We start from the raw sequence: 54,824 nt of genomic DNA, 5'->3' as shown, positions 1-54,824 counted from the left end.
ACCGACCACCCCGTCGGCAAGCTGCTGGCCGAGGTCCACGGCTCGCTCCCGATCGACAGCTGCGGCGTCGACTTCGGCGTCCGGGCCGGGTTCACCAAGACCTGGTCCTTCCCCACCATCGAGCGGCTGCTGACGACCCGTGAGATCGCCGCGCTGCCCTCGGCGCCGGAGGGGGTCACCGCCAACCTCGACCTCTTCGACCGCTACGGGCTGTCGGACATCGTCAGCACCGTCGGCATCGACTACGGCAGCCGGACGGTCAACCTCTACTTCGGCGGCGGCGCCTCCGGCCGCGTGCCGCGGGAGACCTTCGCGCCCGAGGGCGTCCGCGCGCTGCTGGCGGAGGTCGGCCTGCCCGCCCCCAGCGAGGAACTGCTGGAGTTCAACGAGAAGGCGTTCGTCATGTACGCCACCCTGAGCTGGGACTCGCCGAAGATCTCGCGGCTCACCTTCTCCGTCATGACGCCCGAGCCGCTGGCGCTGCCGGTCACCGTCGCCCCGCAGATCACCCAGCTCGTGCAGAACGCCCCGTACAGCACCGAGGGCCGCAACTTCGTCTACGGCGTCACCGCCACGCCCAAGGGCGAGTACCACAAGATCCAGTCGTACTACCAGTGGAAGCGGCCGGTCGAGAAGATGCTCGTCGCCGAGGCGTAACCCGCACCACCCGCACCACCCGCACCACCCGGGCCTGCCGGGGACCGAGAACACGGTCCCCGGCAGGCCCTTTTCGGTCCCGACCCGATGCACGCGTCCGACGCAGTACGCAGTACGCGGGACCGCCGCCGGATTCATTCCTTCCGAGAACTCTGGATGAGCGATCTCCATGCAGAAACGAAACGGGGAGCTGAGTTCGTTGTCCCTACCCGCCGCACCCGAGGGGTTGTCGGAGCACCGCGGGGCCCGGCCGGTCGGTACCGGCCGCGCCCGCGCCAAGGCGATCGTGCTGGGTGAGCACGCGGTCGTCTACGGAGCCCCGGCGCTCGCCCTCCCGGTTCCGCAGCTGGGCGTCACGGCCACCGCCGGGTACTCCGCGCAGTCGCCGGCCGACCCGGACGACTTCTCCCTCACCATGACCGGCTCCGACTCCCGCCCGAAGGCCACCCAGGCGTCCGGCGGACTGCACCGGCTGACCGCCGAGTTCCGCGCCGCGATGGGCGTGCCCGACAGCCTGCACCTCGATGTGATCATCGACTGCGCGATCCCGGTCGGCCGCGGCCTCGGCTCCAGCGCGGCCTGCGCGCGCGCCGTGGTGCACGCGCTGGCCGACCTCTTCGACCGCGAGGTCACGCCGCAGATGGCGTTCGACCTGGTGCAGACGGCCGAGAACGTGGCCCACGGCCGGGCCAGCGGCGTCGACGCGATGGCCGTCGGCGCGACCACACCGCTGCTGTTCCAGGCGGGCCGGGCGCAGGAGCTGCCGATCGGCTGCGACGGCCTGTTCGTCGTCGCGGACAGCGGCGTCGCCGGCCAGACCAAGGACGCCGTCGAGCTGCTCCGCCAGGGCTTCCGGCAGCACCCGGGCAGCCAGGCGGCCTTCGTCCGACGGGCCTCCGAGCTGACCGACACGGCCCGGCTGGCGCTCGCCGAGGGCCGGCCCGAGGAACTCGGCGCGCAGCTGACCGAGTACCACGAGCTGCTCCGCGCGGGCGGCCTGAGCACCGACCGGATCGACGGGATGGTCGCGGCCGCGCTCGACGCGGGCGGCCTCGGCGCCAAGATCACCGGCGGCGGCATGGGCGGCTGCGTGATCGCGCTGGCCCGCGAGGAGCAGGCCGCGGCGGTCACCGCCGCCCTGCTGGCGGCCGGCGCCGACCAGACCTGGTCCGTACCGCTGAGGGAGCACCCCGGCCATGGCCACTGAACAGCCGACCGCCACCGCACCACCGACCGGCGCGGCCACCGCGACCGCCGCGGGGGACGCCACCGCCGTCGCGCACCCGAACATCGCGCTGATCAAGTACTGGGGCAAGCGGGACGAGCGGCTCGTCCTCCCCTGGACCGACAGCCTCTCGATGACCCTGGACGTCTTCCCGACCACCACCCGGGTCCGGCTCGACCCGGCGGCCGGGCAGGACACCGTGACGCTCGACGGCGTCCCCCTGGAGGGCGAGCCGCGCCGCCGGGTGGTCGCCTTCCTCGACCTGGTCCGGGAGCGCGCCGGGCGGCCCGCGCGGGCCGTGGTGGAGACCGGGAACACCGTCCCCACCGGGGCCGGACTCGCCTCCTCCGCGAGCGGGTTCGCCGCGCTGGCCGCCGCCGCCTCCGCCGCCTACGGGCTCGGCCTCGACGCCACCGGACTGTCCCGGCTGGCCCGGCGCGGCTCCGGCTCGGCCTCGCGGTCGGTCTTCGGCGGCTTCGCGATCTGGCACGCCGGACAGCCGGACCACGGCGCCGACCCCGACCTCGGCTCGTACGCCGAACCGGTGCCGGTGCCGGTGGACGAGCTGGACCCGGCGCTGGTCGTCGCGGTGGTCGACGCCGGCCCCAAGGCGGTGTCCAGCCGGGAGGCGATGCGCCGCACCGTCGACACCTCGCCGCTGTACCGGCCGTGGGCCGCCTCCAGCCAGGCCGACCTGGCCGACATGCGGGAGGCTCTGCGCCGGGCCGACCTCGACGCGGTGGGCGAGGTCGCCGAGCGCAACGCGCTCGGGATGCACGCCACGATGCTGGCGGCCCGCCCGGCGGTGCGCTACCTCTCAGCGGCCACCGTGACCGTGCTGGACGCCGTGCTGGAGCTGCGCCGCTCCGGGGTGTCGGCCTGGGCGACCATGGACGCCGGACCCAACGTCAAGGTGCTCTGCCGCCGGGCCGAGGCGGACCGGGTGGCCGGGGTGGTCCGCGAGGCCGTCCGAAGCGGCTCGGTGCACATCGCCGGGCCCGGGCCGGCCGCCCGGCTGCTGGACGCGGACGCATGACGACCGGCCGCCCGCCGGTGGTCCGGCGCGCGCCGGGCAAGCTGTTCGTCGCAGGCGAGTACGCGGTGGTGGAGCCGGGCAACCCGGCGATCCTGGTGGCGGTCGACCGCCATGTCACGGCCACCGTCACCGAGCCCGCCGAGGCGGGGGTGGTGATCTCCTCCGACCTCACCGCGGCGCCGGTGCGCTGGCTGCGCCGGGGCGACCGGCTCGACCCGGTCGGGGTCGCGGACGCCGACCGGGCCCGCCGCGAGCTGGCCCACGTGCTCGCCGCGGTCCGGACCGTCACCCGGCTGCTGGCCGAACACGGGCGGCCCGCACCGGACCTGTCCATCGCGATCAGCAGCACGATGCACGAGAACGGCGTCAAGTTCGGCCTCGGGTCGAGCGGCGCGGTGACCGTGGCGACCGTCGCGGCGGTGGCCGCGCACGCCGGCCTGGCGCTGTCGGCCGAGGAGCGGTACCGGCTGGCCCTGCTGGCCTCGGCGGAGCTCGACCCCAAGGGCTCCGGCGGCGACCTCGCCGCCAGCACCTGGGGCGGCTGGATCGCCTACCGGGCACCCGACCGGACCGCCGTCCTCGACCTGGCCCGCCGGCACGGCGTGGCCGGGGCCCTGGCCGCGCCCTGGCCGGGCTTCGCAGTCCGCCGGCTGCCGCCGCCGGCCGGCCTGGCCCTGGAGGTCGGCTGGACCGGCACCCCCGCCTCCACCACGGACCTGGTGTCCGGTCTGCACCGCAAGGCCTGGCGCGGCACCGCCTCCCACCGCCGGTTCGTGGCGGCCACCACCGACTGCGTGCGGGCCACGGCCGAGGCGCTCGAACGGGGCGACCGGCACGGGCTGCTGGCCACCGTCCGGCGCGCCCGGCGGGAGCTGGCCCGGCTGGACGAGGAGGCCGGGATCGGCATCTTCACCCCCGCCCTGACGGCGCTGTGCGACGCCGCCGAGGCCGTCGGCGGCGCGGCCAAGCCCTCCGGCGCGGGGGGCGGCGACTGCGGCATCGCGCTGCTGGAGACCGCGGACGCCGGACCCGCCGGACCCGCCGTCAGCACCGAGGACACCGCGCACACCGGGGCCACCGGAGCCTCGCCGGACATCGACCACCTACGCGAACGCTGGACCGCGGCCGGGGTGCGACCCCTGGCCCTGCGTCCCGCCACGGAAGGGAACGAGGAATGATCTCTCAACGCAAGGACGACCACGTCCGGCTCGCGGTCGAGCAGCAGCACGGCCACGTCGGGCGCAACCAGTTCGACGAGGTGTCGTTCGTCCACCACGCCCTGGCCGGGATCGACCGACCGGACGTCTCGCTGGAGACGAGCTTCGCCGGGATCACCTGGCCGGTCCCGCTGTACATCAACGCGATGACCGGCGGCAGCGAGATGACCGGCAGAATCAACCGCGACCTCGCGATCGCCGCCCGGGAGACCGGGGTGCCGATCGCCTCGGGCTCGATGAGCGCCTACTTCAAGGACGAGTCCTGCGCCGGCACCTTCAGCGTGCTGCGCGAGGAGAACCCGGACGGCTTCGTCCTGGCCAACGTCAACGCGACGGCCTCGGTCGAGAAGGCGCGCCGCGCCGTCGACCTGCTGAAGGCCGACGCGCTGCAGATCCACATCAACACCGTGCAGGAGACGGTGATGCCGGAGGGCGACCGCTCGTTCTCCGCCTGGGTGCCGCAGATCGGCAAGATCGTGGCGGCCGTGGACGTGCCGGTGATCGTCAAGGAGGTCGGCTTCGGGCTCAGCCGGGAGACCGTCCTGACGCTGCGCGAGCTGGGCGTGCGGGTGGCCGACCTCGGCGGCCGGGGCGGCACCGACTTCGCCCGGATCGAGAACGGCCGGCGCGACCTGCGCGACTACACCTTCCTGGAGGGCTGGGGCCTGTCCACCGCCGCCTGCCTGCTGGACGCGCGGGACGTGGACCTGCCCGTGCTGGCCTCCGGCGGCGTGCGCCACCCGCTCGACGTGGCCCGCGCGCTGGCGCTCGGCGCCTCCGGCGTCGGCGCGTCCGGCACCTTCCTGCGCACCCTGATGGACGAGGGCGTGGACGCGCTGGTCACCCAACTGTCCAGCTGGCTCGACCAGTTGGCGGCGATGATGACCATGCTCGGGGCGGCCACCCCGGCCGCGCTGACCGGCCGGGACCTGCTGATCCAGGGCACCCTGCGCGAGTTCTGCACCGACCGGGGCATCGACCCCGCGCAGTTCGCCCGGCGCTCCGCCGCCGGGACCACCACCACCGGAGGCACCCGATGACCGACGACCACGCCATCGCCGGCGTCCCGATGCGCTGGGTGGGCCCGGTCCGCATCTCGGGCAACGTCGCCACCACCGAGACGCACGTCCCGCTGGCCACCTACGAGTCGCCGCTGTGGCCCTCGGTGGGCCGGGGCGCGAAGGTCTCCATGCTGGCCGAGCAGGGCATCGTCGCCACCCTGGTCGACGAGCGGATGACCCGCTCGGTGCTGGTCGAGGCGACCGACGCGCAGACCGCGCTGGCCGCCGCCCGGAGCATCGAGGCCCGCTTCGAGGAGCTCAAGGAGGTGGTGCGCGGCTGCAGCCGGTTCGCCGAACTCGTCAACGTCCGGCACGAGATCAACGCCAACCTGCTGTTCGTCCGGTTCGAGTTCACCACCGGCGACGCCTCCGGGCACAACATGGCGACGCTCGCCTCCGACGTGCTGCTGCAGCACCTGCTGCGGACCGTCCCCGGCATCTCCTACGGGTCGATCTCGGGGAACTACTGCACCGACAAGAAGGCCACCGCGATCAACGGCATCCTCGGCCGCGGCAAGAACGTGGTGACCGAGCTGCTGGTGCCGCGCGAGGTGGTCACCGACGTGCTGCACACCACGGCGGCGAAGGTCGTCCAGCTGAACATCCGCAAGAACATGCTCGGCACCCTGCTCGCCGGCGGCATCCGCTCGGCCAACGCGCACTTCGCGAACATGCTGCTCGGCTTCTACCTGGCCACCGGCCAGGACGCCGCCAACATCGTCGAGGGCTCGCAGGGCGTCGTGATGGCCGAGGACCGCGACGGCGACCTGTACTTCGCCTGCACCCTGCCGAACCTGATCGTCGGCACGGTCGGCAACGGCAAGGGGCTCGCCTTCGTCGAGACCAACCTGGCCCGGCTCGGCTGCCGGGCCGACCGCGAGCCCGGCGAGAACGCCCGCCGGCTCGCCGTCATCGCGGCGGCGACCGTGCTGTGCGGCGAACTCTCGCTGCTCGCGGCGCAGACCAACCCGGGCGAGCTGATGCGCGCCCACGTCCATCTGGAACGCGGCAACAAGACGGAGAAGGTCGGGGTGTAGGGGATGTCCACCAGTACCGCCAGTACAGCCAGCACCACCAGTACGGCCAGTACGGCCAGTACCACTGTCGGAATTCACGATCTGTCGTTCGCCACCACCGAGTTCGTGCTGCCGCACACGGCGCTCGCCGAGTACAACGGCACCGAGATCGGCAAGTACCACGTGGGCATCGGCCAGCAGTCGATGAGCGTGCCGGCCGCCGACGAGGACATCGTCACCCTGGGGGCCGCGGCCGCCGCGCCGATCGTCGCCCGGCACGGCGCGGACGGGATCCGGACCCTGGTGTTCGCCACCGAGTCCTCGATCGACCAGGCCAAGGCCGCGGGCGTGTACGTCCACTCGCTGCTCGGCCTGCCGTCCGCGACCCGGGTGGTCGAGCTCAAGCAGGCCTGCTACGGGGCCACCGCGGCCCTGCAGTTCGCCATCGGCCTGATCCACCGCGACCCGTCCCAGAAGGTCCTGGTGGTGGCGAGCGACGTCTCCAAGTACGAGCTGGACAGCCCCGGCGAGGCGACCCAGGGCGCCGCCGCCGTGGCGATGCTGGTCAGCGCGGACCCGGCGCTGGTGCGGATCGAGGACCCCTCGGGCCTGTTCACCGCCGACGTGATGGACTTCTGGCGGCCGAACTACCGGGACGCCGCGCTGGTCGACGGCCAGGAGTCCATCGGCGCCTACCTCCAGGCCGTCCAGGGCACCTGGAAGGACTACAGCGAGCAGGGCGGCCGGCCGCTGGAGGCGTTCAGCGCCTTCTGCTACCACCAGCCGTTCACCAAGATGGCCTACAAGGCCCACCGCCACCTGCTGAACTCCGCCGGGCACGACACCGACGAGACGGCGGTCAAGCAGGCCCTCGGGCTCACCACCGCGTACAACGCGGTGATCGGCAACAGCTACACCGCCTCGGTGTACCTGGGCCTGGCCGCGCTGCTCGACCAGGCGGAGGACCTCACCGGGCAGCCGGTGGGCTTCCTCAGCTACGGCTCGGGCAGTGTCGCGGAGTTCTTCGCCGGGACGGTGGTGCCCGGCTACCGGGAGCACCTGCGGACGGCCGAGCACCGGACGGCGATCGAGCGGCGGCAGGCGATCGGCTACGACCGCTACCGCGCGCTGCACGAGCGGACCCTGCCGACCGACGGGAGCGACCACGCGACCCCGGCCGAGACCACCGGCCCGTTCCGGCTGGCGGGGATCAGCGGGCACAAGCGGCTCTACGAGAAGCGCTGACGGCGCGCGGGGCCGGGGGCTCCCGTCCTCGGGGAGCCCCCGGCCCCGCCCCGTCCGCCCCGATCGCGGGGCCAACAATCGGCGAACCACCGGCGAGAGATCGCCGTGGCGAAGTGAGGAGCAGGCACCGTTGAGCAGGTTGCGCTGGCTGACCGCGGGCGAGTCGCACGGACCCGCGCTGGTCGCGACACTGGAGGGGCTGCCCGCCGGCGTCCCGGTGACCACCGCACTGGTGGCGGACCAACTCGCCCGGCGGCGGCTGGGCTACGGCCGCGGCGCCCGGATGTCCTTCGAGCGGGACGAGGTGAGCCTGCTCGGCGGCGTCCGGCACGGGCTGACCCTCGGCTCGCCGGTCTCGGTGATGGTGGCCAACTCCGAGTGGCCGAAGTGGGAGCAGGTCATGGCGGCCGATCCGGTGGACCCGGAGGTGCTGGCCGGCTCGGCCCGCAACGCGCCGCTGACCCGGCCCCGGCCCGGGCACGCGGACCTCGCGGGGATGCAGAAGTACGGCTTCGACGAGGCGCGGCCGGTCCTGGAGCGCGCCAGCGCCCGGGAGACCGCCGCCCGGGTGGCGCTGGGCGCGATCGCCCGCTCCTACCTGCGGGAGACCGTCGGCGTGGAGCTCGTCTCGCACGTGGTGGAGCTGGCCGCGACGAAGGCCCCGGCCGGGGTGCCGCCGCTGCCCTCGGACGAGGAGCGGCTGGACGCGGACCCGGTGCGCTGCCTGGACGCCGGCGCCTCGCGGGCGATGGTCGAGGAGATCGACCGGGCCCGCAAGGACGGCGACACCCTGGGCGGGGTGGTCGAGGTGCTGGCGTACGGGGTGCCGGTCGGGCTGGGTTCGCACGTGCACTGGGACCGCCGGCTGGACGCCCGGCTGGCCGCCGCGCTGATGGGCATCCAGGCGATCAAGGGTGTCGAGCTCGGCGACGGCTTCGGACTGGCCCGGGTGCCCGGCTCGCTGGCGCACGACGAGATCGTGCCGACCGCGGACGGCGCCCGGCGGCTGTCCGGTCGCGCCGGCGGCACCGAGGGCGGCCTGTCCACCGGCGAGCCGCTGCGGGTGCGCGCGGCGATGAAGCCGATCGCGACCGTGCCCCGGGCGCTGGCCACCGTGGACGTCGCCACCGGGGAGCCGGCCAGGGCGCACCACCAGCGCTCCGACGTCTGCGCGGTGCCGGCCGCCGGGATCGTCGCGGAGGCGATGGTCGCGCTGGTGCTGGCGGACGCGGTGGCGGAGAAGTTCGGCGGCGACAGTGTGCCGGAGATCCGGCGCAACGCGCGGTCGTACCTTGAGCACCTGCGGATCCGTTGACGGGCGGTATTGCCGCCCGCCCGGCAACGGATCCGCGGGGTTGTCACACGCCGAGCGTCGCCGGTGCGCGTCAGTGCCGGCGGCGCAGGGCGATCTCGGTGAGTTCCTCGATGTCGAACTCCGAGCGGCCGGGCGTGCCGTAGCGGGTGATCTTGCCGCGGCTGACCCATTTGCGGATGGTCGCCTCGGAGACGCCCGCGGCGAGCGCGGCGACGTTCGTCGGGACCAGCCGGTGGCGGGGCGGGCGGCTCAGACGGCCGCCTTGCGCCGTTGGTCCAAGAGATGCCGTAGCGTGAGCCATTCGCGTATCCCCCATGAATGTCCGGACGAGCAGCCGATGCTGGTCCGTCTCCCGTTGGTGTGCTGCGGTGAGGCGTCGATCGTCCCCGGGCAGCCGTCCACCACGCAGGCCCGGGTGGGCACCGCGCGGTCGCCGGCCTCGGGGTCGATCGCGTTGAGCAGTTCGACCCGCAGGTCCTCGATCTCGTCGGCGAACTCGGCGGCCGGCGGCTGCGCGGTGAGCCAGTCCAGGTGGCGGTCGAGGAACCGGGCCAGGTGCGGCACCGAGCGGATCGCCGTGGTGGTGCCGAGCCGCTCGGCGGCGAATCCCGACCAGGCCTCCAGGATCGCCACGATGTTGTTGCGGGCGTCGATCGCGGCCAGGTTCAGCCGGTCCCGGCGGCGGCTCCCGGAGACCCGGGTGGGATTGCGCCGCCGGGGCTCGGTCTGGATGTGGTGCAGGCACTCCTGGTGCAGCTCCGGGAGTGCCCGCAGGGTGCGTTCCAACTGCCTGATGCACGGGTCGCAGAGGACGGACCCCGCGGCCGCGGGGATCTCCCGTCCGTGGTTCCTCGGACACGAGTGGAACTCCATCGAATCTCCTTCGTGCGTGCGTCCGGCACCCGGACTCCCTGCCCGACGGGTCAGTCGGTGGGAATCCAGTCCCGCCTGATGTGCGGGGTCTCGATGCCGAGCGACTTCATGTGCTCGATCGGGTTGGTGTACTCGCGGCTGGCGGCGATGAAGCCGTCCCGCAGCGTGAATCCGTGGATGAAGTGGTTGCGGTAGTGCCCCTCGGGGTAGCCGGGGAAGCGGATGGTGCCCTCGCCGTCGCACTCGACCATGACCGTGTCCGGGTCCTGGGTCTCGTAGAAGCGGACGTCGAACCAGCGCCAGTCCGGCAGGACTTCGAGGGAGAGCTCGTTGTGGCGCTTGAGCTTCTCCCGGCCGGTGACGACGATCGGCCGGCCGATGTCGGTGTAGAACAGGGCGGCGGTGCCGTCCTCGGTGTAGAGGGTGTACCGGCGCAGCCGGGCCTCCGGGCCCGTCTCCAGGTACCGCTCGACGGCCCGGCGGTTGCGGGCGCGCAGATCGTGGTGGTCGGCGAAGATCTGTGGCGAGGTCATGACATCTCCTCGGACGTAGGACCGGGCGGGGGTGCGCGGCCGGGGCCGCGCGGGGATCACGGCTGGAGCCGGCTGACCCCCCAGCCGTCGGCGGTGCGGTCGTAGCGCAACCGCTCGTGCAGCCGGTCGGTGCCGTCGGCCCAGAACTCCAGGGCGTCGGGCACGAGTTCGAAGGCCACGTAGGACGCGGGTCGGGGCAGCGGCTGCTGCGGCCGGCCCAGCTCCAGCGCCTTGGCCCGCAGCTCCTCGAAGTGGTCGAGGTCCTCCACCGGCCGGCTCTGCCGGGAGACGGTGGTCATCGGGTGGGTGAACACCGCCCGGGCCGCCCACAGCTCCTCCGCCATGGCGTCGGACAGCTGCCGCACCGGCCCGGCCAGGATGATCTGCTGGCTGGTCTCCCGCCAGTACAGGACGCCGGACGCCCAGGGGTTCTCCACCAGCTCCCGGCCCTTCTGGCTGTCGGCGTGGGTGGCGAAGACGATCCCGGTGTCGGTGATCCGGTTGATCACCAGGATCCGGGACGAACTGCGGCCCCGGGCGTCGGCGGTGGCCAGCGCGAGCGCCCGCGGCTCCCGCACGCCGTGCCCGACCGCGTCCGCCAGCCAGGAGTTCAGCAGGCCCATCGGCTCGGCCGGCGGGGTGCGGAACTCGGGGAAGTCGACCGCGACGGTCCCGGACAGCGACTCGGACCGCTTCCGTGCGGACTGCGCGGACTGGTCAGGCTGTGTGGACTGGGTGGACTGTTCAGACATGCAGCACTCCTTCGATGGTGACGACACCGTGGCCCGAGACCTCGACGCTGTCGACGCGGTCGCCCTCGCCGTGCACCAGGGCGCCCATCGGCGAGGGGCGGCCGATCTCGACGCCCTGGGTGATCTCGATGCGCCGCCCGTAGGCCCCGAGGCCGTGCCGGGCGAGGTGGATGGCGATGGGCCCGGCGGCGGAGCCGGTCGCGGCGTCCTCCACGACTCCGTACGCGGGCGAGAACATGCGGTTGCGCCAGGTGGTCCCGGAGCCGGCGATGCAGTTGGTCGCCATGTCCGGGAACCTGGCCAGCGCGCGGTGGTCCGGGTCGACCTTGGAGAGCGCCTCGACGCTCTCGAAGCCGACCAGGACGTGCCGCGGACCGTTGCGGTAGATCTCCACCGGGAGCGTCGAGCCGCTCACCCCGAGCGCCCAGAGCAGCTCCTCGGCGCGTTCGAACGGCTCCCAGACCGGCACCGGCTGGCGCATGCTGGTGGCGACGGTCCGGCCGTCCACCCGCTCCAGCTCGAACGGGATGACGCCCATCGCGGTCTCGATCCGCAGCGAGTCGGCCTCGGTGTGACCGCCCAGCGCGATCGCCGTGCCGAGCAACGGGTGCCCCGCGAAGGGGAGTTCGTTCACCGGGGTGAAGATCCGCACATGGTGGTCGCCGCCCTGCTTGGGGGCGAGCACGAAGGTGGTCTCGGAGAGGTTCATCTCCCGGGCGATGCGCTGCATCTGCTCACCGGACAGGTCGTCGGCCCCGAAGAAGACCGCCACCGGATTGCCGGTGAGGGGCCGGCGCGCGAACGCGTCGACGACGACGTACTTGTGCATGGGTCCTCCCACTGGTCGTTTGGGGACTGCGGGCCGCGCGGCGTCGGCAAAGGTGTGGTGCTCCTCGCCGGGAGCGCGCGGTGCGCCGGGTTCGGAAGGCGCGGTTCACCGCGCCGCGTGCCGGATCGCGACGCGGCTGCGGGCAGGGGGAGCCGGACCGGCACTCACGGGGGAGAGCGCCGGCCCGGCGGTCCCGGGGGCGGCCGGCCGCCCGGCGAGGCCGGGCGGCGGGCGGCTCAGGCGGGGTCGGAGACCCGCGCCGGACCGAGCAGTCCGGTCAGGGCGGTGGCCACGATCCGCGGCCCCTCCCTGGTGAGGACGGACTCGGGGTGGAACTGGAAGGAGGCGAAGCCGGGCCCGCGCATCGCGTGGACCTCTCCGCTCTCCGGATCACGGCTCAGCAGGACCGGGCCGACGCCGTCCACGGGGACTTCGTCCGCCTCGCCGACCAGGGCGAAGGTGTTGTAGAACCCGACCCGCTCGGCGCTGCCGAACAGGTCGATCGCCTTCTGCACACCCTGGTTGGGCACCGTGCGGCGGCGGATCGGCAGACCGAGCCGGAGCCCGAGCACCTGATGGCTCAGGCACACCGCGAGGAACGGCCGGCGCTCGGCCAGCAGGGTCTCGATCGACGAGCGCAGATGCCGCATCTTGGGGTGCGCGGCCTCCTGCGGGTCGCCCGGGCCCGGACCCATCACCACCAGGTCGTGGCCCTCGAAGGCGTACTCCTCGTCGAACCGGCGCACCGTGACGCGCAGGCCCAGGGAGCGCAGCTCCTGCTCGATCATCGAGGTGAAGGTGTCCTCGGCGTCGATCACCAGGACGCTGCGCCCGGCGAGTTCGGGCCGGGACGAGGCGCGGGAGTCGGCGTCGGCGAGCCAGAAGTCGGCGATCGAGTCGTTGCGCGCCGCCAGGGCCCGGAGCACGCTGGGGTGATCGGCGAAACGTTTCTGTTCTCCGCCGTCCAGCGCGGCGACCAGCCCGGCCGCCTTGGCCCGGGTCTCCGCCGCCTCCGAGGCCGGGTCGGAGTGCCGCACGATGGTGGAACCCACCGCGATGCCGATCCGCCCCTGCGGGCTGATGTCCGCGGTCCGGATCAGGATCGCGGTGTCCATGACCCGCTCCCCCGCCGCGTCCCGCCCGATCAGCGCGGCGACCCCGCTGTAGTAGCCGCGCCCGCCCGGCTCGTACCGGTGGATGATCCGGCAGGCGCTCTCCACCGGGCTGCCCGTCACGGTCGGCGCGAACATCGTCTCGCGCAGGATCTCCCGCACGTCCCGGTCGGTCCGGCCCTCGATCAGGTACTCGGTGTGCGCGAGCCGGGCCATCTCCTTGAGATACGGCCCGACCACCCGGCCGCCACCGGGGCAGATCCGGGCCATCATCTTGAGCTCCTCGTCCACCACCATGTAGAGCTCGTCGGTCTCCTTGCGGTCGCCGAGGAACTCCAGCACGCCCGACAGGGTCGGCCCGGACGGCGGGTAGCGGTAGGTGCCGCTGATCGGGTTCATCACCGCCGTGCCGTCCCGGAGGCTGACGTGCCGCTCCGGCGAGGCGCCGACCAGCGTCCGCTCCCCGGTGTGCACCAGGAAGGTCCAGTACGCGCCGGTCTCGTGCTCCAGCAGCCGGCGGAACAGCGCGGGCGCGCTCAGCGGGCCGTAGTCGGTGATGTCGGCGACGAAGGTGCGCCTGATGACGAAGTTCGCGCCCTCGCCGGTGCCGATCATCTCCTTGACGACCCGGCCGACCACCTCGCCGTACGCCTCGTCGTCGATGTCGAAGGCGCCGCCGGCCAGCGGGGTCGGCACGTCCGGGATCCGGCTCAGCGCCTCCGCCAGCGGCAGCCGCTGCTGGCCGGTGACGGTCATCGCCACCAGCGGCGTCCCGTCGTCGGCGGCCTCGAAGCCGCGCTCGGCGAGCTGCCGGTAGGGGACGACCACGAACACCTCGTGCCGCTCCCCCGCGCCGGGCTCCGCGGCCTCGGGCAGCGGGATGTCGGCCAGCGCGGCGGGCAGCGCGACCGAGCCGGTCAGCACCTCCACCACCGGACCGCCGCCGTCCCCGGCGCCGGCCGCACCGGGCCGGTGCAGCAGGACGAAGGCCTCCGGCCGGCCCTCCAGCACCTGGCCGAGCAGGTCGGGGCCGCTCTCGTTCCCGCTCTCGTTCCCGGGGGTCCCGGGCAGGCCGCGCGTCATGCGAACAACCCCTTCACGGTGGTGACCCGGGCACAGCGCTCGGCGGCGTACGTCAGCGCCGAGCGGTGGTACTCCGCCGAGAAGTCGGCTGTGGCGTCGGCGACGAAGAACACCTGGATGTCGTTGGTGAAGGCCTCGATGGCGGTGGCCAGCACGCCGACGTGGGCGTAGACGCCGCACAGCACCAGCTGGTCGCGGCCGGCGGCACGCATCCGCTCCAGCAGGTCGGTCCGGAAGAAGGCGCTGTAGCGCCACTTGGTGAGCAGCCAGTCCTGCGGGGCCGGCGCCAGGGCGTCGACCACCTGGCGATCCTCCGGGGAGGGGGTCATACCGGGCCCCCAGAAGTCCTTGAGGAGGCCGCGCTGCTCATCGGTCATGCCGCCCGGCTGGGCGGTGTAGGCGACCGGCACGCCCAGGCCGGCACAGCGGTCGCGCAGGCGCGCCGCGTTGCCGACGAGTTCGTTCCGGGTGCTGTCGTGGAGGGGCTCCAGGAAGTACCGCTGCATGTCGTGGACGAGGAGGACCGCGCGGTCCGGCTCGGCGGCCCAGGACACGGTGGCCGGCGGCAGGTCGCCCTCGGCTGGTAACGGGTACGACGGGATCGGGGGTATGCCGGTCATGGCTCCGGTTCTTTGCTTGATGCGCGGATGTGAGTGGGGCGCGCAGAGCGGGGCGGAGTACGGAGGGTGCGCGCGGTGGCGGACGGACCGGTCAGACGGTCCAGGCCGACACCACGGCGACGGCCTGGGCCGGGTTCAGCCGGGGGTCGCAGCACGAGGTGTAGCGCTCGCCGACGGAGTCGAGGTCGGCCTCGGTCGAGGCGCACTCGGTCACGTCGTCCGGAGTGGTCTCCAGGTGCAGCCCGCCGGCCACGCCGCCCGCGGCGCGAACGGCCTCGACGAAGCGCGAGACCTCCAGCGAGACGGTCTCCACCAGACGCGTCTTGTACCCGCCGGGTGCCGTGACGGTGTTGCCGTGCACGGGGTCGCTGAGCCAGACGACGGGGTGGCCCGCACCGCGGACCGCGTCGACGAGCTTCGGCAGCCGGTCCGAGACCGCGTCGACGCCCATCCGCGCGATGAGGGTGAGACGGCCCGGGTCGCGCCACGGGTCGAGCTTCTCGCACAGGGCGAGCAGCTCGTCGGGCTCCATGCCGGGGCCGACCTTGCAGGCCACCGGGTTGGCCACCTGGGACAGCAGGGCGACGTGCGCGCCCTCCACCTGGCGGGTGCGCTCACCGATCCACGGCCAGTGGGTGGAGCCCAGGAACAGCCGGCCCTTGTCGTCGACGCGCAGCATCGGCATCTCGTAGTCGAGCAGCAGGGCCTCGTGGCTGGTCCACACCAGCGGCTCGACCACGTCGCGGCCGGCCGCGCGGTCGCGCCAGCCGAGGTGCTCGACGATGTCACCGGCCGCCATGTAGCCGGTGAGGATGCGCAGCGGGTCGGGCCGGCGGATCTCCGGATCCGCCTCCGGACCGTTCACCATGTGCCCACGGAAGACCGGAAGTTCGACTCCGTCGATGACTTCGGTGGGGTTGGAGCGGGGCTTGGCGAACTGCCCGGCGATACGACCCGCCCGGATGACGGGCTTTCCGGTCCGAAGACCGAGCGTCCCGGCGAGCAGGTCGAGCAGCGCGGACTTCCGCGCCACATGTTGACGTGTGCATTCCTGAGGATCCTCGGCGCAGTCCCCGGACTGCAGCACGAGGGCTTCTCCGAGCGCCACTTTTCCCAGCAGGGTGCGCAAGGTGGCCAGGTCGTCCGGCTGGACCAGGGTGGGGCGTGAGGCGAGAGCCTCACCCACCCGATTGACCTGGGGAAGGTCGCCCCATTCGGGTTGTTGCAACGCCCCGCGGATACGAATCTCCCGTATAACGTCTTCCACGACGTACTCCGATCCGGCGGTATGTTTTTGATTCGTCAGGTGGGTATTCCGGTCCGCTTGATTTCCGGGACCGGAATTCCGAGGGCGCGCAGCTGCTGGAACGGGTTCATGAACTCGCGCTGCAGCTTGATCTTCCCGTTCTCGAACTCGAACGAGTGGATGAAGTGGTTCTCGTAGTAGCCCTCGGGATAGTCGCCGAAGAGGATCTTCCCGCGCCCGTCGCACTCGACCCAGAAGCGGTTCGGGTCCTGGGTCTCGAAGATCTGGACGTTGTACCACTCCCAGTCCGGGAAGCACTTGAGCGACCACACGGCGTGCTCGCCCAGCCGGTCCCGGCCGTGTGTGGCGACCGGGGAGCCGGTGTCGGTGGTCCAGAGGCCGCCGACGCCGTCCTCGGTGAAGAGCTCGTGCCGGCTCAGCCGGTCCTGGCCGAGGGTGCGCATGTACCGCTCGACGACCGCCCGGTTGAGGCTGCGCAGCTCGGCCTCGTCGGCGAATCCCTGCGGGCTGACGGATTCAGGCACGGTGGTATCCCCTGTTTGTTATTCGGACGAGTGAATGAGCAAGCAAGCGATCTTGTTTGAATCCTGCCTCACCGGCGGATGTTTCCGCAACAGTGGCCTATGAACTAAGTGTGAAGGTTCGGACCCGGCGGGCCCGGTCCCGCCATGGCCGAAAACTGTCCGGCAATAAAAAAACGGTTGTTCTTTGGGGGCTCATTCGGAAGCAGTGGGGCCGGTGTTTTCGGAATCCTTTGTTCCGTTGCCCGGCGCCGGCGCCGCGGTGCGTCGCGGCGGGCGCGGGGCAACGAGTACCGGCCACAGCGGGCCGACCGGTCGGTTGACCGGTCGGCCCGCTGGTCATCCCACTGCTCAGCCCGCCGGTCAGCCCACCGGTACGACGGACCCGCCGCGGTGGCTCGCGAGGTGGTCCCGGAGCGTGAAGCCGGGGACGGCGGCGTCGGCCGGGTTCAGCGACACACCGCGGTCCAGGAGCTGCCGGGCCGCGAGGTGGTCGGTGGGCCGGTTGACCGACTCCACCGCCTGCAGCTCGCCGCCCCGGAACAGCAGCACCGAGAAGGCGTCCGGGTCCTCGCCGAGCACCACCTCGGTGTCGTGGCCCTCGTCCAGGCCGGCGATCTGCACGGTCGTCGCGAACTGGTCGCTCCAGAACCACGGCAGGTCGCGGTAGCCGCGGGCCTCGCCGGTCAGCCGCGCGGCCACCAACTCCGCGTGGCCGACGGCGTTCTGCACCGACTCCAGCCGCAGCCGGTTGCCCGAGCGCACCTGCGGGAACGCCGCGCAGTCGCCGATCGCCGAGATGTGCGGGTCGCTGGTCACCAGCTGGGCGTCGACGACGATGCCGCCGCTCACCCGCAGGCCGGCCGCGGCCGCCAGCCCGGTGCGCGGGATCACCCCGATCCCGGCCAGCACCAGGTCGGCCGGCAGCCGGGCGCCGTCGGCCAGCTCCACCTCGGCGACCGCGCCCCGGTCGTCGCCGTGCAGCGCGGCGACCCCCTGGCCGAACACCATCCGGGAGCCCTCCCGCCGGTGCAGCCGGGTGAAGTGTTCGGCGGTGCGGGCCGAGACCACCCGGGCCAGCGGCCGGTCGAGGGCCTCGACCACCGTCACCTCGCAGCCCGCCCGGCGGGCCGCCGCGGCGAACTCCAGGCCGATGAACCCGGCCCCGACCACCACCGCGTGCCGGGCCGCGCCGAGCGAGGAGCGCAGCGCGGCGGCGTCCTGCGCGGTGCGCAGGGTGTGCACGCCGCGCAGTCCGGCGCCCGGCACGCCGAGCGTCCGCGGGGTGGCCCCGGTGGCCAGGACGAGGTGGCCGTACTCGAACACCGAGCCGTCGGCCAGCCGGACGGTGCGGGCGGCCGGGTCGACCGCCGTCACCGATCCGGCGACCAGTTCGATCGACTGGCGCGCGTAGTAGCTCACCGGCCGCAGCCACAGCTGTGCCTCGTCCGCCTCCCCCTTGAGGTAGGCCTTGGACAGCGGTGGTCTCTCGTAGGGGAGTTCATCCTCCGCGTCGATGAGGACCAGACGTCCGCGGTAACCGTGTTCACGCAGTGAGGCGGCCGTCTGGTAGCCGCCCTGGCCGGCTCCGACGATGACGACCGATGCGGGGTGCGCGTCCTCGGTCATCACTTCTGCCGCTCGGGCAGGTGCACGATCAGGCCGTCCAGGGCCTCGGTGACGGTGAGCTGGCAGCTGAGGCGGCTGTTGGGGCGACGCGGGCAGGCGGTGAAGTCCAGCATGTCGTTCTCGTCCGGCCGGATCGGCTCCGGCTTGTCGAGGGTCGCCTCGTCGACGTAGACGTGGCAGGTGGCGCACTGCAGGTTTCCGCCGCACTGGGCGACGATGCCGTCGATGTCGTTGAAGACGGCGCCGCGCATGACGCTGGTGCCGGCGGGGACGTCGACCGTGCGCTGGGCCGCGTCCACGGCGACATACGTGATCTTGGGCATGACGAAGCTCCTCGATGGCGCTCGGACACGCGCACGAGGGCACGCCGAAACACGAGCACCGGTGAAGTGACGAATGGAGGTGGGACGACGCCGCCGATGGTTGCCGCAGGACCGCGCTGTGCCTGCCAACCCGCCATCTCATACCGGCCATTCGGACACGCGACGCCCTCGGCCAGGGACACGGCAGCGCGCTTGAGCGTAGCAAAGGAGCCCGGGGCACACCAGGATCGATCATCCGCGCGCCACGGCGCTCAGACCGACTCGCGGCCGAGCCGGGGATCTGGCCGACGGTGCGTCATCAGAGGCCTGCTGGTGGTGAATTCACGGAACCGGCGGGCCGCCTCGGAGAGGTAGGCGTCCCGGTTCCACACCAGGGTGAGCACCCGGTAGCAGTTCGGCGCGGCCACGTGCACCCAGGCCACCGGGACGTGCGACTCGGTGCCGGCCAGCCGGGACATCGCCGGGATGAGGCCGATGCCGAGACCGGTGCTGATCATGTCCTGGCTGGCCCCGGGCTCGTCCCCCTCGCAGGACAGCCGCGGGGTGAGCCCCTCGGTGGCGAACAGCCGGTCCAGCAGGGCGCGTTGCCAGTTGCCGCGGCGGGTGGTGACGAACGGCTCGTCGGCGATCTCGGCGATCGTGACACTCTCCCGGCCGTCCAGCCAGTGCCCGCGGGGGACGGCCAGCAGCACCTCCTCCCGCAGCAGCTCGACGGTCTCCAGGTTGGCGGCGGCCAGCGGCTGCGAGGCGACGCAGAAGTCGACCTCACCGGCCCGCAGTTGGCGGTCCATCTCCTCCACGTTCGACTGGAAGAGCCGCACCTCGGCGCCGGGGAAGGCGGCCCGGAAGCTGCCCATCAGATGGGCCACGGTCAGCAGGGTCTCGGAGGCCACCCCGACCCGGCCGAGCCCGGTCTCCCGGGCCTCGCTCAACGCCCGCCGCCCGTCGTCGAGTTCGCTCAGCGCGCGGTCGACGTGCCGGAGGAACACCGCGCCGTACTGGTTGAGCCGGATCCGCCGGCCCTGCCGGTCGAAGAGCGGCGAGCCCAGCTCGGCCTCCAGCCGGGCGATGGTGCGGCTGAGCGAGGGCTGGGCGACGTTCAGCTCCTCGGCGGCGCGGCTGATGTGCTCGAAACGGGCGACGGCCTGGAAGTAGCGCAGTTGCAGCAAATCCACGGTTCACCTCTGCTGATGCCTGACGGGTTATCCATACATAGCAAAACCGGTCTTGGAAGGCATAAGCACTTCTCACCTAACGTCCTCGGTGGGGTTCGTCGTACAGGTGGCGGGCAGCGATGCCCGCCACCTGCACAACGCGAAGCGAGGAACCCTCCCCCTTACCCTCTCCCCCCTTCCACCCCATCCGTCCGCCGACCCGGAGGCCAACCGCGCCCCCCAGGAAGGTCGCATCATGAGCGCTGCGGATCTGGCCCGACTCCAGTTCGCGGCCACCACCAGCGTGCACTGGCTGTTCGTGATCCTCACCATGGGGCTGGTCCCCATCGTGGCGTTCATGCACACCCGCGCCGCGTACACCCGGGACCTCGCCAAACGCGCGATCCGGGAGCGCATGACTCGCTTCTGGGGCCAGCTCTACGTCATCAACTACGCGGTCGGCATCGTCACCGGCCTCGTCATGGAGTTCCAGTTCGGCCTCAGCTGGAGCGGACTCAGCAAGTTCGCGGGCAACGTCTTCGGCGCGCCACTGGCCCTGGAGACGCTCATCGCGTTCTTCGCCGAGTCCACCTTCCTCGGCATGTGGATCTTCGGCTGGGGCCGGCTGCGCCGCGGCGTGCACGTGGCGCTGATCTGGCTGGTCGCGCTGACCGCGTACCTCTCGGCGTTCTGGATCCTGGTCGCCAACGGCTTCCTCCAGCACCCGGTCGGCTACGAGGTGCGCGACGGCGCCGCCTACCTGACCGACTTCGGGGCGCTGATCACCAACGCCAACGCCCAGGTGGCGCTCGGCCACATCGCGCTCGCCGCGCTCACCACCGGCGGCATCTTCGTCGCCGGCGTCAGCGCCTGGCACTTCGCCAAGGGCACCAAGGAGACCGAGCTCTTCCGGAGCTCGCTGCGCCTGGGCGTCTGGGTGAGCATGCTCTCCTCCTTCTTCGTCATCATCGTCGGCAACCTGCAGGTGCCCGTCATCGAGCGGACCCAGCCGGTCAAGGCCGCGATCCTGGCGGGCGGCGACGTCGCCGCGGCGCAGGCGCAGGCGGTCGCCGAGCACGGCCCCGGGAACTACGTGGCCTGGGAGAGCTGGGTGAAGAACTCGATGGACCTGATGACCCTCCTCGGCAACACGGTCTCGACCATCACCTTCATCGCGGTCTTCCTGCTGATCAAGGACCTGCTGGTGCGCAAGCGCTGGCTCGCCTACCTGATGACCGCGATCATCCCGCTGCCCTTCATCGCCTCGGTCGGCGGCTGGGTGGTGCGCGAGATCGGGCGCCAGCCGTGGCTCGTCTACGGCGAACTGACCGTCGACGACGCCCTCTCGAACGTCGGCAAGGGCTCCCTGATGGTGTCCTGCACGGTGTTCATCGCCATCTTCCTCGCCCTCGCGGTGACCAACTGGACGCTGATCACCCGCTTCGCCCGCCGCGGTCCGGACGGCGCCCAGCTCGGCGCCGGCGACCCGCTCACCGACGAGCTGCCCGGTGCGGGCGGCGCCGACGAGAAGCAGCCGGTCCCGGCCTTCTGAGCCGGCCGACCGCCCCCGCACCGCGATGAACTCCCCTGACGTGACGGAAGGTTGGGCTACATGAGCCTGGAGACCCTCTGGCTGGCCCTCCTCGGCCTGCTGCTCGCCGGCTACTTCGTGCTCGGCGGCTACGACTACGGCACCCAGATGCTGTCGCCGTTCCTCGGCTCCGCCGACGGCGGCGGCCGGCCGGACGCCCGACCGGGCGGGCCGAACGCCGAGCCGGGCGGGCAGAACGCCGAACGGAACGCCGCGCTCGACGCGATCGCCCCGTTCTTCCTCGGCAACGAGGTCTGGCTGGTCGCCTTCGCCGGCGTGATGTTCGGTGCCTTCCCGCACCTGGAGGGCAGCCTGCTCTCCGGCCTCTACCCGCTGATCGTGGCGATCCTGGTCGGCCTGGTGCTCGGCAACGCCGCGATCCAGCTGCGCGGCCGGTCCCGCAGCCCCCGGGCGGTCCGCCGCTGGAACGCCCTGGTGGTGTTCGGCGGCGCCCTGCCCGCCGTCTGCTGGGGGATCGTGGTCGGACTGCTGCTGCACGGCGTGCCCCGTCGGGCGGACGGCTCCTTCCACGTCGGCCTCGGCGAGGTGTTCTCGCCGTTCGCGCTGACCTGCGGGGTGGCCACCGCCCTGCTCTTCGCCGGACACGGGGCGGCCTTCGTCGCGCTCCGCTCGGAGCCCGAACTCGCCGCCAACGCCCGGCGGTTGGGCGCCACCCTGATCGCCGCGGCGGGCGCCGCGGGCGCCCTCGCCCTGCTGCTCTCGGTGTTCGGGGTCGGCGCCTCGATGACGAAGACGGCCACCTCGGCGGTCCTGTTCGCCCTCGTCGTGGCGGCCCTCGGAGCCGGCTGGTGGTACCTGACCCGCGGGAACGACGTCCTGGCCTTCGCCGCCACCTGCGTCGCGACCGCGCTGCCGGTGCTGCTGATCGGGGCCGGCCAGTACCCGTACCTGCTGTCCGCCTCCTCCGGCGGCGGGATCACCGTCGACGAGGCCGTCGCCGACGGGGCCACCCTGAAGCTGCTGATCGGGTTCGGCGTGGTGATCGTCCCGGTGATCCTCGCCTACCAGGCCTGGAGCTGGTGGGCGTTCCGCGGCCGCACCGGCCGACGCCACCCCAGCTACTTCTGACCGACGGGCGTCGGCCGGCAGCCGAACCGCTGCCGGCCGACGGCCGTTCGGCGTGACGAACTGTCCGACGCGACGAACCGTCCGGCGCGACCAACCGTCCGGCGCAACCACGGGAGGACCACGGGATGAAGCCGGTCGAACGCCGCCTGCGGCGCGAAATCCCGGCGCTCCGGCGCCACTTGACCATCTCCACCGGACTCGCCCTGCTGGGCGCCGGGCTCGTCCTCGGCCAGGCCGAACTCCTCGCCGGCCTGCTCGCCGACGGCTTCGCCGGGCGCGGCCCGTGGACGGCGGCACTCACCGCGCTCGGCACCGTCCTCGCCCTGCGCGGCCTGCTGGCCTGGGCCCGCGGCGCCCTCGCCCAGCAGGCCGCCGCCGAGGCCAAGCGCACCCTGCGCGACCGCATCGCCGAACGGCTGCGGGACACCGGCCCCCGGCGCCTCGCCGCCGGCCGGCACGGCGAGACCGCCACCCTGTTCACCCGCGGCCTCGACGCCCTGGACCCGTACATCACGGGCTACCTGCCCACCATGGCCGCCACCGCCGTCGTCCCGCTGGTGGTCGTGGTCCGGCTCGGCCTGGCCGACTGGACCTCCGCGCTGATCATCGTGATCACCCTCCCGCTGATCCCGGTGTTCGGCGCGCTGGTCGGCCTGCACACCGCACAGCGCACCGCCCGGCAGTGGCGGCTGCTGGCCCGGCTGGGCGGCCACTTCCTGGACGTCGTCGCCGGGCTGCCGACGCTGCGCGCGTTCGGCCGTGAACGCCACCAGGTCGGCGTGGTCCGGGAGATGGCCGACGCCCACCGGCGGGCCACCATGCGCACCCTGCGGGTGGCCTTCCTCTCCTCCCTCGTCCTGGAGACGGTCGCCACCCTGTCGGTGGCCCTGGTCGCCGTCCCGGTCGGGCTGCGGCTGCTGGGCGGCGAACTCGACCTGCGCACCGCCCTGGTGGTGCTCTTCCTCGCCCCCGAGGCCTATCTGCCGCTGCGGGCGGCGGGCGCGGCCTTCCACGACAGCGCCGAGGGCATCACGGTGGCCGAGCGGGTCTTCGCCGTCCTCGACGGCGAGGAGGACGGCGCGGACGGCGGTCCTGCGACGGGCGCCGGGTCCGTTCCAGTCCCCGACGCCCGCACCGCCCGGCTGCGCCTCGACGGGGTCACCGTCCACCACCCCGACCGCGCCGAACCCGCCCTCGCGGCCGTCTCGCTCACCGTCCACCCCGGCGAGCACCTGGCCCTGGTGGGCCCGAGCGGCGCCGGCAAGTCCACCCTGCTCGCGCTCCTGCTCGGCTTCGTCACCCCCGGATCCGGCCGGGTGCTGGTCGACGGCACCGACCTCGCCGCGCTCGACCCCGAGGCCTGGCTCGCCCAGGTGGCCTGGGTGCCGCAGCGCCCGCACCTGTTCGCCGCCTCCGTCGCCGACAACATCCGCCTCGGCCGCCCCGACGCTACCGAGGACGAGGTCCGGGCCGCCGCCCGGGCCGCCGCCGCCGACGGCTTCGTCGAGGCGCTGCCGCAGGGCTACGACACGGTGCTCGGCGAGCACGGCGCCGGACTCTCCGCAGGCCAGCGCCAGCGGATCGCGCTGGCCCGCGCCTTCCTCAAGGACGCGCCGATCCTGCTGCTCGACGAGCCGACCGCCCACCTCGACCCGGAGAGCGAGGCCGCCGTCACCCGGGCCACCGCCGAGCTCATGCGCGGGCGGACCGCGATCGTGGTCGCCCACCGGACCGGCCTGCTGCCGCACGCCGACCGGATCCTCACCGTCCGGGCGGGGGTCCTGGAGACCGCCCCGCCCCGGCCGGACGCCGCGGACCTCGCCGGGCTGGTCCGCTCATGAGCCGCCCCGCCGCGAGCGGCCCGACCGCCGCGCCCGCGCCCCGCCCGCTCGCCCCCGGAGCCCCGATGCCCGATCCCGCCAATCCCGCCAGTCCAGCCAGTCCAGCCAGTCCAGCCGATCCCGCCGCCCCGGCCCGCCGCCCGGCCACCCCCGGCTCCCTCGCCGCCCGGCCGACCGTCCGACTGCTGGGCCACCTGCTGCCGCACTGGCGCCGACTGCTGCCGGCCGTCCTCGCCGCCGCCGGCAGCGAGCTCAGCGGCGCCGCGCTGATGGCCACCGCCGCCTGGCTGATCACCCGCGCCGCCGAACAGCCGCCGATCTCCGCCGTCGCCGTCGCCATCGTCGCCGTCCGCGCCCTCGCCCTCGGCCGGGGCACCCTGCGCTACGCCGACCGCCTCCTCGGGCACGACGGCGTGCTGCGCGCCGTCGCCGGCTTCCGCGCCCGGGTGTACGAGGCGCTAGTCCCGCTCGCCCCGGCCGGCACCCCCGCCTTCCGCAGCGGCGACCTGCTGACCCGCCTGGTCGACGACGTCGACGCCGCGCAGGACCTGCTGCTGCGGGTGCTGATCCCGGTCACCGCCGCCGGCCTGGTCGCCGCGGCCGCCACCGGCACCGCGCTGGCCCTGCTCCCCCCGGCCGGGCTGCTGCTCGGTGTACTGCTGGCCGTCGCGGGTCTGCTGGTGCCCGCCCTGGTGCTCGCGCTGTCCCGCCGGGCCGGCCGCGCGGAGAAGGCCGCCCGCGCCGAACTCGCCGCGCTCACCGTCGACCTGACCCGGGGCGCGGCCGACCTCGCCGCGTACGGCGCCCGGGGCCGCGCCCATGCCCGGACCTCGGCGGCCACCGCCCGGATCGCCGCCCTGGAGCGCCGCCGGGCCCTGACCACCTCGCTCGCCGCCGCGGTGATCCTGCTGTTCCAGGCGGCGGCCACGGTCGCCGTCACCTGGCTCGGCCTGCGCGCGCACGCGGACGGCCGGCTGCCCGCCGTCCAGCTCACCGTCCTCGCGGTGCTCGCCCTGGTCTCCTTCGACGCCCTGGCCGCCCTGCCCGCCGCCGCCCGCCGGCTGGCCGACGTCTGGGCCTCGGCCCGTCGCCTCGCCGACCTGATGGACTCCCCGGCCCCGGTCACCGACCCGGCCGACCCGGCCCCGCTCCCCGTCGACGGGCCGCTCGGCGTGGAGATCACCGACCTGCGAGTGCGTCACCGCCCGGACGGACCGGCCGCGCTGGACGGCGTCAGCCTGCGCCTGCCGCCCGGCCGCCGGGTCGCGCTGGTGGGCGCCAGCGGCTCCGGCAAGTCCACCCTGATCGCCGCGCTGATGCGGTTCGTCCCGTACGAGGGCGGCAGCATCCGGGTCGGCGGGCGGGAACTGCGGGACTGCGCGGGCGCCGACGTCCGCCGGGTGATCACCGGCATGACCCAGGACGCCCATGTCTTCCACACCACGATCCGGGCCAACCTGCGGCTGGCCCGCCCCGAGGCCACCGACGGGGAACTGCGCGAGGCGGCCCGCCGGGCCCGGCTGCTCGACTGGATCGACTCCCTGCCCGACGGCTGGGAGACCATGCTCGGCGGGGACGGCGCCACCATGTCCGGAGGCCAGCGCCGGCGGCTGCTGCTCGCCCGCGCCCTGCTCGCCGACCCGCCGGTGCTCGTCCTGGACGAACCCACCGAGGGCCTCGACCCGGACACCGCCGCCGCCGTTCTCGCCGACGTCCTCGACGCCACCCGCGGCCGCACCACGCTCCTGATCACCCACGACCACGCCGCCCTCGACGCGGTCGACGACGTCCTCACCCTCGCCGACGGCCGACTCGTGCCGACGCCCACGGCCGTGGCCGCCTGACCCGCCCCGCCCGCCGGGGGGCGGGTGGGGCGCACACTCCCCGGGGGCCCTGTCCGCTTCACCGGCCGCGTCCGGTTCAGAGGCTGCGGGCGGTGATGTCACCGTGCGCGGTGGTGGCACGGATCGCGAGCTCGGCGGCGCCGTCGTTGCGGAGGGCGTTGTCGACCCGGCCGTAGCCGGTGCCGGCGTCCAGCGCGGCCGAGACACCGGCGGCGGCGGTCACCGCGATGTCGCCGGACTGGGTGCTGAGCACCACGGCGCCGCGCACGGCCTCGGCGATCCGGATGTCGCCGCGGGCGGTGCTGACCTCCGCCGGGCCGTTGAGCCGGCCGATCTCGACGTCCCCGTCGATCGCGGTGAGGCGGACGCTCGCCGCCTCGTCGATCTTGATCCGGCGGTACGCGCCGTCGAAGGCGAGGTCGCCGAGGCGGCCGACGGCGCGCAGCTCGGCGCTGTCGGACCTCGCCTCGACGCCGGAGCCGACGGGCAGCTGCACGGTGATCTCCACGGCGCCGGCGGCACCGACGAGCCGGCCGCCGGGCGCGGTGCGGATCCGCAGGACGCCGTCCGTGTACTCGACCGTGGTCTGCTCCGCGCTCCGGACGTCGCGGCCCTTGGCCGGGTCGGCGGGCCGCACCTCGACGGTGGCGTCGGCACGGTCCGCGGCGATGAGCTGGACGCGCCCGGCGGCGATGTCCAGGACGGCGCTGATCGGGGCGGTGGTGGCGAACTTCTGCATGGTGGTGATCTCCTGTGGAGGTCGTTCCGCTGTCGTTTTCGACATCGCAAAAGCTACGTTGCGTTCGATTATCCGGCAATTGGCTTGTTGCGCAAAACATGCGTCAGTGCAGGTGAAAGCATGAATATCGTTGCAACAAATCATCTTTCAATGCAACGTCAGGCCCATTGATCGTTGCATTGATGGTGTGTGAACGCTATGCTGCGGACGCCGGATCGACGTGAAGGGAGACCCCGTGCCGGGAGGCCGACTCACCCAGCAGGAACGCCAGCAGATCGCCCTGGGGGTGGCCGACGGGCTCGCCTACGCGGAGATCGCCAGACGCCTGGAGCGCCCCACCTCGACCGTCACCCGCGAGGTGATGCGCAACGGCGGCCCCACCGCCTACCGCGCCGACCTGGCCCACCGCGCCACCGAGCGCCGCGCCCACCGGCGCCGGCAGGCCGCCCCCCGCGGGCCGCAGCCGCCCGAGCAGACACCCGGGCGCGACGCCGAGGCCGTCCGCGAGTACGAGGAGGCGTTCACCACCCTGCTGATGCAGCAGGGCCTGCCCAAGATGATGGCCCGGGTGCTGACCTGCCTGTTCACCTCCGACGCCGGCAGCGTCACGGCGGCCGAACTCGTCCAGCGCCTCCAGGTGAGCCCGGCGTCCGTCTCCAAGGCGGTCGCCTTCCTCGAAGGCCAGGGCCTCGTCCGCCGCGAACGCGACGAACGCCGGCGCGAGCGCTACCTCGTCGACGGCGACGTCTGGTACCAGTCGATGATCGCCGCCGCCCAGGCCAACGCCCGGTTCGCCGAGACCGCCCGGCAGGGCGTCGGCATCCTCGGCTCGGGCACCCCGGCGGCCGTCCGGCTGGAGAACATCGCCCGCTTCATGGACTTCGTCGGCGAGAGCATCAGCCGCGCCGCCGAGCAGGCCCGCGACGTCCTCCACACCAAGCCGGAGCCCCACTGATCCGCGCCGTCTACGAGGTTCGCCCGGCCGGACCTCGCCGCCCGAGCCGTGGGATTTGACGCTCGTCTGACAAGGTGAAACGCCGTCACCCGTCCTCGCGTCGCCGGGAGTCGGTCGAGGCGGTCGGATCAACTGTCCGGTATGCGTATTTCCTTCCGGACCGGGCGCATCGCCTCGGTACTCGCCCTCCTAGGAGGAACCCTCCTGGGCGGCGGCCTGCTCGCGCCACCGGCCCAGGCCGCCATCTCCTTCACCAAGAGCGTGGACAAGGCGACCGCCTCCCCGGGGGAGAACGTCACCTACACCCTCCGCTACACGTGCTCCATCACCGAGTGCACCGGCGGACAGATCCTCGACACCCTGCCGTCGAACATGCAGTTCGTCGGCTGGACCCCCGACCTCTCCTCGGTCGACCAGGCCGCCTCCACCGTGCCCGCCCCGGGCGCGATGGGCGGCACGATGAACATCAAGCTGCAGAACCTCAGCCCGGGCACCACCGCCACCATCACGGTGGTGATGAAGTACCCGAACTTCACCACCCCCAACGGCGCCGGCTCCACCAACACGGCCACCATGAGCGCCACCGGTGAGACCTCGCAGAACGCGAGCGCCACCACCAGGGCCGTGGTCCAGCCGCAGTACAAGGTGACCAAGGGCGTCCAGACCAGCAGCCAGGACGGGCGCACCGTCACCTACCAGTTCAGCGCGTGCGCCACCGACAACGTGCCCAACGTCGACCTGGACACCAGCCGGCTGTTCGACACCCTGGCGCCGGGCGCGGTGGTGGACACCGGCCGCTCGCCGGGCTGGACCCAGATGGCCCCCGGTCCCAACACCTGGGGCTACGACATCGGCCCGTTCGTCTCCGGCAACGGCCGCGGCGGCTGCCGGCTCCCCGGCGCGCTGGTCGTGTACTACCCGGAGAGCGACTTCCCCAACGGCACCACGTCCACCAACGGCGTCGACCTGCTGGGCGACCCGATCGGCCCCGACGGCGAGACCACGCTGGACAGCGCCTCCACCACCACCGGCCAGTTCCGGCCCCCGGCCACCGGCGTGGCGGTGACCGCCGGCAAGGTGTGGAACGACAAGGTCGTCTCCGGCGACCTCAACAGCCTCAGCCTGTTCGCCACCAACACCGCCGCCCCGGCGACCAGCCTGACCATCACCGACCCCGGCGCCGGCACCACCGAGAACCTCTACAACTGGCTCTACCCCCAGGCCATCCAGTTGGAGGCGTGGAACCCGAACAGCATCCGGCTCACCCTCCAGTACCGGCTCGACGGCGACCCGACCTGGCTGACCTTCACCCCGAGCAACCCGCTCGACGGCTCCACCCGCCGCTGGTTCACCTTCGGAGAGGGCGCCGGCAACCCCGCCAACGACGCGATCGGCATCCCGGCCGGCCGCCGGCTCGACGGCCTGCAGTTCACCTGGAACGGCCCCATCCCCACCGGCTGGAGCCCGGGCGGCTCGGCGCAGTTGGTCACCCAGGTCGCCACCCCCGGCCACGACGGGCGGGCGGCCCCCGTCCCGCTGACCAACTGCGTGGACACCACCGCCACCGACGGCACCGACAACGCCGGTGCCAACGCCTGCGCCAGTACCACCATCACCCGGGCGGCCAACCTCGGCGCGGCCAAGACCACCGTCGCCGGCGAGGTGTCCGCCCCCGGTGGCAAGGCCACCTTCCAGGTGATCCCCTACAACCGCAGCGCCCGCGACCTGGACCGCCCGCTGGTCCTGTTCGACCTGCTGCCGCCCGGCGTCGTCTACCTCGACGGCTCCGCCCGGCCCGACCCGAGCTACCCGGACGCCAAGGCCCCCGAGTCGATCACCGTCACCCCCGGCCCCGACGGCCGCCAGCTGCTGAAGATGCAGTGGCCCGCCGGCGCGCCCGACTCGACCTACCTGCACGACGCGCTGGCCTACCGGATGCTCTTCGACGTCCAGGTCGCCGACAGCATCCGCTCCGGTGAGCTGACCAACGACGTCTACGTCACCGTCGACCGGCCGACCGCCCCGGTCGCCTGCATGTACGGCGGCTCGGACAGCGGCAGCACCCCGGACGTCCTGGACCTCAACGGCAACGGCGACACCGCCGAGATCCTCTGCCACGCCTCCTCCAAGATCCAGGTGGACGTGCCGAGCGTGCTGCGGTCCTTCAAGGAGGTGAAGGGCGACCTCGACGCCGACTACCTCAGCATCGGCAGCACCACGCCCGGCGGCCGGATCTCCTACCGGATGACCGTGCGCAACGACTCGCCGGACCCGGTCAGCGACTTCATCGCCTACGACGAGCTGCCCACGCCGGGCGACAACTACGTCCTCACCCAGGACGCGCAGCGCGGCAGCACCTGGGACCCGTCGCTGAGCGAGCCCATCGTCGGCAGCGACCCGACCGTGGTGATCGAGTACACCACCGACGCCAACCCCTGCGTCGAGAGCGTGCTCGTCGACCGCACGGGCTGCAACGCGAACGCGGTGTGGAGCACGACCTTCCCCGCTCCGGGGACGGCGACCTGGTTCCGCGTCCACCGGGCCGGCACGATGGCCTCGGGCGAGTCCTTCACGCTGACCTGGCCGATGGTCGCGCCGTACGACGCGCCGGACACCGAGTACGCCTGGAACAGCTTCGCGTTCACCGCCACCGACAACGACGGCCGTCAGCTGCTGCCCGCCGAACCGGCCAAGGTCGGTGTCGCGGTGAAGCGGGTCGCCGAGTCGAACAACGCCGTCGGTGACTTCGTCTGGGTCGACAAGGACGGGTCCGGCGTCCAGAAGCCCGGCGACACCGGCGTGGCCGGCGTCAAGGTCAGCCTCCTCGACGGCAACGGCCAGCCCGTACGGGACAAGGACGGCCGACCGGTCACCACCGTCACCGACACCAACGGCCGCTACCTCTTCGACAAGCTGCCGGACGGCACCTACCAGGTGCGGTTCGACCTCAGCACGCTGCCGCCGGGCGCCAAGGTCACCCGCCGCGGCGCCGGCACCGACCCGGCCAAGGACTCCGACGCCGACCCCGCCACCGGCCTGACCCAGACCGTCACCGTGTCGGGCGGCCAGCGCAACCTCGACCTCGACATGGGGATCGTGCTCCAGAGCTCCTCCCCGTCCCCGACGGCCTCCCCCTCGCCGACCTCCTCGCCGACCTCCTCCCCGACCGCGTCCCCGACGTCCTCGTCCCCCTCGGCCACCTCATCCTCTTCGTCCACCTCGCCCACCTCGCCCACCTCGGCCACCTCGCCCACGACCACCACCAGCAGCGCGTCCACGGTGCCGAGCCCCACCCACAGCCACTCCCACAAGCCGACCGGCGAACCCCTGCCGGACACCGGCAGCTCCACCGCCGACGGCCTGATCGCGGCACTCGGCGGCCTCGCCGTCCTCGGCGGTCTGCTCCTGTGCCTGGTCGCCTACCGCCACCCGGGACGCCACAGCTGATCCGACGGTGAACAGGTGAACACCTGAAGAGAGGCCCCGCACCAGTGGCGTCGCCCCCCGGCGGCGCCACTGGCCTGTTCCCGTGTAGCCCGAGAACGCGGAGCATGAGCGGTAGCATAAGGAGCATGAGCGAGCCCACCCAGAAGTACTCGATCACGATGCCGCGCGACATCGCCGAGGCGGCCCGGGCCCGCAGCGGCCCGTCCGGGCTGTCCGCCTATGTCGCCGCCGCCGTCGCCCGCCAGATCGAACGGGACAACCTCAACGAGATCATCGCCGTCGCGGAGGCCGAACACGGTCCGATCACCGACGAGGAGGTCCAGCAGCGCCGCGACCTGCTGCGCCGCACCCGCGACGAGCAGCACGCCCCGAGCGCGGGCGCCGCATGAGCCGGGACGCCGCCGCGCCGGGAGGCACCCTCGTACTGGACAGCGAGGGGCTCGCCAAGGCCGTCCTGCGGGACCGGGAGGTGACCTCCTGGCTCGCGCTCGCCCGGGCGGACGATCTCCGAGTGATCACCAGCGCCGCCACCCTCGTCGAGGTCATCCACCCGCGCATCAACCGGGCGGCCCTCGAATGGACGCTCTCCCGCCTCGTCGTCGAGCCGATCACGGAGAGCATCGCCCGTCACGCGGCCGGCCTGCTCACCGCCTCCGGACTGCACGGCCACAAGTACGCGATCGACGCGATGCTCGCCGCCACCGCCCTCGCCGCACCGGGCCCCGCCACGATCCTCACCTCCGACCCCGAGTCCATCACGGCGCTCTGCGGCAACCTGGCGACAGTGATCAAAGTCTGAAGCGCCGACGCTTCTGATCTGGTCTTTCGCGGTGGGCCGCCAGGGGCTCGAACCCTGAACCTACGGATTAAAAGTCCGCAGCTCTGCCAATTGAGCTAGCGGCCCGTGGCCCGCGGCCGGGGAGGTGGCGGGCCGCCGCGATCCTACCCGGTGGGGTCCGGCTCGGGTGTCCAGTGGGCGGCGCGGACGCGGTGCAGCCAGGCTTCGGCGGGGCGCTCGTCGGGGTGCTCCGGGAGGACGCCGGGGCGGTCGAGGCGGTCGGCGGCGGTGGCGAGCAGGCGTTCGGCCCGGGCGGGGTCGGCAGCGATCTGCTCGCCGAGCTCGCGGACGCGCTCCGGGTCGGGCAGCCGGACCAGGTTGTGGCCGGACTCGTGCAGGTGGACGGCCTGGTCGAGGAGCCGGACCAGGTGGCGCGCGTGCTTGGCGGCCCGGGCCCGGGTGGCCGGTTCGGAGGTGTCGCGGGTCAGCAGCTTCCGGAACTGCTGGGTGGCGTAGCCGAGATAGGCGTTGCGCACGGCCCGGGCGCTCAGGAAGGAGCGGCGTATCGCGATCAGCTCCTCGCCGAGCGGGCTGCGCACCTCGTAGAGGTCGTCGGGCAGCCAGACCAGCTCGGAGGCGGTGGGATTGCAACTGAGCGCGAGGCGGCACCATTTGGCGGCCTCGTGCAGGGTGCGGTCCGGGGCGGTGGAGACGTGCGACTCCGCAGGGCGGTGCAGGCCGTGGAAGCCCGTGGTCGGGGCGGCGAACAGGCCTAGCCGGTCGATGTCGGAGCCGGCGTGCGCCAGCCCGTACGCGGTCGAGCCGACGATGCCGGACAGCAGGACGCTGCCGGGCGGGTCGGTGGGTCGGTCGGTCATCGGGGGCTCCTCTCGCCAGCCGGTCCGCAGGAGTCTGCCGGGCCGGGGCCGCGCCGGGCCAGCGAATTCCGGGGCGGCGGGGGCGGCGGGCCGATACTGGGCCGCATGGCGAGGGCACGCGGCGGGCACGGACAGGGCCCGGAGATCGGCACGACGATCAGCACGGAAATCAGCACGGGGATCAGCACGGAGAAGCTGCGGGCCTGGTGGGCGCACCGGCAGTGGTTGGACGGCGCGCGTCCGGGGGCGACCGCCGGCGAGGTGCTGGCGGCCACCGGGTGGGCCCGGTCGGTGGGCGGCGCGGCGCCGTACCTGGGCCTGTTCGCCCGGGCCGGTCTTGGCCGGGCGGCGGTGGACGCGGCGGTGGCCGGGCTGGAGGTACACGAGTTGCCCGCCGCGCGCGGCTGCACCTACATCGTCCCGGCCGAGGACTTCGCGCTCGCCCTGGCGGCCGGCGCGGCGGCGCCCGAGGGCGAGGTGGCCGCGGCCACGAGGCACCTGGGGGTGACCGGGGGCGAGGTCGAGCGGCTCTGCCTGGCGGTGGACCGGGCGCTCGCCGAGGCGCCCGGACCGCTGGACCCGGCGGCGATCCGGGTGGCGGTCGGCGAGGCCGTCCGGACGCTGGGCGAGCCGGGGCGCAAGCGCGGACTGTCCACCACGCTGCCGCTGGCGCTCGGGCTGATGCAGTCCCGCGGGCAGGTGCGCCGGGTACCGGTCAACGGGCGCCTGGACCAGCAGCGGTACGGCTACGCGCGCTGGGACCAGCCGGTCGGCGGCAGTGCGGCGGACCTGGCCCGGCGCTACCTCGCCTGGGCCGGACCGGCCTCGCTGAAGCACTTCCGGTGGTTCTCGGGCTTCGGTGCGGCGACCGCCCGGCAGGCCCTCGCCGAGGCGGGCGCGGTGCCGGCGGCGCCCGGTTCGGAGCTGCTGATGCTGCCCGAACTCCTGGACGCCTTCGCGGAGTTCACCGTTCCGGACGAGCCGCGCTACACGCTGCTGGCCGGCATCGACGGCATCCATCTGCTGCACCGTGAGCTGGCCCGGCTGGTCGACCCGGCCGACGCGGCCCGCCCGCTGCCGCCCGACCGGGCCGGGCGGAGTTTCGGCACCGAGGCCGATCCGCAGACGCACATCGTGCTGGACCGCGGGCGGATCGTCGGCTGCTGGGAGTACGACCCCGAGCGCGCCGAGATCGTCCACCTGTCCTTCGTGCCGTCCAACGCCGAACTGCGGGCGGCGGTGGCGCGGACGGAGGAGTTCGTCCGCTCGGAGCTGGGGGACGCCCGCGGGTTCGGCCTGGACTCGCCGAAGAGCCGGGCACCCAGGATCGCGGCCCTGCGGGCGAGTTCGGAGGGGTAGCGGCCGTTTCGGCGCGCCGGCGGGGCTCGCGTAGGGTGCGGGCATGTCGACCTCGAACGATTCCGAACTGTCCGTAGGGTCCGTGGCGTCCGACCGGGCCGAGGCAGCCGAGCGGCCCGGCGTCGTGCTGATCACCGGGGCCGGGCGCGGTATCGGCGCCGCGACCGCGCTGCTGGCCGGGCGGCGCGGCTACCGGGTCTGCGTCAACTACCGGACGGACGAGGCCGCGGCGGCCGCCGTGGTGGACGCGATCCGGTCCGCCGGCGGCACCGCGCTCGCCGTCCGCGCCGACGTCAGCCGCAGCGCCGAGGTGGCCCGGCTGTTCGACACCGTCGACGCCGAACTCGGGCCGCTCACCGCGCTGGTGAACAACGCCGGGACGCTGGAGCAGCAGGGCCGGCTTGAAGACATCGACGAGGACCGGCTCAACCGGATCTGGGCCGCCAACATCACCGGCCCGTTCCTGTGCGCCGCGCAGGCCGTCCGCCGGATGTCCACCCGGCACGGCGGGCGCGGCGGCGCGATCGTCAACGTCTCCTCGGCCGCCTCCCGGCTCGGCTCGCCCAACGAGTACGTGGACTACGCGGCGGCGAAGGGCGCCGTCGACTCGATGACCCGCGGGCTGTCCCTGGAGGTCGCCGCCGAGGGCATCCGGGTCAACGCCGTCCGCCCCGGCCTGATCCACACCGGCATCCACGCCCTCGGCGGCGAGCCCGGCCGGGTCGACCGGGTCGCGCCGAACCTGCCGATGCGGCGCGGCGGGCAGCCGGAGGAGGTCGCGGAGGCGATCGTCTTCCTGCTGTCGCCGGCCTCCTCGTACACCACGGGCGCGTTCCTGGACGTCTCCGGCGGCCGGTGAGCCGACGCCCCCACCGGTGGCCGGGCCTCAGTGGTGCCAGGCCTGGCCGCCGGTGTTGTGGATGAAGCGCTGGAGGACCTTGAGCGTGGTCAGGTACTCCTCGTCGGAGATGCCCACGTGGCGCTCGGCCAGCAGCTTGCCCTGGACGGCGGCCATCTGGTGGTAGAACGTCCGGCCCTCGGCGGTGAGGTGGAGCCGGCCGTCGGCGGACTCGGTGGTCCAGCCCCGCTCGACGGTGGTGCCGATCTCGGCGTCCAGGGTGTCCTCGCCGGTGTCGAGGTAGTCGCGCAGGACGCGGGACACCTCCTCGCGGGTCATCGGCGTCGCGGCGCCGGCGACCTGGCTGAGGACCCACCACTGCGGCTGGTTGGTGCCGAGCTCGGCCATCGCGCCACGGGTCTGGGTGACGACGGCCTTGTAGGCCGCCCAGCTCCAGTAGCCGATGGGCTGCTTGACCAGTTCGGCGTCGCTGTGCGAGTACTCCATGACAGATCCTCCCGTGGGCGTGCCGCGGTCGACCGCCCGGCGGCGCCGGACAGTTCGACTTGATCGACTTGATCGACTCTAGGAGTTGAAGTCTGCTTCAGGTCAAGATCGGAAAGCCGGTCAGTTTCCTTCCCCCGGCCCGGTCCGCGCCCGTACGGTGGGGGCCATGACCGACGACCTGCCGGACCGTGCCGCCGACCTGCCGTCCGCCTTCATCGACATCCCCGGGGTGCGCAACTTCCGCGACGCCGGGGGCGTCGGTTCGCTCCGCCCGGGCGTCCTGTTCCGCTCCGGCTCCTTCCACACGCTCGCCCCGGAGGGCGCCCAGCGGCTGAAGGCCCTGGGCGTGCGCACCGTGATCGACCTGCGCAGCCCCTTCGAACAGGAGGTCTGGCCGGACGTGCGGCACGGCCTCGACCACGAGACGCTCAGCCTCCCCACCCTGCCCGCCAACCGCGAGGACACCGACCGGCCGTGGCCGGAGAGCCAGGAGGAGCTCTACCCGTTCATGGCCTCCACCGCCGGCCCGTCGCTGGTCGCCGCGATCCGCCGGCTCGGCACCCCGGGCGCCCTGCCGGTCGTCGTCCACTGCGCCGTCGGCAAGGACCGCACCGGCCTCACCATCGCCGTCGTCCAGTCCCTGCTGGGCGCCTCCGAGGCCGACATCACCGCGGACTTCCTGCGCTCCAACGCCGGGCTGGGCCTGCTGGACGGCCCCACCCCGTACATCGACGAGACCGGCACCGAGCGGATCTCCCGCCCCATCTCGGAGCAGTTGCTCGCCTCCTCCTTCGCCTGGATCCGCGAGCAGCACGACTCCGTCCCCGCCTACCTGCGCGCCCACGGCGCCACTGACGAGGACCTCGCCGCCCTCCGCGCCAACCTCTCGGCGTAGGGCGACCAAGCGACCAGGCGACCAGCGGTGCCGGGCGGCAGCGACCGCCCGGCACCCGGCACCCGGCACCCGGCGGGACCTACTGGCGCTCCAGGCGCCACCACTGGGTCGGGGAGTCGACGTCCTCCCACTGGTGGACGGGGACGGGCGGGTCGGCGGGGTCGGCCGGAGCCGCCGGGGCGGTCAGGGCCTTGCCGCTGATGAAGCTGGTGAGGGTGCAGGTGCCGGGGGCGTCGAGATGGTGCTCGACCAGCCACTCCTGGGCGCCGAACGCGTTGGCGGACCACTGCTGGACGGGCACGCCGTTGTCGGTCGCGGCCCCGGTGACGTCCAGGCGCCTGCCGCCCGCGACGTTCTCGACGTGGAACAGCGCCCCACCGGGATGGACGGCGGTCAGCCGCCAGAGCTGGGCGTCCGAGCCGTCCTCGGGGCCGAGCAGGACTTTGACGCCGCTGCGGCGGCTGCCGCCGGGGATCTCCAGCAGCAGGCCGGTCGCGACGTTCCGGATCCGGTAGCGGCCGTCGGTGATCTTGTGGTCGGTCACCCGTGGAGTGTCTCACCGGGCACCGACAGTCCGGCCCGCCGCGCGGCCCGCTGCTCCCAGCCGAAGGCGCCGGCCAGGGCGAGCGCGACCGCGGCGACCTGGGCCAGCGCCGAGACCGCGGTGCCGAGCACCGTGGCGGCCGCGACCGCGGCGGCGGCGGTCAGACGCGGCAGGTTGGGGCCGAGGGCGAAGGTCCGGCGGACCGCGGTGTTGACGACCAGGAAGACGGCCACCCCGCCGGCCAGCGAGGCCGCCTGCGCGGCGGTGATCGGCGCCGCCGGGTGCGCGACCGCCGACTTCACCCCGGCGGCGAACAGCAGCACACCGAGCAGCAGCCCGTAATGGCCCAGGTTGTAGACGCTGACGGCGAGCCGGTTGCGCCGCTCGGAGGGCAGCGCGGCCATGTGGTGTTCCGCGCGGGTGTCGTCGTCGCGCCCGAAGTACGCCCACCAGAGCCCCACGCAGACGGCCAGGCTCAGCAGCGCGACGGCCACCAGCGGGGCGGTCAGGTCGGCGGTGCCCGCGCCCACGCCGATCGCGATCACCGACTCGCCGAACGCGATGATCACCACCAGCCCGTGCCGCTCGACGAAGTGGTCCGCGCGCAGCTGGAAGCTGGGCAGGTCGACCAGCCGGGGTATCGCGAACTGCAGGGCGAAGGCGCCCGCCCAGAGGGTGAGCTGGGCCGAGCCGGTGAGGTAGCCGCCGGCCACCACGAGCCCGGTGTTGACCAGGTTGAGCCCGCCCATCCGGAGCACCGGGCCGAGCGCCACGCCCGACATCGCGAACATGCCCGTGTGCACGGCCACCACCAGCAGGTACGCCCAGCCGAAGGCGACGCCGCTGCCCTCGAAGGCGTGCGGCACGGAGAGCGAGATCACCAGGAAGCCGCCCATGGCGAGCATCAGCAGGCCGCGCCGGCCGTGGGTGCTCGGCGGCATGGCGTTGGTCAGCCAGATGAAGGCGTCGTACATCCACCAGATCACCGCCAGCATCACCAGCACCTGGGTGAAGCCACCGGGGGTGAGGTGGTGGGCCAGACTGCCGGTCAGCTGGGTGACGGTGAAGACGAAGACGAGGTCGAGGAAGAGTTCGAGCGGCGCCGCCCGGAGCGAGGGCTCGGCGGCGTCGGTGCGGACGGGGGTCGGGGCGGAGGCCGCGCCGGCGGCGGGCGTGCTGGTCTCGATCACCCGCGCGAGTATGGGGGACGCCGGGCCGTCCGCGCCGGGGTTTCCGGTAGTCGGGCGGGGATCTGACGCCCGGTCGGCGTCGGGCGGACACCGCTCGGCCGCCGGCGGGGCGGTGGTGGACTTGATACGGGGTCGGTGCGGAGCCGTCGTACGGCTGATGCGGAGCCGCTCGGGGCGCGGCGGCCGGTGGGGCGACCCGGACGCGGTGACGGGACGGCGGGCGCCTATGCTGCGGCGAATGGTGCTCGACCCTCACTCCGCGCAGGACGGCCGCCCCGGCGGGCCGTCGGACAGTCAGCAGTCCGCCCTCGTCGAGGCGGTGGCCTCCCTGGAGGCCGCCGTGACCGGCCTGGCGGCGGACCCGGACGGCGGTGAGCGCTTCGACGCGGCGCTGCGCCGGCTGGGCGGACAGCTCGGGCCCGCCGACGACGAGGAGTCGGCGGCGGTCGGCCCGCGACTGGCCGCGCTGCTCCTGGACACCCCGGTGTTCCCCCGGGCGCACCTGGCGATGATGGTCGGCGCCTGTGTGGAGCGCGGCGCCGACCCGGTGGCCTGCGCCGACGGCGTCCTCGCCGGGCTGCGCGAGGCCCTGAGCGGCGCCCTGCTGCTGATCGACCGGTGGGCGGAGACCGGCGGGGGTGGTGAGGGGGCCGCCGGGGACGCCGGGGACGCCCTGCCGGATCCCGACGAGGACGACCCCGGCCGCGCCCACGCCCGGATCGCCGAGCCCGGTCGGATGGACGGATGGCACGCCCACCGGGCCGTGGCCGGCTGGTGGACGCTGGGGCTGTGGCAGCGGGCCTCGTTCGCCGTCTGCTCGCACGCCGCGGTCCGCCGCGCGGCCCGCGGCTCCGGGGTGAGCGCCGTCCTCGCCGAGCTGGTCGACCGGTACCGCGAGCGGTCCGAGCGGCACGACCTCAAGGGCCTGCGGTACCTGCTCGCCACCCTCGACGACGAGCCGCTGCTCGTCCTGCACCGCCCGACCGGCACCGGCTATCTGCTCCGGATGGACGGGCTGACCGACAACTTCCAGCTGCACACGCTGCTCATCGAGGAGCTCGTCGGCGGCGGCCACCTGCCCGGCACCCGCCCGGACCCCGAGGTGGTCGCGCTCAGCCGCACCCGGTGGCTGGACGGGCGCCGGTTCATCGCGACCGGCGCGTTCAACCTGGTGGCGCCGGACGGCCGGTGGATCTGGAACGAGGGCATGCCGGAGGACATCCCCGTGGTGGACGGCGTGCGGACCCTGATCCTGGACCCGCAGCCCTACGAGCGGAGCTGGGCCGCCGGGCGGTTCGTCGAGCAGGTGCCCGGTGACCTGCGGCTGGAGCGGGTGCTTGAGCCGGCCGAGGCGGCGGCCCGGCTCGCGGCGGCGGCGCCCGCGCTGCCCTTCGACCAGGCGGTGCGCTAGCCGGTCGGTGGTGGGGGCCGCCTGGGCCACGGGCCGGGATCCGAGGTCCCAGGCGGGCCGCCGGGGCCGTCGGGTTATGGTCGGAGGTCCGAGGAGTCCGAGGAAGCCCGGGGTACCCCGGGAGGTCCCGAGGAGTCCGCCGCGGATCCGCACCGGATCCGTCTGGGAGTCGAGAAGTGGAGTCGACGATGGCGAGGATCCCGAACGCGCTCACGGCCACCGCACCCGCCGCGCTGACCGCGGCCGGCGGTCTGGTCGGCGGCTACGGCGTCGCCCGGTGGACCGGCAAGCGGCAGCTCGGCGGCGCCGTCCTGGCCGTGGCCGGCGCGGGCGCCGCCGCGCAGTGGAACCGCCGCTCGGGCGCGCCCGCCGCGGCCGCCCTGACCGGGTTGTACGTGGTGGCCTTCGGCGGCTCGCACCCGCTGGCGAAGAAGATCGGCGCCTGGCCGTCCGTCTTCGCCGTCACCGGGGTGGTCACCGCCGCCTCGGCGATCACCTCCGCGCTCGTCACCCGCAAGGCCGGCTGAGCGGCACCGCTCCCACCACCGCAGAGCACCTCAGACCCCCTCAGACCACCTCCCCCCGACCGCCGAACCGGGCCTCGAACGCGGCCCGGTTCGGCGAGACCGGCGACCGGTCCCAGACCGCGAAGACCACCCGGTCGAAGGCCGCCCCGTACCGGGCCAGCGCCTGCTCGAACGCCTCCGCGACCTCCGCCGGGTCGTTGCGGAACACCCCGCAGCCCCACGCCCCCAGCACCAGCGCGCGGATCCCGTGCCGGGCCGCCGCGGCGAGCACCCGTTCGGCCCGCTCGGCGAGCACCCCCCGGACGTCCACCCCGTCACCGCCGCCGCCCTCCTTCGCGGCGCGCAGGGCGAGTTGACCGGCGTTCGGTGCGGGCGAGGTCAGGAAGGTCACGGCGTACGGCCGCGCCAGCAGCCCGCCGTCGTCGCCCCGGATCACCGGCACCTCGGGCGAGACGATCACCCGGTGGCTGTACCGGAGGTCCGCGGAGGCACGGTGGGCCTCGTAGTAGTCCGGCGCCTCCAGCAGGCAGGTGTAGAGGAGGGCGCTGCGGCAGAGGTCCTCCTCCTGGGCGCGGGCGCCGCGCACATAGCCCCCGCCGGGGTTGCGCGCGGACGCGAAGTTCAGCACCCCGACCGGCCCCGCCCCGACCTCGACCAGTCGGCGGGCCGCCTGGACGCTGCCCTCGGCCGTGACCTCGACGGTGCCGGACGCCGCCGTCGGCCCCGGCCCGCCCGCCGCGACCAGCGCGTCCAGCCCGGCCGGGTCGTACGACACCGTCCCGGCCCGCGCCGCCGCCAACCGGTCGGCCAGATCGACGGCTTCACCCCCGGACGCGCGGTAGCTCCCCCGCTCGGCGATGCCCTCGTTGACCGCCGCCACCTCACGCATTCTGCTGCTCATGCGCCGACCGTAGGCGATGGGGGAGGCGCGGCGCCACTGGTTATTCTCAGCCGCAGAACAACACGCCGGCCGCCCTGGATACGCCAACGGCCACGGGCCCGCTCCGGTGGTGCGGAGCGGGCCCGTGGCCGTCAAGAGGTGCGGTGCGCGTCAGGCGCTACCCGGCGTCAGTTCTTCCAGCGCGGCTTGCGGTCGTCGCGGTTGAAGCCGGAGTTGAAGCCCGAGTTGGAGCCGCCGGAGCGGCCACCGCGGTCGTCGCGGTCACGGTTGAAGCCACCGCCGGACTGCGGACGGCCACCGGAGCGGTGGTCGTCACGGCGGGAGAACGGACGGCTGCTGCTGGCGCCGCCGCGCTCGTCGCGGTCACGGCCGAAGGCCGGGCGGTCACCGAAGGAGCGGGCCGGACGGTCGCCGAAGGAACGGCCACCACGGTCGTCACGGTCACGGTTGAAGCCACCGCGCTCGCCGCGGTCACGGTCACCGAAGGAACGGCCGCCACGGTCGTCACGGTCACGGTTGAAACCGCCGCGCTCGCCGCGGTCACGGTCACCGAAGGAACGGCCACCGCGGTCGTCACGGTTGAAGCTGCCGCGGTCGCGGTTGAAGCCACCGCGCTCGCCGCGGTCACGGTCACCGAAGGAACGGCCGCCGCGGTCGTCACGGTCACGGTTGAAGCCACCGCGCTCGCCACGGTCGCGGTCACCGAAGGAACGGCCACCACGGTCGTCACGGTCACGGTTGAAACCGCCACGCTCACCGCGCTCACGGTCACCGAAGGAACGGCCACCACGGTCGTCACGGTCACGGTTGAAGCCACCACGCTCACCGCGCTCGCCACGGTCACGGTCGCGGTTGAACGCCGGGCGCTCGTTGCGCGCCTCGCGGTACGCCGGCGCGCGCTCCTCGACCGGCTCGGTGGCGGCCACCGGCTCGGTCACGGTCGCGGCAGCGGCCTCCGCCGCGCCCTCGCCCTCGGCGGCCGGGGCCTCGTCCTCGATGCCCAGCTCGGCCCGCTCGCGCGCGGCCCGCGAGGCCAGCCGGTCGGCCTCCTCGCGCAGCTCGGCGGCGCGGCGCTGCGCGCGCTCCAGCTGGCGGCCCATGTCGGCGACCTCGCGCTCGGCGGCGCCGGCGATGTTGGCCGCGCTCTCCGCCTGGACCTCGACCAGCGAGCGGGCGCCGGTGATCCGGGCCACCTCGGCGTCGAAGGCGTGGTCGAGGATGTGGCGGCCGGCGTCGACGCCCGCGTCCTCCATCAGGCGGAAGACGCTGCGGCGCTGGTGCGGCAGCACCAGGGTGACGACGGTGCCGGAGCGGCCGGCGCGGGCGGTGCGGCCGGAGCGGTGCAGGTAGTCCTTGTGGTCGCCGGCCGGGTCGACGTTCAGCACCAGGTCGATGCCGTCGACGTGGATGCCGCGCGCGGCGACGTCGGTCGCGACGACGACGTTGACGTAGCCGTCCTTGAAGTCGCCGAGCACCCGGGTACGGGCGCCCTGGGTCATGCCGCCGTGCAGCGCGTCGGCCTTCACACCGGCCTCGACGAGCTGCTCGGCGACGCGGTCGGCGCCCATCTGGGTGCGGACGAAGATGATCGTGCGGCCCTTGCGGGCGGCGATCGCGTTGGTGATCGGCGCCTTGTCCTTGGGCTTCACCACGAGGATGTGGTGGGTCATGGTGGTCACGGCGCCGGCCGACGGGTCGACCTCGTGGGTGACCGGCTTGTTCAGGTAGCGCTTGACCAGGGTGTCGATCTCGTTCTCCAGGGTGGCGGAGAACAGCAGGCGCTGGCCGCCGGCCGGCACCTGGTCGAGGATCTCGGTGACCTCGGGCAGGAAGCCCATGTCGGCCATCTGGTCGGCCTCGTCGAGGACGGCGACCTGAACGTCGTCGAGCTTGGCGGAGCCGCGGTTGATCAGGTCGCGCAGACGGCCCGGGGTGGCCACCAGGACGTCGACGCCGCGCTCCAGCGCGTAGATCTGGTTCGACATCGAGGTACCGCCGCAGACGACCTTGAGGCGCAGGCCGAGCACCGAGCCGAAGGGCTCCAGGGCGTCGGCGACCTGCATGGCCAGCTCGCGGGTCGGGACGAGGATCAGGCCGCGCGGCTGCTTGGCGCGGGTGCGCTCGCCGGCGGCGAGGCGGGTCAGCAGCGGCAGGCCGAAGCTGAGGGTCTTGCCGGAGCCGGTGCGGCCGCGGCCCAGCACGTCCTTGCCGGCCAGGGCGTCCGGGATGGTCGCGGCCTGGATCGGGAACGGGGTGGTGACGCCGCGCTTGGCGAGGGCGCGGACGACGTCGTCCGGCAGGCCCAGGTCGCCGAAGGTGATGGTCGGCTCGGCGTCCTCGGCCTCGGCGGCGTCCTCGGCCTCGGCCTCGGTGGCCTCGACGTCGGCGGCCTCGGTGGCCTCGGTGGTGGTGGCGTCCTCGACGGCGTCGACGGCGGCGATCAGCTCGGCGTCGGCCTCGGGGGCGGTGGTGGTGACATCGGCGGCGGACTCGCTCGCGGGCATGGCGAAGCGGGCGTCGTCAACGAGAGACATGCAAAACCTTCCGGAAGTGGCACGCGCCAAAGTCCGGGGTTCTGTTTCACAACCGCCTCTATGCGGTCAGCCACGGATCGCCGGAACGCGCCAAGGGCGCCAGATGGGAATAGGGCGCCAATCAAATGAATCAAACGAACGATCTACCACCATAGGCGAGACTGGGGATCGGAGGCAAATGCGCTGGTGAGGCCGTGAATCGGGAGGCCCTCGGGAGGTCAGTGTCCGCCCGTTCCGGAGCTGGGGGCGGTGCTGGCGCTCGGGGCGGGCGTCGGCTCCGGGGCCGGGGTGGCGGTCGGGGAGGGCGTGGGGTGGCCGGGCTCCGGGGAGGACGGGCGGCTGGTCGGGCTGGCCGCCGGGGTGGAGGCCGTCCCGCCGCCGGAGCGGCCGTCGCCGGTGCCCGCGGTGGCCCCGGTGCCGCCCGACGGGTGGCCGGTGCCGCCCGCGGTGCCGGTGCCGGTCGCGCCCCCGGCCGTCCCGGTCGTGGCGCCGGCCCCGCCCGGCCGGGGCGCGGGGCTGACACCCCCGGCGGTGCCACCGGCGCCCTGCGCGGGATCGCCGGGGGCCGCCGCCGGAACGGGGTCCGCGACGGCGGGAGCGCCGTTCACGCCGCCCGCGCCGTTGCCGCCCGCGGCGCCTGCCGCGCCGTTCCCGCCGATGGCCGACTCGCCGGGGGCCGCGTTCATGCCGCCGGTCGAAGCGTTCTGGGCCTGCGCGCCCCCCGTACGCTCCGAGCGCCCGGGTGCACCACTCGGGTGGGCGCCGCCGCTCGGCGAGGCCGAGGGGGTCGCCCCCGGCCTGGTCGGCGTCCCCGCCTGGCCGACCGGCACCGTGCGGTGCTTCTCGTCCGCGCCCGGCCCGACCGACATGCACCCGGTCAGGCCCAGACCGGCCACCGCCAGGGCCGCTGCCGCCCGCACCGCGCCGGTCCGGACCGCACCGCCCCGGACCACCGCCGTCTCCCGCTCCACCACCGCACGCACCGCACGCATCGCCGCCACCGAGTTCCCTCTCCCGCACCCGCCCCGCCCGGGCCGCCCACCACCGCGCGCGGCCACCCTTGCGGGTGCCCAACGCGCGCCCCCGGCGCACGGACACGGGCGGACGCACCGGGAGCACTCGAACGAGCGGGGCCCTCGTTCAGTCGTGCGACGTGCTCCGGCGGCAGGGCCGACGGGCCCGGGGGTATCAGCCCCAGAGGGCCGCGGCCAGCGCGGCGCCCGCGTACACCGCCGCCAGGCCCGCCGCGACGCTGCCCACGACGTTCGCCAGCGCGTACCGCCCGGCCCCGCCCTCGGCCAGCCGCAGGGTCTCGTACGAGAACGTCGAGTACGTGGTCAGCGCGCCGCACAGCCCGGTCCCCAGCAGGAGTTGGACGTGCGAGGACGCGGCGCCGGCCGCCACCGCCCCGGTCACCAGCCCGAGGACGAGGCAGCCGACCACGTTCACGGCGAAGGTGCCCCAGGGGAAGACCGAGTCGTGCCGGGACTGCACGGCCCGGTCGGTCAGGTACCGCAACGGCGCGCCGACCACCGCGCCGGCCACCACCAGCAGCCAGTTCACGCCCCGCCCTCCCCCGGGCCGCGCTCGCCCGCGACGACCTGTTGACCCGCGTAGCGGACCACCTCGCACCGCTCCAGGGTCACCAGCCCCGCCACCGCCAGGCCGTCCAGCTCCGGCAGGAACGCCCGCACCCGCTCCTCCGCGTCCACGATCACCACCGCCACCGGCAGGTCCTCGCTCAGCGACAGCAACCGCGCCGTGTGCACCAGCGAGGAGGCGCCGAACCCCTCGATCCCCCGGAACACGCTCGCCCCGGCCAGCCCGGCGGCCCGCGCCCGGTGCACGATCTCGCTGTACAGCGGGCGGTGGTGGCCCCGGTCGTTCTCGCCCACCAGCACGGTCAGCCGCAGCGCCGGCCCGCCCAGCCTCGGCGACGCCCCGGCCGCCCCCGCCGTCACGCCGCTCCCCCGGCCCCGCGCAGCACCAGACGGCGCGTCACCACGGCCGCCGCCCAGACCGCCGCCAGCGCCGCCAGCAGCGTCAGCCCCAGGTACGCCACCGCCGGCCCCGGCCGCCCCTCCGCCAGCAGCCGGCGGACGTCCACCGCGTACGTCGAGAAGGTCGTGAAGCCGCCCAGCACGCCGGTCCCGAAGAACGGCCGCAGCAGCGGGTGGGCCGGCCGCCCCTCGGTGATCACCACCAGGAAGACCCCGATCACGGCGCACCCCACCGCGTTCACCAGCAGCGTCGTCCACGGGAAGGCCGACGGACCGGTGGGCCAGAGCAGCCCCGCGCCGTACCGGGCCACCGCCCCCAGGGCCCCGCCGACCGCCACCACCGCCACCGCGGGCCCCTGCCCGCGCAGCACCGGCGGCCGTCGCCGCGCCACCGGGCCGGCCGCCGGGCCGTCCGCCACCAAATCCTCCGAGGTCGCCACAGCCCCATGAAACACCGGCCCCGACCGCCTGGCACGCCGTCACCCCAGACCCGACAATGAACCGGTGGAGATGACCCGGGAAGAGTTCGAGGTACTGGTCGCCGACGCGCTCGACCGGATCCCCCCGAAGCTCGCCGCGATGATGGACAACGTCGCCGTCTTCGTCGAGGACGAGCCCGACCCCGCCGACCCGGAACTGCTCGGCCTCTACGAGGGCACCCCGCTCACCGAGCGCGGCGAGTGGTACGCGGGCGTCCTGCCGGACCGGATCATCGTCTACCGCGGCCCGACCCTGCGCCTGTGCGAGGACCGCGACCAGGTCGTCGAGGAGGTCCGCACCACGGTGATCCACGAGGTCGCCCACCACTTCGGCTTCGACGACCACGAGCTCGACGAGCTCGGCTGGTCCTGACCCCCGACACACCCCGGACGACCCGCCCGCCCACCTGGCCGAAACCCGTTTTGGCGTTCCGCCCGACATCCCATATGCTTCTCGACGTCCCCGAACGCCGGAAACGGCGGGACAGGCCGCAAGCCCTCATCGTCTAGTGGCCCAGGACGCCGCCCTTTCAAGGCGGTAGCACGGGTTCGAATCCCGTTGGGGGCACGCAGTACCGTAGTACAGTGCAGTGACGCAAGACCTTGGTGGTTCGCCACCACAAGGTCCCGTGGAGCAGTTGGTTAGCTCGCCACCCTGTCAAGGTGGAGGTCGCGGGTTCAAGTCCCGTCGGGATCGCTCGTCTCGCAAGAGACGGTGCAGTACGGCCAGGTAGCTCAGTTGGTACGAGCGTCCGCCTGAAAAGCGGAAGGTCGCCGGTTCGACCCCGGCCCTGGCCACAACAGCCTGAAAAGGCACGACGCCCCCGAAGCGATTCGCTTCGGGGGCGTTTTCGTGCCCGTCGACGCCGGACTACTCTGAGGGTGTTGCCCGGCACACTCCAGGAGACAGCGCGCATGAACCCGGAGCACTTCGCACTCCTCGAAGAAGCCCGCCGGAGCCTGCCCGAGGGGTTCAAGGTGGAGATCTCGGGCGACACCATCGTCATGATGGTCAGCCCCTCGGGCATTCATCAGCGGAACCTGCTGCTGGTCCGCCGCCAGTTCGACGGGCATGCCCCGGTCGAGCTGCTGCCGAGCGAGAACACCGACCTGGTCTCGCCCCATGTCGGCAAGAGCCGCAACCCGGACCTGACGTACCTTCCGAGTGGGGCGCTGGAAACCTCCGACAACCAGGTCCCGTCCCAGCTCGCCGCCGTCGCCGTCGAGCTGGTCTCCCCCTCGAACCCGGAGAACGACTGGGTGGGGAAGGTGCGCGACTACCCGATGATGGGCATCCCGCTGTACCTGCTGGTCGACGCCAGGCAGAAGACCGTCACCCTGTTCAGCCGGCCCGACGGTACGAGGTACCACCGTCGCGAGGACATCGAGTTCGGCGAGACGCTGTACATCCCCGAGCCGTTCGGCTTCGACCTGGTCACCAGCGACCTGCTGCCGTACTGACCCACGCCGGCGCCGAAGGCCCCGGCGGGGGCCGGGCGGGCGGGCGGGGTGGCGGGTCAGGCGGCGGGTGGGAGGTTGAAGTTGAGGCGGAAGAGGTTTCCGGGGTCGTAGACGGCCTTGAGCTCGGTGAGCCGTCGGTGTACCGGCTCCGGGTAGGCGGTGCGCACGACGGCCGGGTCGGCGTCGTCGAGGCCGAAGAAGTTGGCGAACGCCCCGCCGGTGGACCACGGGCGCAGCCGCTCGTGCAGGGCGGTGTGCGCGGTGCGCAGCGCGTCCAGGCCGACCGGGCCGATCATGCTGGTGGAGAAGGCCAGGTAGCCGGCGTCCCGGCCACCGACGGCGTTGGGTACGGCGGGCTCGCGCGAGTACGCGCCGCCCTGCAGCCGGAACTCGACGATCAGCGGGCTGTCGGTGTCCGGCCCGGCGAGCTCCAGGACGGTGTCCGCCGTCTCGCCGGTGAACTCGCGCAGTGCGGTGTTGCGGTCGTACGCGGGGTGCGCGAACGGCGGCTCGTGGTGGATCGTGCCGGCCTCGGTGAAGGGCAGCTCGCGGACGGTGTCGAGCAGCGGGGTGCCGAGGGCGCGCAGCGGCTTGACCCACTCCTCGCCCTGCCCGGCCGGGCCGCTCCAGGCCACCCGGAGGACGGCGGCGTACCGGCCGCGGATCGGCTCCGGCACGGCGTCCAGATCGGGGTAGCGGATCAGCTGGGCGGAGCCGGCCAGCTCGTCGGGGATCGTCCGGCTCCACTCGGCCCAGCCGTGCAGCGCGGCGGCGGCGTCGGCGGCGGGGAAGTAGAGGCCGCCGCCGTACAGGCCGGTGCACGGGACGAGGTCGATCTCCATCGAGGTGACGATGCCGAAGTTGTCCTTGCCGCCGCGCAGCGCCCAGAACAGGTCGGGCTCGGTGTCGGGGTCGGTGGTGCGCAGCCGGCCGTCGGCGGTGACGACCTCCAGCCGGCGGACGTGGTCGGCGGCGAAGCCGTGGTGGCGGCCGAGCAGGCCGATGCCGCCGCCGAGGGTGTAGCCGACCGCGCCGACGTCGGGGTTGGAGCCGCTGAGCGGGGCGAGGCCGTGCGGGGCGGCGGCGTCGAGCACCTCGCGCCAGCGGACGCCGGCTCCGACGGTGGCGGTGCGGGCGACGGGGTCGACGGTGACGCCGCCCAGTCCGGCGGTGTCGATCACCAGCTGGCCGTCGGTGGGGACGGAGATGCCGTGGCCGGTGGCCCGGACCGCGACGGCGAGGCCGTGCTCGGCGGCGTACCGGACGGCGGCGATCACGTCGCCGGGGTCGGCGGCGGACACCACCAGCGCCGGGCGGTGGTCCAACGCGAGGTTGTAGCCGGTCCGTCGGGCGTCGTAGTCGTCGTCTCCCGGCCGGTGCACCGGCCCTTTGGTCTCGATCATGCGGGGAGGCTAACCCGCGCGGGGGCGGAGCAATCCCGTCCGTATCCGATCTCTGTCAGGTCGCCCTCGAACGGGTTCTGACGGAGCGTCATCCGAGAGGGCCCGGCCGCGACCTCCCCCCGGGGTCGCGGCCGGGTGACCGTGGGGGGGTGCTACCGGCTGTCGCCGGAGACGCGGGTCATGATCTCCAGGTTGTGGCCGCTCGGGTCCTCGAAGTAGGCGCCGCGGCCGCCGAACCAGTCGTTGACGCGGCCGGCGTGGCGGTGGAACGGGTCGGCCCAGAAGGGCAGCCCGCGGGCCCGGACGCGGTCGAGGATCGTGTCGAACTCCTCGTCCCCGACCAGGAAGGCGTAGTGCCCGGTGGGGATCTCCCCGTCGACCCGCATGACGTCCAGCGCGACGTCGTTGGCGAGCCGGACGACCAGGAACGGCTCGCTGCGCACCGGGGCGGCCAGACCGAGGATCTCGGTGAGGAAGCGGGCGGTCTCCTCGTCGTCCCGCGCCGGGACGATCGTATGGTTGAGCTGAACGGCCATGGAACGCTTCCCTCCTGGGACTTCCGGACGTGCTGACGAGCGTAGGACTTGAAGTCCGCTTCACGTCAAGCATGTCGTAAACTACACGATGTAGTGCACTGCAAGGAGGGTTTCCCCGTGACCGAACAGACCGCCCCGGCCGCGACCCCGGCCGCCCAGGCCGCCGGCCCGGGCGCCGCCCACCGCGGCATGCCCGAGAAGCGGGTGGCGATCGCCCGCGCGGCACGCACGGTGTTCGGCCGCGAGGGCTTCACCCGCACCAGCGTGGACGCGATCGCCGCCGAGGCCGGCGTCTCCAAGCGCACCATCTACAACCACTTCGCCGACAAGGAGCAGCTGTTCCAGTCGGTGATCCTGGAGGGCGCCACCACGGTGGCCGCCACCCAGGCGAAGATCGCCGACCGCCATCTGCGGAAGATCGTCGACCTGCGCGCCGACCTCGTCGACTTCGGCCTGGAGCGGGTCGACTCGCTCACCACCTTCGCCGAGCACTGGGCGCTGGTCCGCACCATCGAGGCCGAGGCGCTGCACATCCGCCCGGCGGTCCTGGAGGCCTGGCAGGAGGCCGGGCCGCGGGAGACCCACCGGGTCCTGACGCACTGGATGACCGAGTTCGCCGAGCGCGGGCTGCTGGTGGTGCCGGACCCGGCCGAGGCCGCCCGGATGCTCAACCTGCTGACCTTCCTCGCCGTCGCCCAGCCCACCTTCTACGGCGCGCTGCCGATGCCGGCCGAGCGGATCACCGAGGTCGTGGCCAACGGCGTGGCGGCGTTCCTCGCGGTGTACGGCGCGCCGCGGTAGACCGCCTGGACCCAAGGGCGTGTCTGACAATTCCCGCCGGGTCCGCGACGCCAGGGCACGCACCTCGCCGCGTTGTCGTCAGTCGCCAATGCTCCGCAGTGGCTCCCTCCTCCGCCTTGCGATGCACGCACCCTGACGCCGCGGCCTGATCCGACGCGAATTGTCAGACACGCCCAAGGGAGCACGGGAGTTGGAGCTGACCGTCGTGGACGTCGGACCGGACGGGCCCGCGCTGCACCGGGACGTCGCGCCGCTGATCCTGGCCCTGCGCCCCGCGCTCGACGCGGACGGCTTCGCGGCCTTCGCCGCCGAGGCGCACGCCCAGGGGCTGGTGTTCACCGCCGCGTACGACGACCGCGGGCGCTGCCTGGCGGTGGCCGCCCACCGCGTACTGGCCACCAGCCGGGGGCGGCTGTTCTTCGTCGACGACCTGGTGACCGCGCCCGCGGTCCGCTCGGCGGGGGTCGGCGGGCGGCTGTTCGCGGTGCTCCGGGAACGCGCCCGGGCGGCGGGCTGCGTGCGGATCGAGCTGGACTCGGGGACGGCCAACCACGACGCGCACCGCTTCTACCGCGCGCACGGGATGGCGGTCACCGCGCTGCACTTCGGCCTCGACCTCCCGGGCGAGGCCGCCCCCGTCCGATGACCGCGGCGCCCCGCCCCGAACCGCTTCCGCGGGTCGATCTGTCAGGTCCACGGCCTGACTTGACGGACCCGCCGGTACGCCTTTGACCCTCCCGCGCGCCGCCGCCGAGGATTCCGGCCATGGGAGAAAAAACCGCAGAAGTCGCGCCCCTTTTCCGTTCCCGGGCCGAAATCCGGATTTCCGCCACCCCGGACGAGATCTATTCGGTGATCAGCGACCTCCCGCGCTGCGGTGAGTGGAGCCCGGAATGCCAGGGCGGCAGCTGGGTCTCCGGCGAGCCGGCCGCGGTCGGTTCGGTGTTCCGCGGCGAGAACCTGCGCAGCCCGGACGTGGTCGCCTGGGCCCCCGTGGTCCGCGGCGTCTGGTACACCCACGCCGAGGTGGTCGCGGCCGAGCCCGGCCGGACCTTCCGCTGGGCCATGCGGGACACCGGCGGACGCGCCCAGGACAGCGTCTGGGCCTTCGACATCGCCCCCGGGACCAGCACCGGCACCAGCAGCGGGACCGACACCGACGCCGGTGACAGCGTGCTGGTGCACCACTTCCGGATGGGCAGCGCCACCGAGGGGATCCGCGGCATCACCGCCGAGATGGACGAGGACGCCAAGCGCCGCTTCTTCGCCGAGTGGGGCGAGAAGGTCGCGGCCGACCTCGGGGTGACCCTGGAGCGGATCAAGCAGGTCATCGAAAAGCACAAGTAAAAGAACCAGTACATCGCAAGCCCCCCCTGAAAGCACAGCGACCCCGAACCCCACGAGAGGGCGGAACGGTGCTCCTTCAGCGCATTGCCAACCGGGGAATCCGACTGGGCACGCTCTTCGAGCGGGCCGCCGTCCGGAACGGCGCGAACGTGGTGATCCTCGACCACGACCTCGACATCGCCCCCGAGCTGGGACGGCGGGCCACCGTCGCCGAGCTCGCCGACCTGGTCGACGACCACGCCTCCCGGCTCTGGGCGGCCGGGGTCAGGCCGGGCCGCCGGGTGGTGGTCCACAAGTCGAACAGCTTCGACATCACCCTGCTCGCCTGCGCCACGGCCCGGATCGGCGCCGTCCCGGTGCTGCTCTCGCCCCAGCTGGACGGCGCGACCGTCGCCGAGCTGGTCCGCCGCACCGACGAGCCGTTCCTGGTCACCGACGCGGTCAAGCTCGCCAAGGAGCTGCCGGCCGAGGTCTTCGACCTGGCCGCGACCGTGCTGCTGGCCTCCGGCAGCCACCCCGGCGCGGTCGAACTGGCCGGGCTGGCCGGCTCGCCCCGGGTCGCTCCGGTCACCGCGCCGCCGGAACGGCCGACCCTGATCACCCACACCTCCGGCACCACCGGCACGCCCAAGCTGGCCGTGCACACCGGCCGGACCCTGGAGGCCCGCTACCGCCCGCAGGCGCTCGTCCTGCGGCCGATCGTCCCGGGCCGGGAGACCATCGCGATCCACGTCTCCTTCGTGCACTCGCGGCTGATCACCGCCCTGGCGATCTCGCTGTTCCGCGGCTTCCCGATCCTGGTGCTGGCGCACTCGGAGCCCGGGCACGTCGCCGAGCTGTTCGCCCGGCTGCGCCCCGGGATCCTGGAGGCGCACCCCAACTCCTTCATGGAGTGGGAGGAGCTGGCCGAGGACCCGCGCCGCCCGCTGGCCAACGTCAAGCTGTTCTCCTCGACCTTCGACGCGATCCACCCGCGCACCGTGCGGACCATGCTGGCGGCCTCCCGGCGGCGCGCGCCGGTCTTCGGCCAGCTGTACGGGCAGAGCGAGGTGGGCCCGGCCGTGGCGCGCTCGTTCTCCCGGCGGCGCGACGCGGACGCGGACGGCCGCTGCGTGGGCATGCCGTTCCCCGGCTTCACCGACGTCCGGGTGGTGAGCCGCAACGGCGCGCCGCCGTCGGCGGACAACCCCGGGTACATCGAGGTCCGCAGCGACGGCCGGATCGTCACCTACCTCGGTGAGCAGGCCCGTTATGACCAGCAGGTCGAGGACGGCTGGTGGCGGATGGGCGACGTCGGCTACCGCACCCGGTGGGGCTGCGTGCACCTGCTGGACCGCGAGGTCGACCTGATCGAGGGCTTCGGCTCCACCCTGGCCGCCGAGGACGCCCTGTTCGCCCGCCTCCCCCGGCTCGCCGAGGTGGTGATCGTCCCCGGTGCGGACGGCCGGGCGGTCCCGGTGATCTGCACCAAGGACGACCGCCCGCTCGAAGCTGCCGACTGGCGGGCCGCCGCCGCGGGCCTGCCGCCGATGGCCGACCCGGTGCAGTGGCGGCTCGGCGAGCTGCCGGCCACCGCCACCACCAAGATCAAGCGGCTGGAGCTGGCCCGCCGGCTGGCGGCCGCCGAGGACGACGGGCCGGCCCGGTGAGCGCGCGCCGCGGCGCCCCGGCCACCGTGCTGGTGGCCGGCGGCGGGATCGGCGGGCTGGCCGCCGCGCTGGCTCTCGCCCGGGCCGGCCACCGGGCGGTGGTGCTGGAGCGGGCGCCGGAGTTCGCCGAGATCGGCGCCGGCATCCAGATCGCGCCGAACGGCATCCTCGCCCTGGAGCGGCTGGGCCTCGGCGACGCCGTCCGGGCGGCCGGGGTGCACATGGCCGAACTGCGCTTCATGGACGGGGTCACCGGCGAGCACGTCACCAGCCTGACCCTCACCGAGCGGTACCGGCGGCGGTTCGGCAACCCGTACGTGGTGGTGCACCGGGCCGAACTGCACGGGCTGCTGCTGCGCGCCTGCCGGGCCGAGCCGCGGATCGAGCTGCGCGCCGCCACCGCCGTCACCGGCTACCGGCAGGACGCCGAGGGCGCCACCGCGCTGCTGGCGGACGGCGGTTCGGTGCGGGGCGACGCGCTGGTCGGGGCGGACGGCATCCATTCGGCGGTCCGCGCCCAGCTGGTCGGCGACGGCGCGCCGCGGATCTCCGGGATCACCGTCTACCGGGCGGTCGTCCCGATGGAGCTGGTCCCCGAGGAGCTGCGGCTGCCCACCTCGGTGACCTGGTGGGCCGGCCCGCACTGCCACTTCGTCCACTACCCGATCGCCGGCGGGGCGTTCCTCAACCTGGCCGCCTCCCGGGACAACGGCGCCACCGAGGCGCTCGCCGGGGTGGCGGTGGGCGAGGAGACGGTCCGGGAGCAGCTGGCCGGTCTGACCGCGCCGGCCGCCCGGCGGCTGCTGGGGCTCGGCGAGGGCTGGCGCTCCTGGGTGCTGGTGGACCGGGACCCGGTGGAGCGGTGGACGGACGGCCGGGTGGCGCTGCTCGGTGACGCCGCCCACCCGATGCTGCACTACGCGGCGCAGGGCGCCTGCCAGGCCCTGGAAGACGCCGTGCTGCTCGGCGAGTTGATGGTCGAGACCGGTGAACTCACGGATGCGCTGGGCTCGTTCGCCGCCGAACGGCGCGCCCGTACGGCGGCGGTGCAGCGCGCGGCCCGGGAGTCGATCCGGCTCTGGCACCCGGCGGGCGAGGCCGCGAAGGAGCGGAACCGGTTGCTCGGCGGCCTCTCCGAGGACGGGTTGCACGAGCGGGTGGCCTGGATGCACGGAGCCAAGACCTTTTCATCATCGGATCATCACAACTACGATGCCGAGCCATGGGCATGATCGACAATCATCTCCAGATCTGCGTCATCGGCGCGGGCCCGCGCGGCCTCTCCGTCCTGGAACGACTCTGCGCCAACGAACGGGCCAAGCCCGCCGGGGCCGCCGTCACCGTGCACCTGGTGGACCCGGCGGACCCCGGCGCGGGCCGGGTCTGGCGCACCGACCAGTCCCGACACCTCCTGATGAACACGGTGGCCTCGCAGATCACCGTGTACACCGACGACAGCGTCCGGATCGACGGGCCGGTCGAACCCGGGCCGAGCCTGTACGAATGGGCCAAGTCCCTTGCCCAGGCAGGAAGTCCTGGCCTCCACGACGAGCAGACCCGCGCCGAGGCCGCCGCCCTCGGCCCGAACACCTACCCGACCCGCGCCTTCTACGGCCAGTACCTGCACGACGCCTTCCGCGCCGTGATCGCCGCCGCCCCGCCCACCGTGACCGTCCGGGTGCACCGCTCCCGGGCGGTCGCGATGGCCGACGCGCACGGCTTCGCCGGCGGCCCGCAGGGCGTCCGGCTGGAGGACGGCACCCGGCTCAACCGGCTGGACGCCATCGTGCTCGCCCAGGGCCACCTCCCCGC

At 73.7% G+C, this 54,824-nt stretch carries 54 protein-coding genes and 4 tRNA genes (2 of these 58 cut by a window edge); 32 read left to right on the top strand and 26 right to left on the bottom strand.

Features of this window, described 5'->3' with window-relative positions; genetic code table 11:
- The 8 genes from ACFP3U_RS08755 to aroC form a co-directional block, all read left to right on the top strand.
- A protein-coding gene (locus ACFP3U_RS08755) for an aromatic prenyltransferase (protein ID WP_380224715.1) crosses the window boundary here: on the top strand, positions 1 to 657 show its 3' portion. 255 nt of this gene lie to the left of the window's left edge; only the last 657 of its 912 coding nucleotides appear in the window; its start codon lies beyond the left edge, outside the window; its stop codon occupies positions 655 to 657.
- A gap of 169 nt (positions 658 to 826) precedes the next feature.
- Positions 827 to 1,864 (top strand): mevalonate kinase, encoded by a 1,038-nt coding sequence (gene mvk, locus ACFP3U_RS08750; protein WP_380224714.1) that lies wholly within the window; start codon positions 827 to 829, stop codon positions 1,862 to 1,864.
- A complete protein-coding gene (gene mvaD / locus ACFP3U_RS08745) occupies positions 1,854 to 2,918 on the top strand; it encodes a diphosphomevalonate decarboxylase (RefSeq protein WP_380224713.1) in 1,065 nt (354 codons plus the stop codon). Before mvk ends, mvaD begins: the two co-directional genes overlap by 11 nt.
- Entirely contained in the window at positions 2,915 to 4,096 is a 1,182-nt protein-coding gene (locus ACFP3U_RS08740) for a phosphomevalonate kinase (RefSeq protein WP_380224712.1), read from the top strand. The genes mvaD and ACFP3U_RS08740 overlap by 4 nt, the downstream gene beginning before the upstream one ends.
- The gene (fni, locus tag ACFP3U_RS08735; protein ID WP_380224711.1) at positions 4,093 to 5,175 is read left to right on the top strand and encodes a type 2 isopentenyl-diphosphate Delta-isomerase; all 1,083 of its coding nucleotides are present in this window, start codon (positions 4,093 to 4,095) and stop codon (positions 5,173 to 5,175) included. The genes ACFP3U_RS08740 and fni overlap by 4 nt, the downstream gene beginning before the upstream one ends.
- Entirely contained in the window at positions 5,172 to 6,233 is a 1,062-nt protein-coding gene (locus ACFP3U_RS08730; protein WP_380224710.1) for a hydroxymethylglutaryl-CoA reductase, read from the top strand. Before fni ends, ACFP3U_RS08730 begins: the two co-directional genes overlap by 4 nt.
- 3 nt (positions 6,234 to 6,236) lie before the next feature.
- The gene (locus tag ACFP3U_RS08725; RefSeq protein ID WP_380224709.1) at positions 6,237 to 7,457 is read left to right on the top strand and encodes a hydroxymethylglutaryl-CoA synthase; all 1,221 of its coding nucleotides are present in this window, start codon (positions 6,237 to 6,239) and stop codon (positions 7,455 to 7,457) included.
- Positions 7,458 to 7,587: 130 nt separating this feature from the next.
- A complete protein-coding gene (gene aroC, locus ACFP3U_RS08720; protein ID WP_380224708.1) occupies positions 7,588 to 8,772 on the top strand; it encodes a chorismate synthase in 1,185 nt (394 codons plus the stop codon).
- 70 nt (positions 8,773 to 8,842) lie between these two features.
- Here aroC and ACFP3U_RS08715 read toward each other — a convergent pair whose 3' ends face one another.
- From ACFP3U_RS08715 to ACFP3U_RS08660, 12 genes are all read right to left on the bottom strand, one after another.
- Positions 8,843 to 9,073 carry a MerR family transcriptional regulator gene (locus tag ACFP3U_RS08715; protein ID WP_380224707.1) on the bottom strand — a complete coding sequence of 77 codons (231 nt, stop codon included), beginning with the start codon at positions 9,071 to 9,073 and terminating at the stop codon, positions 8,843 to 8,845.
- A complete protein-coding gene (locus ACFP3U_RS08710; protein WP_380224705.1) occupies positions 9,022 to 9,645 on the bottom strand; it encodes a hypothetical protein in 624 nt (207 codons plus the stop codon). Before ACFP3U_RS08710 ends, ACFP3U_RS08715 begins: the two co-directional genes overlap by 52 nt.
- Positions 9,646 to 9,695: 50 nt before the next feature.
- Positions 9,696 to 10,178 carry a PhzA/PhzB family protein gene (locus ACFP3U_RS08705; RefSeq protein ID WP_380224704.1) on the bottom strand — a complete coding sequence of 161 codons (483 nt, stop codon included), beginning with the start codon at positions 10,176 to 10,178 and terminating at the stop codon, positions 9,696 to 9,698.
- Between the two features lie 56 nt (positions 10,179 to 10,234).
- Complete coding sequence (phzG, locus tag ACFP3U_RS08700) at positions 10,235 to 10,930, bottom strand: phenazine biosynthesis FMN-dependent oxidase PhzG (RefSeq protein WP_380224703.1); 696 nt, start codon at positions 10,928 to 10,930, stop codon at positions 10,235 to 10,237.
- Complete coding sequence (locus ACFP3U_RS08695) at positions 10,923 to 11,759, bottom strand: PhzF family phenazine biosynthesis protein (RefSeq protein ID WP_380224702.1); 837 nt, start codon at positions 11,757 to 11,759, stop codon at positions 10,923 to 10,925. The genes phzG and ACFP3U_RS08695 overlap by 8 nt, the downstream gene beginning before the upstream one ends.
- 236 nt (positions 11,760 to 11,995) lie before the next feature.
- On the bottom strand, positions 11,996 to 13,954 hold the full coding sequence (locus tag ACFP3U_RS08690; protein ID WP_380224701.1) for an anthranilate synthase family protein: 1,959 nt from the start codon (positions 13,952 to 13,954) through the stop codon (positions 11,996 to 11,998).
- A complete protein-coding gene (locus ACFP3U_RS08685) occupies positions 13,951 to 14,574 on the bottom strand; it encodes an isochorismatase family protein (RefSeq protein ID WP_380224699.1) in 624 nt (207 codons plus the stop codon). Before ACFP3U_RS08685 ends, ACFP3U_RS08690 begins: the two co-directional genes overlap by 4 nt.
- Before the next feature lie 91 nt (positions 14,575 to 14,665).
- Positions 14,666 to 15,841 carry a 3-deoxy-7-phosphoheptulonate synthase gene (locus ACFP3U_RS08680; protein WP_380224698.1) on the bottom strand — a complete coding sequence of 392 codons (1,176 nt, stop codon included), beginning with the start codon at positions 15,839 to 15,841 and terminating at the stop codon, positions 14,666 to 14,668.
- A gap of 35 nt (positions 15,842 to 15,876) precedes the next feature.
- The gene (locus tag ACFP3U_RS08675; protein ID WP_380224697.1) at positions 15,877 to 16,365 is read right to left on the bottom strand and encodes a PhzA/PhzB family protein; all 489 of its coding nucleotides are present in this window, start codon (positions 16,363 to 16,365) and stop codon (positions 15,877 to 15,879) included.
- A gap of 360 nt (positions 16,366 to 16,725) precedes the next feature.
- Entirely contained in the window at positions 16,726 to 17,991 is a 1,266-nt protein-coding gene (locus ACFP3U_RS08670) for an NAD(P)/FAD-dependent oxidoreductase (protein WP_380224696.1), read from the bottom strand.
- Positions 17,991 to 18,314, bottom strand: a complete 324-nt coding sequence (locus ACFP3U_RS08665) for a 2Fe-2S iron-sulfur cluster-binding protein (protein ID WP_380224695.1) — start codon at positions 18,312 to 18,314, stop codon at positions 17,991 to 17,993. Before ACFP3U_RS08665 ends, ACFP3U_RS08670 begins: the two co-directional genes overlap by 1 nt.
- 251 nt (positions 18,315 to 18,565) lie before the next feature.
- A complete protein-coding gene (locus ACFP3U_RS08660; protein WP_380224694.1) occupies positions 18,566 to 19,489 on the bottom strand; it encodes a LysR family transcriptional regulator in 924 nt (307 codons plus the stop codon).
- A 235-nt stretch (positions 19,490 to 19,724) separates the two neighbouring features.
- On the opposite strand from ACFP3U_RS08660, the gene ACFP3U_RS08655 reads away from it, so the two are divergent.
- The 4 genes from ACFP3U_RS08655 (at position 19,725) to cydC (ending at position 25,833) form a co-directional block, all read left to right on the top strand.
- Positions 19,725 to 21,020: a cytochrome ubiquinol oxidase subunit I gene (locus ACFP3U_RS08655; RefSeq protein WP_380224693.1), complete on the top strand. Its 1,296-nt coding sequence runs from the start codon at positions 19,725 to 19,727 to the stop codon at positions 21,018 to 21,020.
- Positions 21,021 to 21,080: 60 nt separating this feature from the next.
- A complete protein-coding gene (locus ACFP3U_RS08650; protein WP_380224692.1) occupies positions 21,081 to 22,148 on the top strand; it encodes a cytochrome d ubiquinol oxidase subunit II in 1,068 nt (355 codons plus the stop codon).
- 125 nt (positions 22,149 to 22,273) lie between these two features.
- Positions 22,274 to 23,989 carry a thiol reductant ABC exporter subunit CydD gene (cydD, locus tag ACFP3U_RS08645; protein WP_380224691.1) on the top strand — a complete coding sequence of 572 codons (1,716 nt, stop codon included), beginning with the start codon at positions 22,274 to 22,276 and terminating at the stop codon, positions 23,987 to 23,989.
- Entirely contained in the window at positions 23,986 to 25,833 is a 1,848-nt protein-coding gene (cydC, locus tag ACFP3U_RS08640) for a thiol reductant ABC exporter subunit CydC (RefSeq protein ID WP_380224689.1), read from the top strand. The genes cydD and cydC overlap by 4 nt, the downstream gene beginning before the upstream one ends.
- Before the next feature lie 76 nt (positions 25,834 to 25,909).
- Here the strand turns inward: cydC and ACFP3U_RS08635 are convergent, their stop codons facing one another.
- Positions 25,910 to 26,572 (bottom strand): DUF4097 family beta strand repeat-containing protein, encoded by a 663-nt coding sequence (locus ACFP3U_RS08635; protein ID WP_380224688.1) that lies wholly within the window; start codon positions 26,570 to 26,572, stop codon positions 25,910 to 25,912.
- Between the two features lie 235 nt (positions 26,573 to 26,807).
- Here ACFP3U_RS08635 and ACFP3U_RS08630 point away from each other — a divergent pair, with 235 nt between their 5' ends.
- The 4 genes from ACFP3U_RS08630 to ACFP3U_RS08615 all read left to right on the top strand — a co-directional run bounded on the left by ACFP3U_RS08630 (position 26,808) and on the right by ACFP3U_RS08615 (position 31,773).
- Positions 26,808 to 27,527, top strand: coding sequence for a helix-turn-helix domain-containing protein (locus ACFP3U_RS08630; RefSeq protein ID WP_380224687.1), 720 nt, complete (start codon positions 26,808 to 26,810; stop codon positions 27,525 to 27,527).
- A 141-nt stretch (positions 27,528 to 27,668) separates the two neighbouring features.
- Positions 27,669 to 30,974 (top strand): SdrD B-like domain-containing protein, encoded by a 3,306-nt coding sequence (locus tag ACFP3U_RS08625; RefSeq protein ID WP_380224686.1) that lies wholly within the window; start codon positions 27,669 to 27,671, stop codon positions 30,972 to 30,974.
- A 125-nt stretch (positions 30,975 to 31,099) separates the two neighbouring features.
- Entirely contained in the window at positions 31,100 to 31,363 is a 264-nt protein-coding gene (locus ACFP3U_RS08620) for a CopG family transcriptional regulator (protein ID WP_380224685.1), read from the top strand.
- Entirely contained in the window at positions 31,360 to 31,773 is a 414-nt protein-coding gene (locus tag ACFP3U_RS08615; RefSeq protein WP_380224684.1) for a PIN domain-containing protein, read from the top strand. Before ACFP3U_RS08620 ends, ACFP3U_RS08615 begins: the two co-directional genes overlap by 4 nt.
- Positions 31,774 to 31,805: 32 nt before the next feature.
- Here ACFP3U_RS08615 and ACFP3U_RS08610 read toward each other — a convergent pair.
- Together ACFP3U_RS08610 and ACFP3U_RS08605 are read right to left on the bottom strand one after the other, a co-directional pair.
- Positions 31,806 to 31,878, bottom strand: a tRNA-Lys gene (locus ACFP3U_RS08610).
- Between the two features lie 38 nt (positions 31,879 to 31,916).
- Positions 31,917 to 32,630 (bottom strand): nucleotidyltransferase domain-containing protein, encoded by a 714-nt coding sequence (locus ACFP3U_RS08605; protein ID WP_380224683.1) that lies wholly within the window; start codon positions 32,628 to 32,630, stop codon positions 31,917 to 31,919.
- A gap of 105 nt (positions 32,631 to 32,735) precedes the next feature.
- Here ACFP3U_RS08605 and ACFP3U_RS08600 point away from each other — a divergent pair, with 105 nt between their 5' ends.
- Together ACFP3U_RS08600 and ACFP3U_RS08595 are read left to right on the top strand one after the other, a co-directional pair.
- The gene (locus tag ACFP3U_RS08600) at positions 32,736 to 33,989 is read left to right on the top strand and encodes a DNA glycosylase AlkZ-like family protein (protein ID WP_380224682.1); all 1,254 of its coding nucleotides are present in this window, start codon (positions 32,736 to 32,738) and stop codon (positions 33,987 to 33,989) included.
- A 43-nt stretch (positions 33,990 to 34,032) separates the two neighbouring features.
- Positions 34,033 to 34,848, top strand: a complete 816-nt coding sequence (locus tag ACFP3U_RS08595; RefSeq protein ID WP_380224681.1) for an SDR family oxidoreductase — start codon at positions 34,033 to 34,035, stop codon at positions 34,846 to 34,848.
- A gap of 27 nt (positions 34,849 to 34,875) precedes the next feature.
- On the opposite strand, the gene ACFP3U_RS08590 is transcribed toward ACFP3U_RS08595, so the two are convergent.
- Positions 34,876 to 35,334: a MarR family winged helix-turn-helix transcriptional regulator gene (locus tag ACFP3U_RS08590; RefSeq protein ID WP_380224680.1), complete on the bottom strand. Its 459-nt coding sequence runs from the start codon at positions 35,332 to 35,334 to the stop codon at positions 34,876 to 34,878.
- A 166-nt stretch (positions 35,335 to 35,500) separates the two neighbouring features.
- Between ACFP3U_RS08590 and ACFP3U_RS08585 the strand changes: the two genes are divergently transcribed.
- Positions 35,501 to 36,229: a tyrosine-protein phosphatase gene (locus ACFP3U_RS08585; RefSeq protein WP_380224679.1), complete on the top strand. Its 729-nt coding sequence runs from the start codon at positions 35,501 to 35,503 to the stop codon at positions 36,227 to 36,229.
- 79 nt (positions 36,230 to 36,308) lie between these two features.
- Here the strand turns inward: ACFP3U_RS08585 and ACFP3U_RS08580 are convergent, their stop codons facing one another.
- Both ACFP3U_RS08580 and ACFP3U_RS08575 read right to left on the bottom strand, forming a co-directional pair.
- Positions 36,309 to 36,773, bottom strand: coding sequence for an RICIN domain-containing protein (locus tag ACFP3U_RS08580; protein WP_380224678.1), 465 nt, complete (start codon positions 36,771 to 36,773; stop codon positions 36,309 to 36,311).
- Entirely contained in the window at positions 36,770 to 37,963 is a 1,194-nt protein-coding gene (locus ACFP3U_RS08575) for a low temperature requirement protein A (protein ID WP_380224677.1), read from the bottom strand. The genes ACFP3U_RS08580 and ACFP3U_RS08575 overlap by 4 nt, the downstream gene beginning before the upstream one ends.
- Before the next feature lie 238 nt (positions 37,964 to 38,201).
- Between ACFP3U_RS08575 and ACFP3U_RS08570 the strand changes: the two genes are divergently transcribed.
- Both ACFP3U_RS08570 and ACFP3U_RS08565 read left to right on the top strand, forming a co-directional pair.
- Positions 38,202 to 39,374: a hypothetical protein gene (locus tag ACFP3U_RS08570; RefSeq protein ID WP_380224675.1), complete on the top strand. Its 1,173-nt coding sequence runs from the start codon at positions 38,202 to 38,204 to the stop codon at positions 39,372 to 39,374.
- A 188-nt stretch (positions 39,375 to 39,562) separates the two neighbouring features.
- Positions 39,563 to 39,901 carry a hypothetical protein gene (locus tag ACFP3U_RS08565; protein ID WP_380224674.1) on the top strand — a complete coding sequence of 113 codons (339 nt, stop codon included), beginning with the start codon at positions 39,563 to 39,565 and terminating at the stop codon, positions 39,899 to 39,901.
- Between the two features lie 40 nt (positions 39,902 to 39,941).
- On the opposite strand, the gene ACFP3U_RS08560 is transcribed toward ACFP3U_RS08565, so the two are convergent.
- The 6 genes from ACFP3U_RS08560 to crcB (ACFP3U_RS08535) all read right to left on the bottom strand — a co-directional run bounded on the left by ACFP3U_RS08560 (position 39,942) and on the right by crcB (ACFP3U_RS08535) (position 45,776).
- A complete protein-coding gene (locus ACFP3U_RS08560) occupies positions 39,942 to 40,802 on the bottom strand; it encodes a TIGR02452 family protein (protein ID WP_380224673.1) in 861 nt (286 codons plus the stop codon).
- Positions 40,803 to 40,969: 167 nt separating this feature from the next.
- Positions 40,970 to 43,336, bottom strand: coding sequence for a DEAD/DEAH box helicase (locus ACFP3U_RS08555; RefSeq protein WP_380224672.1), 2,367 nt, complete (start codon positions 43,334 to 43,336; stop codon positions 40,970 to 40,972).
- 218 nt (positions 43,337 to 43,554) lie between these two features.
- A complete protein-coding gene (locus tag ACFP3U_RS08550) occupies positions 43,555 to 44,328 on the bottom strand; it encodes a hypothetical protein (RefSeq protein ID WP_380224671.1) in 774 nt (257 codons plus the stop codon).
- Between the two features lie 196 nt (positions 44,329 to 44,524).
- A complete protein-coding gene (crcB, locus tag ACFP3U_RS08545; RefSeq protein WP_380224670.1) occupies positions 44,525 to 44,899 on the bottom strand; it encodes a fluoride efflux transporter CrcB in 375 nt (124 codons plus the stop codon).
- Entirely contained in the window at positions 44,896 to 45,297 is a 402-nt protein-coding gene (locus tag ACFP3U_RS08540) for a DUF190 domain-containing protein (RefSeq protein ID WP_380224669.1), read from the bottom strand. Before ACFP3U_RS08540 ends, crcB (ACFP3U_RS08545) begins: the two co-directional genes overlap by 4 nt.
- Positions 45,294 to 45,776, bottom strand: coding sequence for a fluoride efflux transporter CrcB (gene crcB / locus ACFP3U_RS08535; RefSeq protein ID WP_380224668.1), 483 nt, complete (start codon positions 45,774 to 45,776; stop codon positions 45,294 to 45,296). The genes ACFP3U_RS08540 and crcB (ACFP3U_RS08535) overlap by 4 nt, the downstream gene beginning before the upstream one ends.
- Before the next feature lie 70 nt (positions 45,777 to 45,846).
- Here crcB (ACFP3U_RS08535) and ACFP3U_RS08530 point away from each other — a divergent pair, with 70 nt between their 5' ends.
- The 5 genes from ACFP3U_RS08530 to ACFP3U_RS08510 all read left to right on the top strand — a co-directional run bounded on the left by ACFP3U_RS08530 (position 45,847) and on the right by ACFP3U_RS08510 (position 47,276).
- Complete coding sequence (locus tag ACFP3U_RS08530; protein WP_380224749.1) at positions 45,847 to 46,188, top strand: metallopeptidase family protein; 342 nt, start codon at positions 45,847 to 45,849, stop codon at positions 46,186 to 46,188.
- Between the two features lie 122 nt (positions 46,189 to 46,310).
- Positions 46,311 to 46,383, top strand: a tRNA-Glu gene (locus tag ACFP3U_RS08525).
- Between the two features lie 55 nt (positions 46,384 to 46,438).
- Positions 46,439 to 46,512, top strand: a tRNA-Asp gene (locus ACFP3U_RS08520).
- 27 nt (positions 46,513 to 46,539) lie between these two features.
- A tRNA-Phe gene (locus ACFP3U_RS08515) sits at positions 46,540 to 46,613 on the top strand.
- Positions 46,614 to 46,730: 117 nt separating this feature from the next.
- On the top strand, positions 46,731 to 47,276 hold the full coding sequence (locus tag ACFP3U_RS08510) for a Uma2 family endonuclease (RefSeq protein ID WP_380224667.1): 546 nt from the start codon (positions 46,731 to 46,733) through the stop codon (positions 47,274 to 47,276).
- A 56-nt stretch (positions 47,277 to 47,332) separates the two neighbouring features.
- Here ACFP3U_RS08510 and ACFP3U_RS08505 read toward each other — a convergent pair whose 3' ends face one another.
- Together ACFP3U_RS08505 and ACFP3U_RS08500 are read right to left on the bottom strand one after the other, a co-directional pair.
- Positions 47,333 to 48,679, bottom strand: a complete 1,347-nt coding sequence (locus ACFP3U_RS08505) for an FAD-binding oxidoreductase (RefSeq protein ID WP_380224666.1) — start codon at positions 48,677 to 48,679, stop codon at positions 47,333 to 47,335.
- Between the two features lie 152 nt (positions 48,680 to 48,831).
- Positions 48,832 to 49,215, bottom strand: a complete 384-nt coding sequence (locus tag ACFP3U_RS08500; RefSeq protein WP_380224665.1) for a VOC family protein — start codon at positions 49,213 to 49,215, stop codon at positions 48,832 to 48,834.
- A gap of 117 nt (positions 49,216 to 49,332) precedes the next feature.
- On the opposite strand from ACFP3U_RS08500, the gene ACFP3U_RS08495 reads away from it, so the two are divergent.
- The 6 genes from ACFP3U_RS08495 to ACFP3U_RS08470 form a co-directional block, all read left to right on the top strand.
- Positions 49,333 to 50,016 carry a TetR/AcrR family transcriptional regulator gene (locus tag ACFP3U_RS08495; protein WP_380224664.1) on the top strand — a complete coding sequence of 228 codons (684 nt, stop codon included), beginning with the start codon at positions 49,333 to 49,335 and terminating at the stop codon, positions 50,014 to 50,016.
- Between the two features lie 190 nt (positions 50,017 to 50,206).
- Positions 50,207 to 50,662, top strand: a complete 456-nt coding sequence (locus tag ACFP3U_RS08490) for a GNAT family N-acetyltransferase (RefSeq protein ID WP_380224663.1) — start codon at positions 50,207 to 50,209, stop codon at positions 50,660 to 50,662.
- Positions 50,663 to 50,781: 119 nt separating this feature from the next.
- On the top strand, positions 50,782 to 51,363 hold the full coding sequence (locus ACFP3U_RS08485; protein WP_380224661.1) for an SRPBCC family protein: 582 nt from the start codon (positions 50,782 to 50,784) through the stop codon (positions 51,361 to 51,363).
- 68 nt (positions 51,364 to 51,431) lie between these two features.
- Positions 51,432 to 53,012: a class I adenylate-forming enzyme family protein gene (locus tag ACFP3U_RS08480; RefSeq protein ID WP_380224660.1), complete on the top strand. Its 1,581-nt coding sequence runs from the start codon at positions 51,432 to 51,434 to the stop codon at positions 53,010 to 53,012.
- Positions 53,009 to 54,244 (top strand): FAD-dependent monooxygenase, encoded by a 1,236-nt coding sequence (locus ACFP3U_RS08475; protein ID WP_380224659.1) that lies wholly within the window; start codon positions 53,009 to 53,011, stop codon positions 54,242 to 54,244. Before ACFP3U_RS08480 ends, ACFP3U_RS08475 begins: the two co-directional genes overlap by 4 nt.
- Positions 54,241 to 54,824: the 5' portion of an FAD/NAD(P)-binding protein gene (locus ACFP3U_RS08470; RefSeq protein ID WP_380224658.1), read on the top strand. It continues 1,441 nt past the right edge of the window; only the first 584 of its 2,025 coding nucleotides appear in the window; it begins with the start codon at positions 54,241 to 54,243; the stop codon falls past the right edge of the window. Before ACFP3U_RS08475 ends, ACFP3U_RS08470 begins: the two co-directional genes overlap by 4 nt.

Source organism: Kitasatospora misakiensis (assembly GCF_042656005.1).
Taxonomy (GTDB): domain Bacteria; phylum Actinomycetota; class Actinomycetes; order Streptomycetales; family Streptomycetaceae; genus Kitasatospora; species Kitasatospora misakiensis.
This window is presented reverse-complemented; position numbering and strand designations above follow the sequence as displayed.

What these genes read in the sequence shown, in the direction of transcription:
- fni (WP_380224711.1), top strand. Translation starts at nt 4,093, where the DNA reads ATGATCTCTCAACGCAAGGACGACCACGTCCGGCTCGCGGTCGAGCAG.
- ACFP3U_RS08685 (WP_380224699.1), bottom strand. Translation starts at nt 14,574, where the DNA reads ATGACCGGCATACCCCCGATCCCGTCGTACCCGTTACCAGCCGAGGGC.
- ACFP3U_RS08705 (WP_380224704.1), bottom strand. Translation starts at nt 10,178, where the DNA reads ATGACCTCGCCACAGATCTTCGCCGACCACCACGATCTGCGCGCCCGC.
- ACFP3U_RS08650 (WP_380224692.1), top strand. Translation starts at nt 21,081, where the DNA reads ATGAGCCTGGAGACCCTCTGGCTGGCCCTCCTCGGCCTGCTGCTCGCC.
- ACFP3U_RS08615 (WP_380224684.1), top strand. Translation starts at nt 31,360, where the DNA reads ATGAGCCGGGACGCCGCCGCGCCGGGAGGCACCCTCGTACTGGACAGC.
- ACFP3U_RS08570 (WP_380224675.1), top strand. Translation starts at nt 38,202, where the DNA reads ATGGTGCTCGACCCTCACTCCGCGCAGGACGGCCGCCCCGGCGGGCCG.
- ACFP3U_RS08655 (WP_380224693.1), top strand. Translation starts at nt 19,725, where the DNA reads ATGAGCGCTGCGGATCTGGCCCGACTCCAGTTCGCGGCCACCACCAGC.
- ACFP3U_RS08560 (WP_380224673.1), bottom strand. Translation starts at nt 40,802, where the DNA reads ATGAGCAGCAGAATGCGTGAGGTGGCGGCGGTCAACGAGGGCATCGCC.
- ACFP3U_RS08585 (WP_380224679.1), top strand. Translation starts at nt 35,501, where the DNA reads ATGACCGACGACCTGCCGGACCGTGCCGCCGACCTGCCGTCCGCCTTC.
- mvk (WP_380224714.1), top strand. Translation starts at nt 827, where the DNA reads ATGCAGAAACGAAACGGGGAGCTGAGTTCGTTGTCCCTACCCGCCGCA.
- ACFP3U_RS08715 (WP_380224707.1), bottom strand. Translation starts at nt 9,073, where the DNA reads ATGGCTCACGCTACGGCATCTCTTGGACCAACGGCGCAAGGCGGCCGT.
- ACFP3U_RS08625 (WP_380224686.1), top strand. Translation starts at nt 27,669, where the DNA reads ATGCGTATTTCCTTCCGGACCGGGCGCATCGCCTCGGTACTCGCCCTC.
- ACFP3U_RS08505 (WP_380224666.1), bottom strand. Translation starts at nt 48,679, where the DNA reads ATGATCGAGACCAAAGGGCCGGTGCACCGGCCGGGAGACGACGACTAC.
- ACFP3U_RS08565 (WP_380224674.1), top strand. Translation starts at nt 39,563, where the DNA reads ATGGCGAGGATCCCGAACGCGCTCACGGCCACCGCACCCGCCGCGCTG.
- ACFP3U_RS08665 (WP_380224695.1), bottom strand. Translation starts at nt 18,314, where the DNA reads ATGCCCAAGATCACGTATGTCGCCGTGGACGCGGCCCAGCGCACGGTC.
- ACFP3U_RS08555 (WP_380224672.1), bottom strand. Translation starts at nt 43,336, where the DNA reads ATGTCTCTCGTTGACGACGCCCGCTTCGCCATGCCCGCGAGCGAGTCC.
- ACFP3U_RS08695 (WP_380224702.1), bottom strand. Translation starts at nt 11,759, where the DNA reads ATGCACAAGTACGTCGTCGTCGACGCGTTCGCGCGCCGGCCCCTCACC.
- ACFP3U_RS08710 (WP_380224705.1), bottom strand. Translation starts at nt 9,645, where the DNA reads ATGGAGTTCCACTCGTGTCCGAGGAACCACGGACGGGAGATCCCCGCG.
- ACFP3U_RS08550 (WP_380224671.1), bottom strand. Translation starts at nt 44,328, where the DNA reads ATGCGTGCGGTGCGTGCGGTGGTGGAGCGGGAGACGGCGGTGGTCCGG.
- ACFP3U_RS08620 (WP_380224685.1), top strand. Translation starts at nt 31,100, where the DNA reads ATGAGCGAGCCCACCCAGAAGTACTCGATCACGATGCCGCGCGACATC.
- phzG (WP_380224703.1), bottom strand. Translation starts at nt 10,930, where the DNA reads ATGTCTGAACAGTCCACCCAGTCCACACAGCCTGACCAGTCCGCGCAG.
- cydD (WP_380224691.1), top strand. Translation starts at nt 22,274, where the DNA reads ATGAAGCCGGTCGAACGCCGCCTGCGGCGCGAAATCCCGGCGCTCCGG.
- ACFP3U_RS08510 (WP_380224667.1), top strand. Translation starts at nt 46,731, where the DNA reads ATGAACCCGGAGCACTTCGCACTCCTCGAAGAAGCCCGCCGGAGCCTG.
- ACFP3U_RS08600 (WP_380224682.1), top strand. Translation starts at nt 32,736, where the DNA reads ATGGCGAGGGCACGCGGCGGGCACGGACAGGGCCCGGAGATCGGCACG.
- ACFP3U_RS08595 (WP_380224681.1), top strand. Translation starts at nt 34,033, where the DNA reads ATGTCGACCTCGAACGATTCCGAACTGTCCGTAGGGTCCGTGGCGTCC.
- ACFP3U_RS08605 (WP_380224683.1), bottom strand. Translation starts at nt 32,630, where the DNA reads ATGACCGACCGACCCACCGACCCGCCCGGCAGCGTCCTGCTGTCCGGC.
- ACFP3U_RS08730 (WP_380224710.1), top strand. Translation starts at nt 5,172, where the DNA reads ATGACCGACGACCACGCCATCGCCGGCGTCCCGATGCGCTGGGTGGGC.
- ACFP3U_RS08530 (WP_380224749.1), top strand. Translation starts at nt 45,847, where the DNA reads ATGACCCGGGAAGAGTTCGAGGTACTGGTCGCCGACGCGCTCGACCGG.
- ACFP3U_RS08670 (WP_380224696.1), bottom strand. Translation starts at nt 17,991, where the DNA reads ATGACCGAGGACGCGCACCCCGCATCGGTCGTCATCGTCGGAGCCGGC.
- mvaD (WP_380224713.1), top strand. Translation starts at nt 1,854, where the DNA reads ATGGCCACTGAACAGCCGACCGCCACCGCACCACCGACCGGCGCGGCC.
- ACFP3U_RS08725 (WP_380224709.1), top strand. Translation starts at nt 6,237, where the DNA reads ATGTCCACCAGTACCGCCAGTACAGCCAGCACCACCAGTACGGCCAGT.
- ACFP3U_RS08500 (WP_380224665.1), bottom strand. Translation starts at nt 49,215, where the DNA reads ATGGCCGTTCAGCTCAACCATACGATCGTCCCGGCGCGGGACGACGAG.
- ACFP3U_RS08635 (WP_380224688.1), bottom strand. Translation starts at nt 26,572, where the DNA reads ATGCAGAAGTTCGCCACCACCGCCCCGATCAGCGCCGTCCTGGACATC.
- ACFP3U_RS08485 (WP_380224661.1), top strand. Translation starts at nt 50,782, where the DNA reads ATGGGAGAAAAAACCGCAGAAGTCGCGCCCCTTTTCCGTTCCCGGGCC.
- cydC (WP_380224689.1), top strand. Translation starts at nt 23,986, where the DNA reads ATGAGCCGCCCCGCCGCGAGCGGCCCGACCGCCGCGCCCGCGCCCCGC.
- ACFP3U_RS08740 (WP_380224712.1), top strand. Translation starts at nt 2,915, where the DNA reads ATGACGACCGGCCGCCCGCCGGTGGTCCGGCGCGCGCCGGGCAAGCTG.
- ACFP3U_RS08690 (WP_380224701.1), bottom strand. Translation starts at nt 13,954, where the DNA reads ATGACGCGCGGCCTGCCCGGGACCCCCGGGAACGAGAGCGGGAACGAG.
- ACFP3U_RS08590 (WP_380224680.1), bottom strand. Translation starts at nt 35,334, where the DNA reads ATGGAGTACTCGCACAGCGACGCCGAACTGGTCAAGCAGCCCATCGGC.